This is a genomic window from Sulfitobacter sp. KMM 9851 (assembly GCF_057178245.1).
This window is the reverse complement of record NZ_JBXUCW010000002.1, coordinates 57672-115342: the sequence shown is the minus strand read 5'-3', so window position 1 is coordinate 115342 and position 57671 is coordinate 57672. Positions and strand designations below refer to the sequence as shown.

The 57671-nt window shown below is 56.1% G+C and carries 53 protein-coding genes and 8 pseudogenes (2 of these 61 cut by a window edge); 25 read left to right on the top strand and 36 right to left on the bottom strand.

Going from position 1 to position 57671, the window contains the following annotated elements; all coding sequences use genetic code 11:
* Positions 1-340: the 5' portion of a TetR/AcrR family transcriptional regulator gene (locus tag AC1965_RS18870; RefSeq protein ID WP_483887138.1), read on the bottom strand. 338 nt of this gene lie to the left of the window's left edge; 340 of the gene's 678 nt are visible here — the first part of the coding sequence; it begins with the start codon at positions 338-340; its stop codon lies beyond the left edge, outside the window.
* A 101-nt stretch (positions 341-441) separates the two neighbouring features.
* Between AC1965_RS18870 and AC1965_RS18865 the strand changes: the two genes are divergently transcribed.
* From AC1965_RS18865 to AC1965_RS18845, 5 genes are all read left to right on the top strand, one after another.
* A complete protein-coding gene (locus tag AC1965_RS18865; protein WP_483887137.1) occupies positions 442-1017 on the top strand; it encodes a TRAP transporter small permease subunit in 576 nt (191 codons plus the stop codon).
* Positions 1007-2308, top strand: a complete 1302-nt coding sequence (locus AC1965_RS18860) for a TRAP transporter large permease (RefSeq protein WP_483887136.1) — start codon at positions 1007-1009, stop codon at positions 2306-2308. Before AC1965_RS18865 ends, AC1965_RS18860 begins: the two co-directional genes overlap by 11 nt.
* A gap of 82 nt (positions 2309-2390) precedes the next feature.
* A complete protein-coding gene (gene dctP / locus AC1965_RS18855; protein WP_483887135.1) occupies positions 2391-3443 on the top strand; it encodes a TRAP transporter substrate-binding protein DctP in 1053 nt (350 codons plus the stop codon).
* 231 nt (positions 3444-3674) lie between these two features.
* A complete protein-coding gene (locus AC1965_RS18850) occupies positions 3675-4382 on the top strand; it encodes a DsbA family protein (protein WP_483887134.1) in 708 nt (235 codons plus the stop codon).
* Positions 4383-4466: 84 nt separating this feature from the next.
* On the top strand, positions 4467-5057 hold the full coding sequence (locus tag AC1965_RS18845; protein ID WP_483887133.1) for a TetR/AcrR family transcriptional regulator: 591 nt from the start codon (positions 4467-4469) through the stop codon (positions 5055-5057).
* A gap of 77 nt (positions 5058-5134) precedes the next feature.
* Here AC1965_RS18845 and AC1965_RS18840 read toward each other — a convergent pair whose 3' ends face one another.
* Positions 5135-5614, bottom strand: coding sequence for an Lrp/AsnC family transcriptional regulator (locus tag AC1965_RS18840; RefSeq protein ID WP_483887132.1), 480 nt, complete (start codon positions 5612-5614; stop codon positions 5135-5137).
* A 93-nt stretch (positions 5615-5707) separates the two neighbouring features.
* Here AC1965_RS18840 and AC1965_RS18835 point away from each other — a divergent pair, with 93 nt between their 5' ends.
* The 4 genes from AC1965_RS18835 (at position 5708) to AC1965_RS18820 (ending at position 11298) form a co-directional block, all read left to right on the top strand.
* Positions 5708-6910: a methionine gamma-lyase gene (locus AC1965_RS18835; RefSeq protein ID WP_483887131.1), complete on the top strand. Its 1203-nt coding sequence runs from the start codon at positions 5708-5710 to the stop codon at positions 6908-6910.
* 84 nt (positions 6911-6994) lie between these two features.
* Complete coding sequence (locus AC1965_RS18830) at positions 6995-8317, top strand: trans-sulfuration enzyme family protein (protein WP_483887130.1); 1323 nt, start codon at positions 6995-6997, stop codon at positions 8315-8317.
* Entirely contained in the window at positions 8310-8861 is a 552-nt protein-coding gene (locus tag AC1965_RS18825; protein WP_483887129.1) for an OsmC family protein, read from the top strand. The genes AC1965_RS18830 and AC1965_RS18825 overlap by 8 nt, the downstream gene beginning before the upstream one ends.
* A 52-nt stretch (positions 8862-8913) precedes the next feature.
* Positions 8914-11298, top strand: a complete 2385-nt coding sequence (locus AC1965_RS18820; RefSeq protein WP_483887128.1) for a 1-deoxy-D-xylulose-5-phosphate synthase N-terminal domain-containing protein — start codon at positions 8914-8916, stop codon at positions 11296-11298.
* 84 nt (positions 11299-11382) lie between these two features.
* Here the strand turns inward: AC1965_RS18820 and AC1965_RS18815 are convergent, their stop codons facing one another.
* The 16 genes from AC1965_RS18815 to AC1965_RS18740 all read right to left on the bottom strand — a co-directional run bounded on the left by AC1965_RS18815 (position 11383) and on the right by AC1965_RS18740 (position 28354).
* Positions 11383-12558, bottom strand: coding sequence for a M20 aminoacylase family protein (locus tag AC1965_RS18815; RefSeq protein WP_483887127.1), 1176 nt, complete (start codon positions 12556-12558; stop codon positions 11383-11385).
* A 127-nt stretch (positions 12559-12685) separates the two neighbouring features.
* On the bottom strand, positions 12686-13483 hold the full coding sequence (locus AC1965_RS18810) for a M55 family metallopeptidase (protein ID WP_483887126.1): 798 nt from the start codon (positions 13481-13483) through the stop codon (positions 12686-12688).
* On the bottom strand, positions 13480-15081 hold the full coding sequence (locus AC1965_RS18805; RefSeq protein ID WP_483887125.1) for a serine hydrolase domain-containing protein: 1602 nt from the start codon (positions 15079-15081) through the stop codon (positions 13480-13482). Before AC1965_RS18805 ends, AC1965_RS18810 begins: the two co-directional genes overlap by 4 nt.
* Complete coding sequence (locus AC1965_RS18800) at positions 15068-15700, bottom strand: ArsR/SmtB family transcription factor (protein ID WP_483887124.1); 633 nt, start codon at positions 15698-15700, stop codon at positions 15068-15070. Before AC1965_RS18800 ends, AC1965_RS18805 begins: the two co-directional genes overlap by 14 nt.
* A complete protein-coding gene (locus AC1965_RS18795; RefSeq protein WP_483887123.1) occupies positions 15693-16703 on the bottom strand; it encodes an ABC transporter ATP-binding protein in 1011 nt (336 codons plus the stop codon). Before AC1965_RS18795 ends, AC1965_RS18800 begins: the two co-directional genes overlap by 8 nt.
* On the bottom strand, positions 16700-17680 hold the full coding sequence (locus AC1965_RS18790) for an ABC transporter ATP-binding protein (RefSeq protein ID WP_483887122.1): 981 nt from the start codon (positions 17678-17680) through the stop codon (positions 16700-16702). Before AC1965_RS18790 ends, AC1965_RS18795 begins: the two co-directional genes overlap by 4 nt.
* Positions 17677-18567, bottom strand: a complete 891-nt coding sequence (locus AC1965_RS18785) for an ABC transporter permease (RefSeq protein WP_483887121.1) — start codon at positions 18565-18567, stop codon at positions 17677-17679. Before AC1965_RS18785 ends, AC1965_RS18790 begins: the two co-directional genes overlap by 4 nt.
* An 8-nt stretch (positions 18568-18575) precedes the next feature.
* The gene (locus tag AC1965_RS18780; protein ID WP_483887120.1) at positions 18576-19508 is read right to left on the bottom strand and encodes an ABC transporter permease; all 933 of its coding nucleotides are present in this window, start codon (positions 19506-19508) and stop codon (positions 18576-18578) included.
* 62 nt (positions 19509-19570) lie between these two features.
* Positions 19571-21139, bottom strand: a complete 1569-nt coding sequence (locus tag AC1965_RS18775) for an ABC transporter substrate-binding protein (RefSeq protein WP_483887119.1) — start codon at positions 21137-21139, stop codon at positions 19571-19573.
* A gap of 336 nt (positions 21140-21475) precedes the next feature.
* Positions 21476-22393 (bottom strand): 2-hydroxyacid dehydrogenase, encoded by a 918-nt coding sequence (locus tag AC1965_RS18770; RefSeq protein ID WP_483887118.1) that lies wholly within the window; start codon positions 22391-22393, stop codon positions 21476-21478.
* Between the two features lie 26 nt (positions 22394-22419).
* A complete protein-coding gene (locus AC1965_RS18765) occupies positions 22420-23187 on the bottom strand; it encodes an SDR family NAD(P)-dependent oxidoreductase (protein WP_483887117.1) in 768 nt (255 codons plus the stop codon).
* An 88-nt stretch (positions 23188-23275) separates the two neighbouring features.
* Positions 23276-24988: a dihydroxy-acid dehydratase gene (gene ilvD, locus AC1965_RS18760; RefSeq protein WP_483887116.1), complete on the bottom strand. Its 1713-nt coding sequence runs from the start codon at positions 24986-24988 to the stop codon at positions 23276-23278.
* 50 nt (positions 24989-25038) lie between these two features.
* Positions 25039-26463 (bottom strand): TRAP transporter large permease, encoded by a 1425-nt coding sequence (locus AC1965_RS18755; RefSeq protein ID WP_483887115.1) that lies wholly within the window; start codon positions 26461-26463, stop codon positions 25039-25041.
* Positions 26463-26663, bottom strand: coding sequence for a hypothetical protein (locus tag AC1965_RS18750; protein WP_483887114.1), 201 nt, complete (start codon positions 26661-26663; stop codon positions 26463-26465). The genes AC1965_RS18755 and AC1965_RS18750 overlap by 1 nt, the downstream gene beginning before the upstream one ends.
* Complete coding sequence (locus tag AC1965_RS18745) at positions 26660-27211, bottom strand: TRAP transporter small permease subunit (RefSeq protein WP_483887113.1); 552 nt, start codon at positions 27209-27211, stop codon at positions 26660-26662. The genes AC1965_RS18750 and AC1965_RS18745 overlap by 4 nt, the downstream gene beginning before the upstream one ends.
* A gap of 63 nt (positions 27212-27274) precedes the next feature.
* On the bottom strand, positions 27275-28354 hold the full coding sequence (locus AC1965_RS18740; RefSeq protein WP_483887112.1) for a TRAP transporter substrate-binding protein: 1080 nt from the start codon (positions 28352-28354) through the stop codon (positions 27275-27277).
* Between the two features lie 206 nt (positions 28355-28560).
* Between AC1965_RS18740 and AC1965_RS18735 the strand changes: the two genes are divergently transcribed.
* The gene (locus AC1965_RS18735) at positions 28561-29469 is read left to right on the top strand and encodes a LysR family transcriptional regulator (protein ID WP_483887111.1); all 909 of its coding nucleotides are present in this window, start codon (positions 28561-28563) and stop codon (positions 29467-29469) included.
* 37 nt (positions 29470-29506) lie between these two features.
* Here the strand turns inward: AC1965_RS18735 and AC1965_RS18730 are convergent, their stop codons facing one another.
* The 5 genes and pseudogenes from AC1965_RS18730 to AC1965_RS18710 all read right to left on the bottom strand — a co-directional run bounded on the left by AC1965_RS18730 (position 29507) and on the right by AC1965_RS18710 (position 31785).
* The gene (locus tag AC1965_RS18730) at positions 29507-29908 is read right to left on the bottom strand and encodes a PIN domain-containing protein (RefSeq protein ID WP_483887110.1); all 402 of its coding nucleotides are present in this window, start codon (positions 29906-29908) and stop codon (positions 29507-29509) included.
* A complete protein-coding gene (locus tag AC1965_RS18725) occupies positions 29908-30150 on the bottom strand; it encodes a type II toxin-antitoxin system Phd/YefM family antitoxin (protein WP_483887109.1) in 243 nt (80 codons plus the stop codon). Before AC1965_RS18725 ends, AC1965_RS18730 begins: the two co-directional genes overlap by 1 nt.
* A gap of 196 nt (positions 30151-30346) precedes the next feature.
* A pseudogene (locus tag AC1965_RS18720) lies at positions 30347-30586 on the bottom strand (replication protein); the annotation flags it as partial.
* Between the two features lie 232 nt (positions 30587-30818).
* Positions 30819-30980, bottom strand: a pseudogene (locus AC1965_RS18715) (IS6 family transposase); the annotation flags it as partial.
* A 271-nt stretch (positions 30981-31251) separates the two neighbouring features.
* Positions 31252-31785 (bottom strand): hypothetical protein, encoded by a 534-nt coding sequence (locus AC1965_RS18710; RefSeq protein WP_483887108.1) that lies wholly within the window; start codon positions 31783-31785, stop codon positions 31252-31254.
* A gap of 334 nt (positions 31786-32119) precedes the next feature.
* On the opposite strand from AC1965_RS18710, the gene AC1965_RS18705 reads away from it, so the two are divergent.
* The 7 genes and pseudogenes from AC1965_RS18705 to AC1965_RS18675 form a co-directional block, all read left to right on the top strand.
* Positions 32120-33346: a helix-turn-helix transcriptional regulator gene (locus AC1965_RS18705; protein WP_483887107.1), complete on the top strand. Its 1227-nt coding sequence runs from the start codon at positions 32120-32122 to the stop codon at positions 33344-33346.
* A 246-nt stretch (positions 33347-33592) separates the two neighbouring features.
* Positions 33593-34147 (top strand): hypothetical protein, encoded by a 555-nt coding sequence (locus tag AC1965_RS18700; RefSeq protein ID WP_483887106.1) that lies wholly within the window; start codon positions 33593-33595, stop codon positions 34145-34147.
* A gap of 114 nt (positions 34148-34261) precedes the next feature.
* Positions 34262-35014 carry a MipA/OmpV family protein gene (locus AC1965_RS18695; protein ID WP_483887105.1) on the top strand — a complete coding sequence of 251 codons (753 nt, stop codon included), beginning with the start codon at positions 34262-34264 and terminating at the stop codon, positions 35012-35014.
* 567 nt (positions 35015-35581) lie between these two features.
* Entirely contained in the window at positions 35582-35896 is a 315-nt protein-coding gene (locus AC1965_RS18690) for a transposase (protein ID WP_483887104.1), read from the top strand.
* A 63-nt stretch (positions 35897-35959) separates the two neighbouring features.
* Positions 35960-36022, top strand: a pseudogene (locus AC1965_RS18685) (hypothetical protein); the annotation flags it as partial.
* Positions 35997-36287, top strand: coding sequence for an IS66 family insertion sequence element accessory protein TnpB (gene tnpB / locus AC1965_RS18680; protein ID WP_483887103.1), 291 nt, complete (start codon positions 35997-35999; stop codon positions 36285-36287). The pseudogene AC1965_RS18685 and the gene tnpB, both read left to right, overlap by 26 nt.
* Positions 36288-36329: 42 nt before the next feature.
* Positions 36330-37143: pseudogene (locus tag AC1965_RS18675) on the top strand (transposase); the annotation flags it as partial.
* A gap of 199 nt (positions 37144-37342) precedes the next feature.
* Here AC1965_RS18675 and AC1965_RS18670 read toward each other — a convergent pair.
* The 10 genes and pseudogenes from AC1965_RS18670 to repA form a co-directional block, all read right to left on the bottom strand.
* Entirely contained in the window at positions 37343-39049 is a 1707-nt protein-coding gene (locus AC1965_RS18670) for a hypothetical protein (RefSeq protein ID WP_483887102.1), read from the bottom strand.
* Positions 39050-39306: 257 nt separating this feature from the next.
* Positions 39307-39834, bottom strand: a pseudogene (locus tag AC1965_RS18665) (SAM-dependent methyltransferase); the annotation flags it as partial.
* Positions 39835-40097: 263 nt separating this feature from the next.
* Positions 40098-40306: pseudogene (locus tag AC1965_RS18660) on the bottom strand (type II toxin-antitoxin system RelE/ParE family toxin); the annotation flags it as partial.
* Entirely contained in the window at positions 40299-40592 is a 294-nt protein-coding gene (locus AC1965_RS18655) for a type II toxin-antitoxin system RelB/DinJ family antitoxin (RefSeq protein ID WP_483887101.1), read from the bottom strand. The gene AC1965_RS18655 and the pseudogene AC1965_RS18660, both read right to left, overlap by 8 nt.
* A 68-nt stretch (positions 40593-40660) precedes the next feature.
* Positions 40661-40933, bottom strand: coding sequence for a hypothetical protein (locus tag AC1965_RS18650; RefSeq protein WP_483887100.1), 273 nt, complete (start codon positions 40931-40933; stop codon positions 40661-40663).
* A gap of 86 nt (positions 40934-41019) precedes the next feature.
* Complete coding sequence (locus tag AC1965_RS18645) at positions 41020-41484, bottom strand: hypothetical protein (protein ID WP_483887099.1); 465 nt, start codon at positions 41482-41484, stop codon at positions 41020-41022.
* Positions 41485-41558: 74 nt separating this feature from the next.
* Positions 41559-41729 (bottom strand): hypothetical protein, encoded by a 171-nt coding sequence (locus tag AC1965_RS18640; protein WP_483887098.1) that lies wholly within the window; start codon positions 41727-41729, stop codon positions 41559-41561.
* A gap of 187 nt (positions 41730-41916) precedes the next feature.
* Positions 41917-43011, bottom strand: coding sequence for a plasmid replication protein RepC (repC, locus tag AC1965_RS18635; protein WP_483887097.1), 1095 nt, complete (start codon positions 43009-43011; stop codon positions 41917-41919).
* A gap of 227 nt (positions 43012-43238) precedes the next feature.
* Complete coding sequence (gene repB / locus AC1965_RS18630; protein ID WP_483887096.1) at positions 43239-44216, bottom strand: plasmid partitioning protein RepB; 978 nt, start codon at positions 44214-44216, stop codon at positions 43239-43241.
* A complete protein-coding gene (gene repA / locus AC1965_RS18625; protein WP_483887095.1) occupies positions 44216-45418 on the bottom strand; it encodes a plasmid partitioning protein RepA in 1203 nt (400 codons plus the stop codon). The genes repB and repA overlap by 1 nt, the downstream gene beginning before the upstream one ends.
* 460 nt (positions 45419-45878) lie before the next feature.
* Between repA and AC1965_RS18620 the strand changes: the two genes are divergently transcribed.
* Positions 45879-46636 (top strand): IS5 family transposase gene (locus AC1965_RS18620; protein ID WP_483887214.1). Its coding sequence is split into 2 segments (ribosomal slippage): positions 45879-46200 and positions 46200-46636, totalling 759 coding nucleotides; the frame shifts between segments, so codons are not numbered across the junction.
* A 268-nt stretch (positions 46637-46904) separates the two neighbouring features.
* Here the strand turns inward: AC1965_RS18620 and AC1965_RS18615 are convergent.
* Positions 46905-47689: pseudogene (locus AC1965_RS18615) on the bottom strand (tyrosine-type recombinase/integrase); the annotation flags it as partial.
* A gap of 50 nt (positions 47690-47739) precedes the next feature.
* Here AC1965_RS18615 and AC1965_RS18610 point away from each other — a divergent pair.
* Positions 47740-48446: pseudogene (locus AC1965_RS18610) on the top strand (IS6 family transposase).
* Between the two features lie 3 nt (positions 48447-48449).
* Here the strand turns inward: AC1965_RS18610 and purU are convergent.
* Positions 48450-49334 carry a formyltetrahydrofolate deformylase gene (gene purU / locus AC1965_RS18605; RefSeq protein WP_483887213.1) on the bottom strand — a complete coding sequence of 295 codons (885 nt, stop codon included), beginning with the start codon at positions 49332-49334 and terminating at the stop codon, positions 48450-48452.
* Positions 49335-49493: 159 nt separating this feature from the next.
* The gene (locus tag AC1965_RS18600) at positions 49494-50363 is read right to left on the bottom strand and encodes a LysR family transcriptional regulator (protein WP_483887212.1); all 870 of its coding nucleotides are present in this window, start codon (positions 50361-50363) and stop codon (positions 49494-49496) included.
* Positions 50364-50478: 115 nt separating this feature from the next.
* On the opposite strand from AC1965_RS18600, the gene AC1965_RS18595 reads away from it, so the two are divergent.
* The 6 genes from AC1965_RS18595 to AC1965_RS18570 form a co-directional block, all read left to right on the top strand.
* Positions 50479-51684, top strand: coding sequence for a CaiB/BaiF CoA transferase family protein (locus AC1965_RS18595; protein ID WP_483887217.1), 1206 nt, complete (start codon positions 50479-50481; stop codon positions 51682-51684).
* Between the two features lies 1 nt (position 51685).
* Entirely contained in the window at positions 51686-52864 is a 1179-nt protein-coding gene (acdA, locus tag AC1965_RS18590) for a 3-sulfinopropanoyl-CoA desulfinase (protein ID WP_483887211.1), read from the top strand.
* Between the two features lie 108 nt (positions 52865-52972).
* A complete protein-coding gene (locus AC1965_RS18585; protein WP_483887210.1) occupies positions 52973-54211 on the top strand; it encodes a tetratricopeptide repeat protein in 1239 nt (412 codons plus the stop codon).
* The gene (locus tag AC1965_RS18580) at positions 54208-55209 is read left to right on the top strand and encodes a YeiH family protein (RefSeq protein ID WP_483887209.1); all 1002 of its coding nucleotides are present in this window, start codon (positions 54208-54210) and stop codon (positions 55207-55209) included. The genes AC1965_RS18585 and AC1965_RS18580 overlap by 4 nt, the downstream gene beginning before the upstream one ends.
* A 39-nt stretch (positions 55210-55248) precedes the next feature.
* Entirely contained in the window at positions 55249-56541 is a 1293-nt protein-coding gene (gene gabT / locus AC1965_RS18575) for a 4-aminobutyrate--2-oxoglutarate transaminase (protein WP_483887208.1), read from the top strand.
* Positions 56534-57671, top strand: the 5' portion of a protein-coding gene (locus tag AC1965_RS18570; protein ID WP_483887207.1) for an NAD-dependent succinate-semialdehyde dehydrogenase. 308 nt of this gene lie beyond the right edge of the window; 1138 of the gene's 1446 nt are visible here — the first part of the coding sequence; it begins with the start codon at positions 56534-56536; its stop codon lies off the right edge, out of view. The genes gabT and AC1965_RS18570 overlap by 8 nt, the downstream gene beginning before the upstream one ends.

Below are 57671 nucleotides of genomic sequence, written 5' to 3'. Positions count from 1 at the left end.
CATCGCTTTTCAAGCGGTCGAAGTAGGGCTCAAGGAACGCCCGGACCACGGGTTCAAGCTCGACGTTTTCGCGGCTTACCAATCGTTCGTAGGAATCCAGCAGAACAAGGCGGTCAGCACTGATGACACCAGCCCGCCGGTCAATGACCTCTTTGATCAAACTTTCTTTCTGACCAAAGTGATAGACGATCTGCCCGACATTCGCATTTGCCTCATTCGCGATCTCTTTAAGAGTGACTGAATCATGATGCTTTTCGGCAAAAAGAGCTTCTGCCGCGTCCAACAGTCGGCCCCGCGTCGCGACGTTGTAAGACCCCGCTTTCTTAGATGCAGCCACCATATATTTCTCCTCGCAGCACAAAAACCGATACGTGATATCTAATTGTGCGTTATTTTTTATATTTGACAAGTGGTTTTTTTTGGAAAAACAATAATAAGCACATGGTTTCTGAAAAGATCATCGTTGGTGGTGTTTTTGGAAGGGAGGGAAAAATGAAAATTCTAAATTTGGTCGATCAAACCAACCTGCTGATCGGACGCATGGTGAGCTATGCCATCTGGATCGGCGCGGCGGTCCTGGCATGGGAGGTTGTATCTCGCTACGCATTCGGTCAGCCAACCGTCTGGGCGCATGGCTACACCCAGCGCATTTTTGCCTCATACTTTATCCTGATCGGGGCCTACACCCTCCTGCGCGATGGGCATGTACGGGTCGACATCCTCTTGCACGGCCGCACCCCGCGTGTGCGTGCGCTGTTTGACCTGCTCAACTACGGCTTTCTTTTCATATGGTGCGCGGCGCTGACCTACGAAGGGTGGCACTTCTTTCAAGAAGCGCTGCTTTGGAATGAAAAGGATGACAGTGCGCTAGGCCACCCGCTCTGGCCGATCAAGATGTGCCTTTTCATCGCCGCCGCCCTCATCACGGTCCAGGCAATTGCCGGAATGATCCGCTGCCTTGCGACCATGATTTCCTCCGCATCCGACGCGCTCGAAGGAGTTCCCAATGAGTCCTGAGTTATTAACCATCGGCATGTTCGGTGTCCTGATCACGGCCATTCTTCTGGGGGTTTCACTGTCCTTTGCAATGGGCGGAACTGCCGTTGTTTTTGCGCTGCTGATGAACGGCCCGCAGGGCTTGTACTCTGTCGTCTCAAGCACCTTTGGCAACATGTGGTCGATCCTGTTGTCAGCCATTCCGCTATTCGTCGCCATCGGCATCGCGCTTGGCCGTTCCAAGATCGCAGATGACCTCTACAAGGCCTTCTATCTATGGTCAGGAAAGGTAAACGGCGGGCTTTTGGTCGGCACCTCCGGCTTTGCCGCAGTACTGTCTGCGATGACGGGCAACTGTTCCGCGTCGACGATCACAACCGGGCTGGTTGGCATCCCAGCGATGAAGCGGCACGGATACGATGATCAGTTCGTACTGGGTACAATCGGCGCGTCCGGCACGCTTGGCATTTTGATACCGCCGTCGATCACGCTGATCATCATCGCGATGATGACCGGGCTTTCGGTGGGCAAATTGTTCTTTGGTGGCCTCATTGCCGGCTTGTTCATATTGGTCGCTTTTATCGCCTATGTCGCGATCAAGGCTAACTTGCAGCCCCACCTTGCGCCGGCTGCTGACGTTTCGGCCACCCTGCGCGAAAAACTCTTTGCCCTGAAAAACGTGATCCTGCCGCTATTGATCGTGCTGTCTGTCCTGATGTCGATCTTCCTCGGCATCGCCACACCAACCGAAGCAGCGGCCGTCGGTGTTGCCGCTGTTCTGTTTTCGGTCTGGCTACGTGGTGAACTGACGTTCAAATTCATCAAAGAAGTTGGCGAAGATACCGCGTCCGTGACCGGTATGGTGGTTTGGATCATTTTCGGCGCAGCCGCCTTTGTGTCGATCTACTCCAGCGGCGGTGGCATCACATTCATGATCGAACTGCTTCGTAATGCCGATATTGATCCGTGGACGACGATAATCCTGATGCAGTTGGCCGCACTGATCCTTGGCATGTTCCTGGACCCGGTGGGGATTATCCTGCTGACCCTGCCCATCTTCTTTCCGATCGTTGTTGAACTGGGTTTCGACCCAGTCTGGTTCTGCGTCATCTTTCAGCTCAACCTGTGCATCGGGTATATTACACCGCCGTTCGGCTACAACCTTTTCTACCTCAAAAGCCTTAGCCCAGAGACCCCCATCACCCGGATCTACGCCGCAGTGATGCCCTTCTTGGCCATCATGCTGCTGACAGGGGCCTTTCTGATGGCGGTGCCGGATGTGCTGATAAACCTGACCGCCATGATGGATTAGGCACGCCCCGTACAAGCATGATCAGACCCACGAACGAACCACGCCTTACTCAATCGGGCGTGACAATTTGCAAGGAGGAGAAATGCAAATGAAGATCGAAAACGTAAATCGTCGAAAAATCCTGACGGGTGGCGCGCTTGCTGCCGGGGCGACGGTGCTTTCCGCGCCTGCTGTTTTGGCCCAAGAACAGATCAAGTGGCGGATTCAAAGCCACTGGACGCCCGGCGTTGAATATTACGACAGCATCTATGTTGAATTCGCCCGGTGGATCACCGAAGGCACAGATGGGGAGGTCCAGGTTGAAACTTTGCAGGCCGGCACCGTCGCGCCGACCAACGAGGTGCTTGGTGCGCTGCGGCGCGGACTACTGGATGCCGCGTTTATCTTTCCCGGCTATTGGATTGGACGCATCCCCGTCGCTGGGCATCTAAACGGAAACCTTGCGACATGGGAAAACCATGAGGAAATGCAGCTCTTTTTCTACGAAATGGGCGCGTTGGACATTATCCGCGAGGCATACGCTCAATACGGTATCTATCAGGCCGGACCAATTTCGTTCGGGGGCCTCGCCATCTATTCAAAAAAACCGATCGAAACGATGGAAGACTTCCAAGGCTTCAAGATGCGGTCGACTGGTACGCCCGCCAAAGTGTTTGAAAAGATGGGCGCGACACCTGTCTTTATTCCGGGCGGCGAGCTTTACCAAAGCCTTCAGACCGGTGTTGTCGACGGTGCGCATTGGGGCTGTGTTTCCACAGGCTGGGGCATGAACCTTCAAGAGGTGACGGACTATATCGTGACACCCGACTTCCTGAGCCATTCAAACGGTGAATTCATCGTTGGGGCGGATCAATGGGGACAATTGGGTGACGATCACAAGCGCGTCATTCACGACGCCGTACGCGCAATGAGCGCCAAGGCCAGTGCGCAGTTCCGCCATCAGGATTACCTGCGGATGAGCGAGTTCTCCGGAGAAATGGGCAAAAATATTTCGACAGTTTCGCCCGAAGTCATGGGGCGCCTGCGCGCACATTCGATGGAGGTGATTGATGAATATTCTGCCGCAGATCCTGATTATTCGGGACGTGTCGGCGCGCTGATGCATGAATTCATGAAACTGACCGGCAAAGCCTAGACACCGAAGGAGCACCGCCGACAAGATCAGCCCGACCTACTTGGACCTGCTGATCCTTACGATTTGCAAACGCCCTACCGCCCACGGGCAACCCCAAAATACCACCGCCCGTGACCAAAGCTCTGTTTGCACATTGACAGACCCACGTTTGCCTACCTACTAGTCGGTAGGCAAACGTGGCGCACAGTGATCCACCCGCGCGCACGATTAATCTCAACGCAGGGATGACCCATGAAAGCTGAACTTATCTACGTCACGGACGCGTACTGCATCTGGTGCTATGGCTTTGAAAAAGCGATCGACCAATTGGCAAAGGAATATGCCGCGACCGTTAACATCCGCGTCGTGAACGGGGGCATGATCCCGTCGAACCTGCCTTTGGTAGATATGTTTAGTCGGTTCCCCGACCCCGTGGCACTGCACCAGCATGTGACTTTTACATCCGGTCAGGCATTCGGGAAACGCTACCTCAAAGAGATCAAGGGTTACCGCACCTCGAAACGCATTCTCAACTCGTCGACACCAGCACGCGCGATGACCGCGTTCAAACTGCTTGGCGTCCAGGACGAGCTTGGCCTGGCCAGCGCCATTCAGCGCAAATACTACCTTGATGGCGACGATCTTCAGGACGTCGCAAGCTATCAGTCCATCGCTGAACACTTTGGCATCGACTTTGGCGCGTTCAGAAAAGAATTCAACACCCCTGCGGCCAAACAAGGCGTGACAGAGGACCGCCGGTTTGTCGAAAAGCTCGGCGTTCAGGGCTTTCCTGCGGTCCTGCTCCGTACCCAAGACAACCGTTTTACGCCGATCGCCCGTGGCTTCATGCCATTCAAGGGGATCAAAGCAAACCTCGACACCGCCCTTGCCCAACACTTTCCTGATGCGGTGGCCGAAATGGATGGCAAGATGTGTGGTCTGGACGGCAACGGCTGTTAACTTCTCCGTCAGAAACGCCGATACTAAGCCCAAGCGGGACAACCGCTTGGGCTTATGTACCTTTTGCGGCAGGATAAATGGGCAATGACAAAACAAGGTCAGTCTGACACACGCGATTTGATCCTGAAACATGCGGAAACGCTTATCCGCACGCGCGGATATGCCGGTTTCAGCTATGCCGATCTGTCTGACTTGGTGAAGATCAGAAAGCCAAGCATCCATTACCACTTTCCGACGAAGGAGCAGCTCGTCATTGCCACGTTGGACGTCTATTGCCAGCGCTACAAAGAGGCCTTTGTTCAGATATGCGCGCAGTATTCGAACGCGCTAGACCGCATTGACGCCTATAGCCGGATATATCTCGAGGGGCTTGATCAGGGTGTCGGCTGTCTTTGCGCCGCGCTGGCTGTTGAACGTGATATTTTACCGCAACGCCTGCGCGCGGCCCTTGCCGACTTTTTCCGTGGCCACCTGGAATGGCTGAAATCGGTCTATGCCGACGGTTTGAAAAACGGAGAGGTATCGGCGGGCCGCGATCCGGCTGCCGCAGCGCAGCTTGTATTGTCTGCCCTGGAAGGATCACTGCTCGTGGCCCGCGCGCTTGATCAGCCGGGTGGCATGAATTCCGTGCACGCGTCGCTGCGCCACATGTTTCAACCAAGCGCGGATTTCTGATGCGGCATTGGGCGCCGACCCGTATCGGTTGCCCCAGTCCGCAGCCGCGCAGGTGGCCCGACCCTGTGCTTGGCGTGCTACCCGGTAATGTCGGGAAAGACATGCGTGCGCTTTACGACACCATAGACAAAGCTGGTATCAATTGAACCGATCCCCCCGATGGGGTGCAGCCGCTCCCGAACAAAGCGCTCGTAGTCTTCCAGATCACTGACCACCACACGCAGCAGATAGTCCGACAACCCGCTCATTACGAAACATTCCAGTATCTCTGGAATTTGCTTCATCTGCGCTTCAAATCGGCGCACGGAATCTTCGGTATGCCGTTCCAGACTGATGCGCACCATCACTGTTACAGGCAGCCCGTACACTTGGGCATCAACGTCCACGCTATATCCCTGGATGGCCCCATTCAGTTCCAATTGACGCACCCGGCGCAGGCACGGCGACGGCGAGAGATTGACCTCCTGCGCGAGGTCGAGATTCGTCATCCGGCCATTGCGCTGCAACGCCCGCAGAATTTTGCGATCAGTGGTGTCTAATTTGTAGTTTCTGGGCATAATATGCCAAACTTTCTGCAATTTGAGCACAACATAGCAACTAAATGCCTATCGAAGCAACAGATAATGCCTCGACAGATCAAGGGGGCCAAGATGAACGACAAGCAACAAGAGTTTTCGACTCGCGCCATTCACCACGGATATGATGCGCAGTCTCAGCAAGGGGCGTTAAACCCCCCGATTTACATGAGTTCGACCTTCACCTTCGAAACCGCCGAGGCGGGCGGCGAGATGTTTGCCGGCGAAAAGCAGGGGCACTTCTATACGCGCATCTCCAACCCCACGCTGGACCATCTTGAGCAGCGGATCGCGAACCTTGAGGGGGCGCAGGCGGGGCTCTGTACGGCCTCTGGCATGGGCGCCATCACCTCAACCATGTGGACGTTCCTAAAAGCCGGCGATGAGGTGATCATCGACAAGACGCTTTATGGCTGCACCTTTGCCTTCATGACCCACGGGCTGCCGCGTTTTGGGGTAACGGTGACACTGGTCGATATGACCGACCCCGAAAACCTGCGCCAAGCGATTAGCGCCAAGACCAAAATCGTATATTTCGAGACCCCGGCAAACCCCAACAACCGTCTGGTGGACATCGCCGCGGTTTCACAGATCGCCCATCAGGTAGGGGCCAAGGTGGTGGTCGACAACACCTATGCCACGCCCGTGCTGACACGGCCCATTGAACACGGCGCCGATATAGTCGTGCATTCGGCCACCAAGTTTTTAAGCGGTCATGGTGATGTCGTGGCGGGCCTCATCGTGGGCAGCCAAGAAGACATGATGCAAGTGCGGCTGGTCGGAATAAAGGACATGACCGGTGCCGTGATGTCGCCGCTAACGGCGATGCTGCTGCTGCGCGGGATCAAGACACTGGAACTCCGTATGGCGCGCCACTGCGAGACGGCGATGAAAATCGCTCAGGCGCTTGAGGCGCATCCGGCAGTGCTATCGGTGTCCTACCCCGGTCTGGACAGCTTCCCCCAGGCTGATCTGGCGCGGCGGCAGATGGCGGATTTCGGCGGCATGATCCCGTTCGAGGTAAAAGGCGGCAAGGCGGGTGGCATCGCGATGATGAACCGGCTGAAACTCATTCAGCGTGCTGTAAGCCTTGGCGATGCAGAAAGTCTGATCCAGCATCCTGCCAGCATGACCCATTCCACCTACACCCCCGAAGAACGTGCCGAACACGGTATCGCGGAGGGTTTGGTGCGACTGTCCGTCGGCCTCGAAGGGGCCGGGGACATCATAGACGATCTGTATGGCGCGCTTTCGGCGCACAACATGCAGGCTGCCTGACCTCCTCCCCCTTGGCAGGCCACTGGGCGCAGGATGGCAACAGCTTGCGCCCTTTTTAACTCCCACCCCATGCCGGAGCACCGCATGACCGATCATAAGACCCTAGGCGACACCGCCAGCAAGACGCCGAACCGCACCGCCGGAGGTTGGTTGAATGATTTGAACCGGACGCGCGGCGCCGGGCCATTTCTGGCAGACCACCCCGCCCCCGGCACCGGTCTGTCTACGATGGCGGTGCATGCTGGCACCCATGACGATCCGCGCACCGGCGCTGTCGGCACGCCGATCTATCAGGCATCGACATTCGTGTTGAATGATCACCAGTATCAATCCGTAGAAGACGGCTTTGCCCGTGACCGGTTCATCTATTCTCGCTACGGCAACCCATCGCAATGGGCCGTTCAGGAAAAGCTGGCAGCACTTGAGGGCGCGGAATCTGCGATTGTATTCAGCTCTGGTATGGCGGCAATCACCAGCACGGTTCTGGCCTTGATGGACAAGGGTGCCCATGTGGTGGCGTCCAGCGATCTTTATGGCGGCACCTTCAACCTGTTCAATCAGGAGTTTCCGACACTGGGCATGTCCTGCACCATGGTTGACAGCTATGATTTTGACGCCATCGAGGCGGCGATCCAGCCCAATACGCAGATGATGTATTTTGAGGCGATCACCAACCCCCTGCTCAAGATCATCGACATCCCTCGACTGGCCGAGATTGCCAAACGCCGCAATGTGCGGCTGGTTGTCGATGCCACCTTTGCACCGCCTATCGCCATGCGCACGCTGGAACATGGGGTCGATCTGGTGGTTCATTCCGCGTCGAAATACCTCAACGGGCACAGCGATCTGATCGCGGGTGTGGCGGCCGGCCCCCGCAAGCTGATTGACATGATCTGGCCACGCCTGCTGAACTATGGCGGGTCTTTGGACCCCCATGCATGTTTCCTGCTGGAGCGCGGGCTAAAGACGCTCGCCGTGCGGATGCGCGCCCACGAAGAAAGCGCAACAGCGCTGGCGCAGTTTCTTGAAGGGCATCCGCGGGTAAAGAAGGTCTTTTATCCCTTCCTGCCAAGCCATCCTGACTATGACACCGCCAAACGCCTGCTGAAAAACGGCACCGGCAATATCACCTTTGTGATTGAAGGCGGCGATGCAGCTGCACTGCGTCTGGTCGATGCCCTACGCATCCCCAAACAAGCGACCAGCCTTGGCGGGGTCGAAAGCCTTATCAGCCTGCCGTTCAACACCTCGCAGGCCACCTTTACCACCCGTCAGCGGGCAGATGTGGGGATTGATCCGGGTTGTGTGCGTCTGTCCGTAGGGATCGAGGACGCCGCCGACCTGATCGCCGATTTTGACCATGCCCTTGGCGCCATCTATGCAACGAAGGAAAACGCACATGCGTAACAGCATCCCCACCGCCGCCCTCAGTGAATTTGTAAACGAAGTTGCGAACGCGCCCGAAGAGGCGTTGATGGACTATGGCATCGAGATCAACTGGGAAAGTGGCACGCGTTCGCGCACCGATACCAAGCCGATGAAGGTCGGTCCGCATCAGGTCAGCCGGTCGTTCACCTGGAAGGCCGATGAGCCACGCCAATTGATGGGCAACAACCACGGGCCGAACCCGCAGGAATTGCTGCTGTCGGGGCTGGGATCGTGCATGATGGTCAGCTTTATCGCCGGGGCCACTGCCGAGGGCATTCAGCTGGAAACGGTAAAGATCGACTTTGACGCGACGCTGGATCTGCGCGGGTTCATGGGGCTCGGCACCAATTCAACAGTGGGCTTTCCCGAAATCCGGTATAAAATCCACGTCACCGGGGACGCAACACCAGAACAGTTTGCGGAACTGCACCGCAAATCTGTTTCGCACAGCCCCAATGCACAAACCATCCTCAATCCGGTTGGACTGACGGGCGCGATCATCAGCACCCAAATCCAAGGATAGCACGCGCTGCCATTCCGTTATGCCTTGCCATCGCAACTAGAAAGCCATCTCCATGCCCCAGATTGATCAAAGCCACCTCAAGACCATCGAACAGCGGCTGTTGTGGCTGTCGCATTGGATGATCCACAATGCCAACCACATCCGCCCCAAGGCGGACGGAATCAAGGTGGGTGGACATCAGGCGTCTTCAGCGTCGATGGTTTCGATCATGACGGCGCTGTATTTCAGCGCGTTGCGACCAGAGGACCGGGTGGCAGTGAAACCCCACGCCTCGCCTATCTTTCACGCCATCCAGTATCTGATGGGCAATCAGACACGCGAAAAAATGGAAGCGTTTCGTGGCTTTCATGGGGTCCAAAGCTATCCAAGCCGGACCAAGGACATTGACGATGTGGACTTTTCCACCGGGTCGGTGGGCCTTGGGGTGGCGATCACGTCTTTTGCCTCAATCGTGCAGGATTACATCGCCGCGAAAAGCTGGGGCGGCGATCTGCCCTTGGGGCGCATGGTTGCGCTCGTGGGCGATGCCGAACTGGACGAGGGCAACATCTACGAGGCGTTGCAAGAGGGCTGGAAGAACGACCTGCGCAACACCTGGTGGATCATCGACTATAACCGCCAGTCGTTGGACGGCGTGGTGCGCGAAGGACTGTTCAAGCGGATCGAACAGATTTTTGACGCCTTTGGCTGGGACGTGGTCAAGGTAAAATATGGCGCATTGCAACGTGCAGCCTTCGAAGAGCCGGGCGGCGAAAAACTCCGCGATTGGATCGACAACTGCCCGAACCAACTTTACTCGGCGCTGACCTTTATGGGCGGTGCTGTATGGCGCAAACGTCTGATGGACGCACTTGGGGATCAAGGCGATGTGACCGCGCTGATCGAAGCCCGCAGCGACGATGAACTGGCCGAGCTGATGGAAAACCTTGGCGGCAACTGCGTGCAGACCATGGCCGAAACCTTTGACGCCATAGACCACGACCGCCCGGTTTGTTTCCTCGCCTATACGATCAAGGGCTGGGGGACGCCGATTGCCGGGCACAAGGACAACCACGGCGGGTTGATGAACAAGACGCAGATGGGCCAATGGCAAAGCCACATGGGCGTGGCCGAAGGCGAGGAATGGGAGAAATTCGCCACGGTGACCGACCCCGCTGCCTTGCAAACCACGCTCGACAACACGCCCTTTTTCGCCAAAGGCCGGCGTCGGTATTCTGACGATGCGCTGGCGGTGCCTGCGATTGATCTGGCAACCGACCGTGAGATTTCGACGCAGATGGCCTTTGGCAAGGTGCTGGATGATCTGTCGAAAGGCGACAGCGATCTGGCGGCGCGGATCGTCACCATGTCACCCGATGTGACCGGCACCACGAACCTTGGCCCGTGGGTAAACCGGCGCAAGCTGTTCGCCCGGACCGAGCAGGCCGACACCTTCATCAATGAAAAAATCCCCTCGACCGCAAAATGGGAATTTACGCCAGAAGGCCAGCACATCGAACTGGGCATCGCCGAGATGAACCTGTTCCTGCTGCTGGGCGCGGCGGGCCTGTCGCATTCGCTGTTTGGCAAGCGGGTGATCCCCATCGGCACGGTCTATGACCCCTTTGTGGCCCGCGGCCTCGATGCCCTCAACTACGCCTGCTATCAGGACGCGCGATTTATGATTGTCGGCACGCCGTCAGGTGTGACGCTCGCCCCGGAAGGCGGCGCGCATCAGTCCATCGGCTCGCCCCTGATCGGGATGAGCCAGGACGGGCTGGCCAGCTTTGAGCCCGCTTTTGCCGACGAATTGGCCGTGATCATGCAGTGGGCCTTTGAATACTTGCAAAAGGATGGCGAAGGAGACCCGGACGAACGCACCTGGCTGCGCGATGAAACCGGCGGATCAGTCTATCTGCGGCTGACCACCAACCCCATTGAACAACCCGGCAAGCGCGTCGACGAAGATTTCCGCCAAGGCGCGATCGACGGGGCGTATTGGCTGCGCAAACCGGGGCCGAACTGCGATGTGGTGATTGCCTATCAAGGGGCCGTGGCCCCCGAGGCAATCAAGGCGGCGGGCAATATTGCCGAAGGGCGGCGCGACGTCGGTGTTCTTGCCGTGACCTCTGCCGACCGGCTGAACGCAGGCTGGACCGCCGCACAGCGCGCCCGCGCCCGTGGCAACGCCAGCGCACAAAGCCATATCGAGACATTGCTGGGCGGGCTGTCGCGCGACTGTAAACTGGTCACGGTGATCGACGGCCACCCCGCTACGCTGTCCTGGCTTGGGTCAGTGGTCGGCCATCAGACCGTGCCTCTGGGGGTCGAACACTTTGGCCAGACCGGCACCATCGCCGACCTCTACGACCACTACGGCATTGATGCGCGGTCTATTGTGGAAAAGGTACAGGGGCTGACGCCGGGCCGCCAAATGCTGCACCGGGTGATCGGCTAACCGCGCGGTGCCGCCGGCCCCCTTCAGGGCCAATCACATCTGTTACTTGCGCGCCCAGTAATCCACGGGCGCGCAAGACAATGATCAGGCAGTGCCGGCTTTTGGCAGGCGTGTTTCGACGATGCGGGCATAGATCGACGCGCCGACGGGCAGGATGCCATCGTCCAGCACAAAGCCCGGATTGTGCAGCGGTACATTGCCCGCATGACCCACCCGGCAATAGGCACCCGGCACCACCTTAAGCATGTCCGCAAAATCTTCCGATCCGCTGGCCTGTTCAGTGGATTCATGGGCGTTTTGCGCCCCCACCACGCCCGCAGCAGCGGCGACATAGGCGGTCGTAAGCTCTGGATCGTTCATCAGCACGTCGAACACGTTGCGGATATCCACCTCAATCTCGATACCGTAAGCGGTGGCCATCCCGGCACACAGCGTGCGGATGCGGTCTTCGGCCATTTCAATGACGTCCTGATGGAAATAGCGGATCGTGCCGGCGATGGTCGCGGCATCGGGTACGACATTATAGGCCGAACCTGCGTTGAATTTGGTCACCGATAGCACAATGGGTTTGGTGGGCGGCGTGTTGCGGCTGACAACGGACTGCAACTGCTGCACCAATGCAGTCCCGATCACAATCGGGTCGCGCGATTGATGGGGCATCGCCGCGTGGCTGCCAGTCCCTTTGACAGTGATATCGAAAAACGCCGCACCCGCCATCGCCGGGCCGGGGGTGACGCTCACGATGCCCGGTTCCGAATTTGGATCATTGTGCATCCCATAGATTTCGTCACAGGGAAACTTTTCGAACAGCCCCTCCTCAAGCATGCGCCGCGCGCCGCCCAATCCTTCTTCGGCAGGCTGAAAGATCAGCACCACCGTACCGTCGAAATCCCGCGTCTCGGCCAGATAACGCGCAGCACCCAGCAGCATGGTGGTATGGCCATCATGGCCGCAGGCATGCATCCGGCCCGGATTTTGCGAGGTGTAAGAAACGCCCGACGCCTCGACGATCGGCAGCGCGTCCATGTCGGCGCGCAGCCCGACACGGCGGTTGCCACCACCGGTGCCTTTGACGACCCCTACAACACCGGTGCCGCCCAGACCCTCAACCACCTCATCCACGCCGTAAGCGCGCAACTTTTCGGCCACGATCGCGGCGGTGCGGGTTTCCTCGAACCCCAGTTCGGGGTGCGCGTGAATGTCCTGGCGAATAGCGGTCATTTCTTCGGCAAAGGCTTCGATCTTGGGTAGAACGCTCATGTGGTGGCTCCTGTTATCATGGTGGCGCTGTCGCGTGCGCCGTCGTTAGCGAAATTCCAGCGGTGGCCCGTTGAGGGCAGGATCACGTGACACGCGCCGTCAGGGCGCAAGCACGTTATTGATACGATCAACCGATAAACCTGAACGCCCGCATCACTTCAAAGAAATCCCGATGACGGAACCGCAGGCGGCAGTCCGACATCAGTTCGGCCCCCGGATACCAACTGCATCTATAGGCTTCGGTCGGGTTGGCGTATTCGATTTGCATGTCGATCTCGTCAGGCATCTCAAGGCGCAGCACACCGAGGTCATCTGACAGCGCCCGTTCAACCCCGGTCCGTATCTCGGTGCAGGCCCGGCCCGGTGTCATCGACGCCGATGCAGGGCCGATCCCTGTGGAAACGGCAACTGTCGTAATGCCGGGGACAATCTCAGCCGCATCCGCACAAATGCCGCTATCACCTGAAATAAAGGCACAAGGCACGCCGTGATACGCCGCGATATGGGCGTTGTGGGTAAATTCTGACGACAGCACACCGTTAAAATAGAACCGCGAAATGCGACCATTGAAACTATGTGCCAACGGGTTGGCCGAACTGCCCGCCTTGGCGTGATAGCCGGTGAACAATGCCGCATCAAAGCTATCATCAAGCCCGCACATCATTGAATGTGGATTACCTGGCCACCCATGAATGACCGTCACATAATCCGGCAATTTGCCCGAAATGATGTTGCGCGCAGTCTCATGTCCATCCTTGACCACCACCTCCGTGGCCCCTGCCGCGCGGGCCCCCTCGCAAGCGGCAACGACTTCGTCCGTCATATACGCCCGAAATTCGGCATAGTCGGGCCCGGTTTTGCGCGCTTCGTCCCAGCTTGCGATCCCCGCCGTGCCTTCAATGTCGGCGCTAATAAATATCTTCATGCTGCTGCCTCCGCCGCTGTTTGCCTAATCTGTTCAAAGCGCATGCGCTTGGCGCGACCACCACTGACCAGCAAAACCCCGTCAGCCCCCGTCAGGCGACAGGTCAATTGACGCGGCCATGGCCCAGAGGCGTCCGTCAATATGCAGATGTCTTTGGTCAATGCCTTCACCGTCCACGTCTCCCCATGTGCAAAATCACCCCGGATCAGCGCCGTCGCCTCGACCCCCGACCGCGCAATCGTCAGCGTAGAGGGCAGATGCGCGCAATGATACGTACCCACAAAGCTGCCAACTGCATCCGCCCCCGGCGCCGAGGTTTTTGTCAATTGAACCCTGTCACCGTTGGACCGCGTAAGTGTGACATGGCCCTGTCCCACCGTTGACCAGTCCAATTCCAGATAGTCAGTAGGCAAACTGAACACCACATTGGTCGGCCCGGAAAAAGGGTGCGTCGCCTTCCAGCCGCCGATCTCAATGCCCAGCCCGTCAGGCTCGACCGTAAACCGCGCATGATCAAGCGTGTCACTGTTGAGGAAAACCGATCCGTCCGTCAGCAGCTTTAGGGCATCGACGTCCGGTTTGGCGGCGCTCTGCTTAAAATGTTCGGGAAAGAGATCGCACATCGTCCTGCGCGTCAGCAGCGTTGGATCAATGGAATTGACGTTGGTTATGCACACTGCCGCCTTGTCCAGATCATCGAACAGAACCAGATCAGTACGGTAGCCGGGCCAAAGCCCATTGTGGCCGCGTGTCGCCTGCCCCAAATAGCTGCGATTGAAGAGCCCCATCGCATAGCCACTGAGGGTCCCATTTGCGAATGTCGAAGGCGCAGATATCTTGGCCACATGCCCGTCGGGATCATCGCGTAAGTAACGGCACCACCGCACCAAGTCTGACAACGTCGAAACCATCGCCCCCTCGCCGGTAAGCTCCGTCGCAAAGGCACCGCGTTCAAAATGGTCACCCCTATCAATATACCCGGTGGCAAGGTCGGGCACGACCGCAGCATGACCGGTGACATATCGGGTCGCTGACATCCCGTTCGGGCGGAACAATTCCTCTTCAAGCAGTGCACCCAGATCGCGGCCCACAGTGCGCTCTAGGGCGATCGTAACGAGCAGGAAATTCGCGTTGGAATACAGAAAATCCGTTCCCGTGGCAAAGTTTGTCTCCTGCTGTCGCGCGATCATCTCAAAGCTTTGGGCCACGCTGACCGTCTGGTTGAGGCCGCCGCCCGCCATCAGCGCGAGCTCCAGATGATCGCGAATACCCGAGCAATTCTGCAACGCCTGACGCGAGGTGACTTTGGCCTGCGGCCCCGACAGTTCAGATAGATATTGCCCCAGCGGGGCATCCAGATCGAACTTTCCCCGCGCATGATAGATTTGTGCAACCAACGCCAGAAAATGCTTTGTGACCGATGCAATGCGGAACGCTGTGTCAGGCGTAATCGACACTTGGTGTTCCAGGCTCGCCATGCCCTGGCACAGCATTTGCACATCCTCTCCGTCGATCAGTGCAAATGCATACCCAGGCGTATCCGCACCCAGCGATTGCGGGACGTGTGGGAAGATGACCGATGGCTCAAGTTGCGTCATCGTGCTTTTCCTTCTTGGCTGAAATGAAACTGGATATATGGAAAGGCACCAGGCCCAAGTCGGCCTGAGAACCCGACAGGTTCTGTTGGCTCATCGCCAGCACTTCCGCCCGCAAATCCATCAGTTTCTTCTTTACGGATTCGAATTGATCCTTGGTCAGCACGGAATCAAAATCGAAAAAGAACCCCTTACCGCGTGCATGGTTCTCGCTCGCGGCAAGTGCATTTTCACGCGACACTTCCAACATCGAGGCCAGGAAATCTGAAATCGCGGCGACCGCATCAACGGACACATTGTCAGGCAACTCTTCATCCGAATTTGGCAACAGATGCGAGAAATCGAGCATTCGGCCAATGATGATATAGTATTTTTCGACAATGCCGTTCACCAGCGCTTCCGAATAGGGGCGCACCAGCCCCACGTTCTCCAGCTTCTTTAGATGATAATGTGCTTTGGGTCGGGTGATCTTTAATTCGCGGGCCAGGGCGGCGCAGCTCTTGGGCCGGTGCAGCAGCAGACACATCCGATAGCGCATCGGCTCGGCCAGGGCTTTCAGCTGATCGGCCGACTGTAGGTAATAGATGCTGGGTATCTCGGAAATGTCGAAGTCGTTATCCATGTGCGCTCTCTTTGCTGATCGGGGCGGCCCCCTCAGCTTCGGATAACCAGCATGCGACCCGATGGGCGCTCTGGCCGAAATAGGGCGGCATCTGTTCTGTGCACTTCGACATAACGGCAGGACAACGGGTTTGGAAGGGGCAGCCACGTGGCAGGTTGAGCGGGCTAGGGACGTCACCACTTAGCGGCGTACGTTTGCGGCGCTGCGCGGGTGTGGCAGCCGGGATCGCATCGATCAACGCTTTGGTATAGGGGTGTTTCGGCGCGCGAAACAGGTCGTCGCGCGGCGCCAGTTCAACCAGCCGCCCCAGATACATCACCGCCACACGATCGACCATATGTTCAACAACCGACAGATTGTGGGCCACAAACAGATACGTAAGGTTCAACTCTTCCTGCAAATCTCTCAGCAGGTTCAGCACCTGACTTTGGATTGAAACATCCAAGGCCGACACAGGTTCATCGCAGATCACGAACCGTGGGTTCATGATCAACGCGCGTGCGATGCCGATACGTTGCCGCTGCCCGCCGGAGAATTCATGCGGGAAACGGTTGCGCAAACTGGGGTCCAGCCCGACGCGCGCAAATATGTCGGCCACCATGTCATTGCGCTCCGCCGGCGACCCGATCTTGTGGACGTCGAGGCCGGTCCTCACCGTTGACCCGACCCTCCGCTTGGGATCAAGCGAGGCATAGGGGTCTTGAAAGACAAGCTGCATTTCGCGCCGCTTGTCCACCAGATCCTTTGCCGGCAGACCGGTCAGATCCTCTCCATCGAAAATGATCTTGCCTGCCTGTGTGTCCCGCAGCCCCAGAATGGCGCGGCTTAGCGTGGTCTTGCCGCAGCCACTTTCCCCCACAAGCCCCAATGTCTCGCCCGGAGCCAAGTCAAAGCTGATGTCGTCAACGGCCTTGATCCAGCCCTTTGTGCGGCGCAGGATGCCGGACTTGAGCGGAAAATAGGCCGAAAGCCCTTGAATGCTGAGTATCGGCGTCTCTGTCATGTCTTCCCCTGAGCCAGCCAGCACCGCACATCGCCGTGGCCGTGTCGTTCGAGTTGCGGCATTTCGCGTTCACATATTGTCAGACCGTGCCTGACCCTTGGGGCGCAACGTGTTGCGAACCGGCAGGCCGGCGGAAACTCCGTCGCCTTCGGCACCGACCCCGGAATGGCGCTTAGCCGCGCGGTGCGCTGACCCAGCACCGGCGTGGCGGCCAGCAGCCCTTGAGTATAGGGATGCTGTGGCCGCTCGAACAGCGAGACGACATCCGTCTGTTCGACCACCTGCCCCGCATACATCACCGCAACCCGGTCGGCCATTTCCGCGATCACACCAAGGTCATGAGTGACCAGCACCAGTGCCGTGCCCATTTCGCGGCACAGGTCCTTGAGCAACTCCATGATCTGCGCCTGGATGGTCACGTCCAGCGCCGTCGTCGGTTCATCCGCGATCAAGACCTTGGGGCGCAGCGCCAGAGCGATCGCAATCATCACCCGCTGCGCCTGCCCCCCAGAAAGCTCGTGCGGATAGACGTTAAACCGGCTGTCCGCATCCGGGATACCCACCGCCGTCAGCAATGAAATCGCTGTCTCTTTCGCTTCCTTGGCCGACACTTTGCGGTGGCGGTCAAAAAGTTCAGTGATCTGTCGGCCGATCGTCATCACCGGATTTAGGCAGACGCGCGGCTGCTGAAAGATCATCGAAATGCGATCGCCGCGCAGGGCGGTCAATTCCTTTCGGCTCATGGCCAGCACATCTTGGCCGTCAAAATGGATGGACCCGGCAACGATCTCTCCGGGGCTTTCGATAAGCCGGATCGCGGAAAGCGCGGTGATCGTCTTGCCCGAACCAGATTCGCCGACGATGCCAAGGACCTCACCCGCATTTACATGCAGATCAACGCCGTCAACGGCCCTCACCAGGCCGTCTTCGGTCTTGAAATGCGTCTTTAACCCCTTGATCTCGAGCAGCGCGGTCATTTGGACATTTCCTTTGGATCAAGCACGTCGCGCAGGGCGTTGCCGAACAGGTTCATGCCGAGGATCGAAATAAAGATCGCCATGCCGGGTGCCGCCACGACCCACCAGGCCGTGCGCAGGAATGTGCGGGCATCCACCAGCATTGAACCCCATTCCGGCGAGGGCGGCTGTGCGCCAAGCCCCAGAAAAGACAGCGCCGCGGCCGCCAATACGGCCAAGGGGATGGTGAAACTGGCATAGATGACAATCTGCGACGTCACATTGGGCAGGATGGTGCCAAACAGAATACGCAGATGCCCGGCGCCAAGCGCATGCATTGCCTCGACAAACTCTGCATCCTTCAGCGTCAGCACTTCGCCCCGGATCAGCCGGGCATAGCCGGGGATGCCACCGACACCCACGGCAATCATCGCGGTCCACAGGCTTGGCCCCAGTATCGCAATCACGGCCAGCAACAAAAGGATGTAGGGAAAGGCCAGCAACACGTCGACCACCCGCATGATCAGCATATCCGCAAGCTTGCCGCCTGCCCCGGCCAGCAGGCCCAGCGTAATCCCGATACTGGCCGCGATCAGGGTCGACACCAGACCAATCATCAGCGTGTAGCGCGAGCCATATAGTATTCTACTGAACAGGTCGCGGCCCAGTTCGTCGGTGCCGAAAAAATGCTCCGCGCTTGGTGGTTGAAGCCGGTCAATGGGCGCGATGGCCAAAGGGTCATAGGGCAGAATGCTTTCGCCCATGATGGAAAAGAACACCAAGGCGACGACGATGGTGCCGCCGATCTGCCCCGACCGATGGCGCAGCAAGCGGCGCAACGCGCGCATAAAATTGCTGCGCTCAGGCGTGCTGAAGGTATCGGTGGTTTCAAGTGCGCTAGGGGTCATGGACAATCCTAATCGTAGGAAATTCTAGGGTCGATCCAGGTGTAAAGCAGATCGACGACGAGATTGATGAACACATAAGTCCCGGCGCTGACGAGGATGACCGCCTGAGTGATCGTAAAGTCACGCCACTGGATCGCCTTTACCGCCAACTCTCCGATCCCATGCCAGCCAAAGATCACCTCGATGATGAACGCACCCCCCAGCAGATTGCCAATTTGCAGGCCGATGATTGTCAGGATGGACAAAAACGCATTCGGCAGCGCGTGACGAAACAGGATATATCCCTCGGACATGCCCTTGGCCCGCGCCGTACGGACATATTCACGCGACAGCACGTCAAGCATGGACGACCGCGTGATCCGCGATAAGGCCGCCGCTTCGATAAAGCCCAAGGTGAGGGCCGGCAGGATCAACGACTGAAAATCCCCCCGCCCGATCACCGGAAGCCAGCGCAGCTGCACCGAAAAGATAAAGATCAGGACAAAGCCAAAGAAGAAGGCCGGCATGGAAATACCCATCATCCCTACCGACATGGACGTGACGTCGATCCAGGTGTCCTTGAAATAGGCCGAGAGCATTCCGGTCACCAACCCCACGATCACCGCCACGGCAAGGGCGGCAAATGTCAGGATCAGGGTGTTCACATAGCGATAGCCGATTTCCTCGGTTACGGGCCGCCGGGTGCGCACGCTTTCGCCAAGGTCAAGGTGCAGAACATCCCAGACGTAGATCCCGAATTGTTCATACCACGGCAGATCGAGGTGATATTTCGCGCGTATCTGCGCGATAGCTTCTGCGGCTTTTTCTTCTGACACGGTGCCTGAAAACAGGGCTGTGACCGCGTCAGTCGGGATCAGCGCCTTGATAAGGAAAGTCAGGAACAAGATGCCGATGATGATCGGAAAGATCATCAGAATCCGCCTGAAAACATAGCTGGCCATATGGGTATCCTGCCTAGGTTGTCCCGGATGGCAGATGCCACCCAGGACAGTCCGAAATGGGCTTAGTCAGCCTTTTTGACATCACCGGGGACCAAGAACCCCAGATAGTCGATGTTATAGCCTTCGACATTCGCCTGCGTGGCGATCACGGCCCAGTTCGTCAGGATCGGCACGGCGATCACGTTTTCCAACAGAACTTTCTGCGCCTCCGAAATGCACGTGCTGCGCACGGCGGGGTCAACGGTTGCATCACACCGGTTCAGCAGGTCGTCGATCTCTGGGTTGGCCGACAGCTTTTCGCGGTGACCCGGCGACCGGTAGAGTTCGGTCAGCATCCCCGCATCACTGGACGTCCAGCGCATCAGATCCATGTCCCAATCATCTTCCAGCAATGACGGATAGAATGCGCCCCAGTCGGCAGTTTCCAGGTTGGCTTTGATGCCGATGTCAGCCAAGTTGGCTTGAACAACCTGCAATGTGCGCTGAATATGGGTAAACCCGGCATAGCTCTTGATCAGGAATTCCGCAGGCTTGCCGTCTTTGTCGCGGATACCATCCCCATCGCTGTCTACCCAGCCGAGATCATCCAGGATTTGCTTGGCTTTCTCAGGATCGTAAGGCGTGCCGTAGGCTTCGGCCACCTCGGCATCAAAGCCGGGAATCCCCAGCGATAGCGGGCTAAGTGCAACCGAGGCATAACCGTCCCACGCCGCTGCAACGGCGGCATCACGGTCGACCGCATGGCCGATTGCCCGGCGCATGTCCACGTTATCGAACGGGGCGCGCTGGTGGTTGAATTCGAGGAAAACAATATTGGTGGCCGTCTTGTCGATCACCGTATTGAAATCCGGATTGTCCACAAATTGCGCAATGGCATCAGTCTGTAGGATCGAACCCGTCAACTCACCGGCTTCCATCGCAGCCTGCGCCACACCGTCTTCGGAAATCACCGACAGAACCACCTCATCGGCATAAGGCTTGCCTTTGTTCTCCGCGTCGTTGCGAAACTGCTGATACGCGTCGTTCCGCGTCATCCGAATTTCGCTGCCCGGAATCCACTGCTCAAACTTGAAGGGGCCGGTGCCGACGGGACCGCGGGCATAGTCCTTCCCCGCTGCCTCGACCGCCTTAGGCGAATTGATGCCCCCTGCCGCCTCGGCCAACGTCACAAAAAACGGCGCGTAAGGGCTGGAGAAGGTGAACTTCACAGTCATCTCATCCACCGCGTCGACCGAGGTAAGCGGCCCCATGCTCGCAAGGTTTGGCGACGCGGATGCCGGATCAAGGATCTTGTTGAAATGGAATGCCACCGCGTCCGCGTTGAAAGGCTCTCCATCGTGGAAAGAGACACCGCTCCGCAGCTTGAACGTCAACTCCGTCTGACTGTCGTTCACTTCCCAGCTTTCGGCCAGCCACGGCTGCGCATTGCCGTCCTGATCAAAATAGACCAGCCGCTCTAGAAGGAACTCCGCCATCACCGTGTTTGCAGTAAGCGAAGTCGTTTCGACATTATAAAGGCTCTCTGGATCTTCTTGCACACGAAAATGGAGCGTTTCAGCCATTGCGGCCGGGCCAATCCCAAAGGCGACCAGAGACGCCAGAATGCTATTTCTACTAACTATGCTGTTCATCGTCGTTCCCCTGATGGTTGCGGGCATTCTCTGACGGAACGCCTATGCAGCCACAGGAAATGCTAAATTTTGCGACCTGTCAAATCATTTTGACTAGTCGGCTTTGATTTACTACCACGACGCCACTTTCCCTTTCGGGCCGCTGTTTCATGCCGGGAATGGGGGATAAAGCATAAAGGAAATGTTTGATCTGGCAGTCCCGCGTTGGCTTATATCGGAACGGGATAATCGGCGCGGCGCGTTTCTAACGACGCCAGCAGTATGGATGCATCCGCAGATCAACTTACTGACGGCTTGGTGCGACACCCTGCGACATGCGGCAAAAGCCCGGTTGGCTTACCCGTGTTCGGGAACCGCTGAAATCATCGTGCCATCGCGCAGGTGCTGGACGGCGTTGTCCACGGCAAGCTGACCCATCGCCAACCGCGTCTCGACCGTCGCGCTGCCGACATGCGGCAGCAAGACGACGTTGGACAGATCACGCAACGCCTGTGGGATCGCGGGTTCGTTTTCAAACACGTCCAAACCGGCCCAGCCCAGCGTCCCGTTTTGCAGCGCGCTGATCAGCGCAGGCTCGTCCACAACGGACCCACGGCTGACGTTGATCAACGTCCCCTGCGGGCCGAGCGCCTCAAGGACCTGCGCATTGACGATACGCTCGGTCCCTGCCCCGCCGGGAGTGACACAGACCAGAACATCGCAGGCGGCTGCCATATCGGCCAGATTGTCAAAATACGTATAAGGAACGTCTTTCTGTCGGCGAGAATGATAAACGATTTCAGGGGTCCAAGGCGCAAACCTATCTGCGATTGTCTGCCCGATACGCCCCAGCCCCAAAATTCCAATCGTCTGATTGTCGGGCGACCGTGTCAGCGGTGCGGCGCCCGATGTTTCCCATGCGCCCGACCGCGCCCAAGCCTCGTCCCGCATCGCTTCGCGGTAACACATCAGCATCAGCAGAACGGCAGTGGTTGCGACCTCTGAATTCAGCACATTCGGCGTATGCGACACCAGTATGCCACGCTCGATCGCGGCATCCATGTCGATGCCATCATACCCGACCCCGTAATTGCTGATCGCCTTGAGCCTCGGCAGCCCCTCCATCATCTCGCGAGACACGCCAATGCCGCTGCTGGTCAGAACATGGGTGATCTTTTCCGCCGGATAATCGTCGGGGGTGTGAACGGTAAAAACCTGGACAAGCTGTTCACGCATGACGTCCGTAATGCGGCTAAGTTGAAGAAGATCAGACATGGCAACTCCTAGATATTCAAACCTGCTTAGCTGTCACCGTTCAGGTGAAGCCCGCTGTCCAACGACAGCACCGATCCGGTCATCAGCCGCGCACCCGTCGACAACCAGTAAACATCCGCCGCCACGTCTTCGGGTTGGCCGACCAGTTGCAGCGGCGCGCGCGCCTCTTGCATGTCGACGCGCGCATCAAAGACCTGTTTGTCCATCCGCTCCACAAACCCACCGGCGATCAAGGCCGGGCAGACGGCATTGACCCGCACCTTGGGGGCCAGCACCCGCGCCAATGACATCGTCAGCGTGTTTGTCGCCCCCTTCGATGCGGCATAAGCAATCGACGATCCGGTGCCCCAGATCGCACCATACGACGACACGATCACGACACTGCCGCCCTCTCCGGCTTTTAGGGCCTCGGCGCAGGCGCGCACGATCTGAAAAGGGCCCGCAGTGTTGACGGCAGCCGTCATCATGAAATCATCCATCGTCAGCGCATCTAGATCGCTGTGTGGCACCATGCGCGTGGTCCCCGCCGACGACACCAGTGCGTCGATCCGCCCGAATGTCGATGTGGCAAGCGCGGCCAGTGCCCTGCAATCGGCGTCTATCGTCACGTCCGACCGCGATGCGACCGCCTGCACGCCAAGGCCCGCCGCCTCTTGCACCAGGGCATCAGCAGCGGATTTTTCGCTCTCCAGGTAAAAGCTTAGAACGACGTTCCATCCCTCGCGCATGAAATGCTGCGTACACGCGCGCCCGATACCCGATGCCCCACCGGTGATCACCGCTGTTCTGGTCATGGTCTTGATCCTTTATGCCACGCGGCGGTCGCGCCTATGCGCAGGCAACCCAGCACCGTAGGGGCCGCAGCCGTATCACCCGGAACCTTCATCCAATCGGGTCCTTTTCCCAGATCACATTGCCACTGTGGGTCACGGCACCTTTATCGGCAGAACCAACCGTGGCCGCGTATTTCTCTAGCAGCCCGCCCCTGGCGATTGTTGGCCGCATAGGCTTGTCCGCGCGGCGGCGCGCCAGTGCACTGTCATCAACCCGCATGGCAAGCGTGCAAACCCCCGCTTGTGCGTCAATGTCGATGATGTCACCGTCTTGCAGCAGGCCGATTGGACCATCGCTTACCGCCTCGGGACAGACATAGCCGATGCACATGCCCCGCGTCGCGCCGGAAAAACGACCATCGGTGATCAAGGCCACTTTTTCCCCGTTCCCCTGACCATAGATCAATGCCGTGATACCCAGCATCTCGCGCATACCCGGCCCGCCACGGGGGCCTTCATTGCGGATTACGATCACGTCTCCTTCGGCATAATCCAGCGTTCGGATGGCTTTCAGACAATCCTCTTCACATTCAAACACCCGCGCGGGCCCGCTGTGCACCAGTTTCTTCAACCCCGCCACCTTGAGCAAGGCACCGTCCGGCGCAAGGTTGCCCTTGAGAACGACAACACCCCCTGTCGGGGCAATTGCCTGTGACGTCTGGCGCACAACCTCGCCGTCAGGCGCCGCCGTTTCAGACAGTTCTTCTGCGATGGTCTTGCCGGTGATCGACAGGCAGTCGCCGTGCAGAAACCCACCGTCCAGCAAGGATTTGAAAATCGCGGGCGCGCCACCGGCATGGAATACATCGCGCGCCAAGAACCGGCCGCCGGGCTTGAGATCGGCAATCAATGGCGTGCGGGCAAACACCTCGGCCACGTCATCGAGATGAAATGCGATCCCCGCTTCATGGGCGATCGCGGGGATGTGCAAGGCGGCATTGGTCGAACCACCCGTTGCGGCAACCACAGCACAGGCGTTCTCCAGCGACTTGCGCGTGACCAGATCGCGCGGCAAAGGCGCATCACCCATCACCGCCGCCATCAGCACCTTGCCCGCACGCCGCGCCAGTGGCGCGCGCGCGGCATAGACCGCCGGCACCATCGACGACCCCATCAGCGCAAAGCCCAGTATCTCGGACACCATACCCATCGTATTGGCCGTGAACTGCCCGGCGCAGGCACCCGATGTGGGCAGGCAACTGCGTGTCATCTGGTCCAGCTCTTCTTCGGTCGCTTCACCGGCCAGCACCTTGCCGATTGTCTCGTAGGTATCGACGATGTTCACGTCCTTGCCGTCAATCTGACCAGGCAGGGATGACCCACCGTACAAGAACAGCGATGGCACGTTGCACCGCGTCATTCCCATCATCAGGCCCGGCATGTTCTTGTCACACCCCCCGATGCCAAAAACGCCGTCCCATTGATGGCCCCGCACCGTCGCCTCGACACTGTCTGCAATCAGATCGCGCGAGATCAGCGAAAACCGCATGCCTGAATGTGCCACGCTCAACCCATCGGAAACCGATACAACCGGACATTCATGCGGCGTACCGCCGGCGGCAAAGATACCGGTTTTGGCGTGCTGGGCCTGATCGCGCAGGCTGGTGTTACACGGGCTCATGTCGCCACCCGTATGGATCACCGCCACATGCGGGTTCGCGATGTCTTCGTCATCCAGACCCAGCGCATAAAGAAAGCTGCGGGTCGTGCTGCGGATGATGCCATCACGGATGGTTTCAGAACGGAAACGCGGCGTTTTCATCAAAGATGTCCTATAACGAGTGGTTAAAATGAGCAAGAAATGCCCTGCGATCAGCCCGCCAGAAACCGGGGCAGCCAAGTGGCCAGATCACTCCACCACAACACCACCATCAAGATCAGGATCTGGATTGCGACAAAGGGCACGATACCGCGGTAGATATCTGCGGTGGTCACCTCTTTTGGCGCCACGGCCCGCAGATAGAATAGGGCAAATCCGAACGGCGGCGTCAGGAACGAGGTCTGCAAGTTCAACCCCATGATCACGGCAAGCCAGACCGGATGGAACAACACCGAACCATCCGCCCCGCTGAACGAGAACAGCACCGGGGCCATGATCGGCGTGACCACAAAAACGATCTCAAGGAAATCCAGAAAGAACCCCAGCACGAACATGATCAGCAACATACTGCCAAGCGCAATCCAGGGCCCGCCGGGCAGACCCGTAAAGAAATCGTTGACCGTCTGCTCGCCGCCCAGCCCGCGAAAGGCAAGGTTGAACACCTGCGCCCCGATATAGATGGCAAATACCATTACGGACATGTGCAGCGACGCCCGCAAGATGGATGTCAGAACCGATGGTTCCTTGTCGGTCTTGGCCAGCCAGATGCGCCACAGGCTGACAGCACCGCCCCAGATGAACGCCAGCAGCGCCAGCGACACGATGGCAATGTTGACCGTATCGCGGGTGGTGATAGTGGTTTTCGCCAGACGCAGATCAAAGTTCAGCACGAAATAGACAACGACAATCGCCCCGCCGACGGCCACAAGCTGGGGCAATGACGACCGATCCGACAGGCGCTGCCCGGCCAGCAGTACCGCACCGATTGACCCGATAGAGGCGGCTTCGGTCGGGGTGGCGACACCAAACAGGATCGAACCAAGCACGGCAACGATCAACAGCAGCGGCGGAATCAACAGCATCAGTACAGGACCAAAGGCGACCTTTTCACCTTCGACCAAAACGCTTGGCGCACGGCGCGGCGAAATGATGGCCACGGCAAGAATATAAAGAACATAGGCCCCGACCAACACCAGCCCCGGCAACAGCGCCCCGGCAAAGATATCCCCGACCGACACCGGGTCAGGCGCCCAGTCCCCCACATTGCGCCGCGCGGTGATGTACGAGTTCGACAGCACATCCCCCAGAATGATCAAAACCAGTGACGGCGGAATGATCTGCCCCAGCGTCCCCGAGGCGGCAATGATCCCCGTCGACAGACGTTTGTCATAGTTCGCCTTAAGCATGGAAGGCAGCGAAATCAGGCCCATCGTGACCACGGTCGCGCCAACAATACCGGTAGAGGCGGCCAGCAACATGCCAACAATCGCCACCGAAATACCCAAGCCACCCGGCAAACGCCCAAATATCTTGGCCATGGAATTCAGCAGGTCCGCAGCGACCCCACTCCGCTCCAGCGTGACGCCCATAAACACAAACAGCGGCACCGCCACCAACACTTCGTTGGTTTCATCCATCAGCCCAAAGATGCGGCCAAACAGCGCCCGCAGAAACGACAGATCCCCCCGGCAAAAAAACCGACCTGAAAAACGGCCCCCAGCACCGAAAACAGCAACCCCACACCGGCCAGCGTGAATGCCACCGGAAAGCCGCGCAGCAACAGCACGATCGCGACCGGGAACATCAGCAGATCGAGGTTTGCAATCAATAGGTTCACAGCTCGTGACTCACTTCATAAACCGGATCGGTGGAACGCCCCGTCAGACGCAAAACCGCTTTGATCATGGTGGATATCGCCTGCGCTGACACCAACACACAGAACACGATCACCAGCCCCTTCAGCAGATAGCGCAGCGGGATTCCATTGGGTTCAAGCGACCCTTCCTTGACCATCCACGCCATTGTGATGTTGGGCATCGCAGACCAGCCAATCGCGGCACACAGCGGCAGCACGAACAACAGGCTGCCGAAAAATTCGGTCAGGTCCTGTACTCGTGGGCTGGCTTTTTCATACAGGATATCGACGCGGACATTCTTGTTCCACAGCATCGCATATGACGTACCCAGCAGGATTGTGATGCCGTGCAGATACACGACCCCCTCCTGCAACCAGACGGCAGGCACGCCGAATAACATGGAGGTCGAAAAGATATAACGCGCGACAACCACGGCGAATTGCAGGATCACCATCAACAAGATGCCCCAGCACACTACGCGCCCAATACGGTCGTTCACCGTATCAATCACGGCGGCAATCTGTTTCATCCAGTGGTCCTTTTCGCCATCACGGCGGGCCGCCTCTGCGCCCCGCCGATTCAGTTCCCGATCTTAGATGCCCCAGGCCTGAGCGCGGTCAGAGTACATCTGCCCCTCAAGCAACTTTCCGCAATACACGGCCTGCTTCAGGTACTCGACATAAGGTGCATGGACCTTTTCAGACATTTCGTCACCTGCCGGATAGCTTTCAAACACCTCGACGGATGCCTTTCCCAAGGCGGCGATCACATCGTCGGGGAAAACCGACGGGGTGACACCATCTGCTGCCAGCTGCTGCAAGGCGACCGCGTTGTTATAGGCAAAGGCGGTCGTTGTCTCATCCGCAACGGCGGAAACAATCGACTCCACGATGACCTTTTGGGCGGGTGTGAATTCTTCCCACACGTCTTGGCGCACGATACACTCCAGACCGGCACCGGTTTCGTGGGGGGCAGGCATATAGTAATGCGGTGCAACTTTGGACAGACCCAGGGCCTTGTCGTTCCACGGGCCGACAAATTCGGCAGCATCCACAACACCCGATTGCAGCGCCGGGAAAATCTCGCCCGCTGGCAGGTTGACCGAAGACACACCGATCTTTTGCATGATCGCACCACCCAGACCGGCAATGCGCATTTTCAGGCCCTGCATATCATCAAGCGAATTGATCGGCTTTTTGAACCAGCCACCGGCCTGCGCCATCGAACTGCCCGCCCAGAACGGCTTGATGTTGAACGGCGCATAGGCTTCGTCCCACAGCGCCTGACCGCCACCATAACGAATCCAACCACCCAACTCGCCTGCCGACATCCCGTAAGGCATGTTGGTAAAATACATTGCAGCTTTGATTTTCCCGGCGGCGAAATAAGGCGACGTATGGCCCATCTCTGCGGCACCGGTCGAAACGGCATCGTTCACGGCATAGGGGGGCACCAATTCACCACCGCCGAAATATTCCACTGTCAGCGCGCCGTCTGTCGCTGCGGTCACTTTCTTGGCGATGTTTTCAGCGGCATGACCCAAACCTGGAAAGCCACGCGGAAATGTCCCAACCAGCTTCAGGACACGTTTGTTTTGCGCCACGGCTGGTGCGGCGAGGGTCAAAGCGGCGGCGCCAAGTGCGGCACCGGACAATAGGGTTCTGCGTTTCATTGGTGTTCATCCTCCGTGATGACTGCAAGGGCAATGCAGTCGCGCAATGGCCTTGTCGCGGCAGCATAGGACCAAGCCGGTTAGTTCCGCAATATGGAATATTAACTACTTTCTATTTCACTTTTTGCAATTATTATGGTTATTCTTTTAGGCAGAACCAGCACCCGGCCCTGCCCCCTGCAGGGCCAATGCGATGAGGCACTTAGATGGTGACGTTAAAACAGCTCGAAGCCTTGTATTGGATCAGTCGGCTGGGCAGTTTCGAAGCCGCCGCCCGTCATTTGCAAACCTCGCAATCCACAATCACCCGGCGCATACAGGAATTTGAGGCGGTGACAGGGGCCGTGCTGTTTGACCGCACAACCCGCGTCCCCACCTTGTCGCGCCGTGGGCAAGAAGCCTCCCTGCAAGCGGCGGCGATTCTGGAAAGCACCGACCAACTGATGGCCGGGCTGTCGTCGCCCGACATGATCGCCCGGCGTGTCTCCATCGGCGTGACGGAACTGTCGTCGTTTAGCTGGATACCCGACTTCATGCGCAAGGTGCGCGCCGCCTTTCCGAAACTGGAACTCGACCTGCGGGTAGGCTCCGCTTTCAAGTTACGTCAGTTACTGGTCGACAACGAACTGGACTTCGTAGTGGTGCCCTCGGCCCTGTACCCGCCGGGGTTTACCGCGAAGAAAGTTGGCGCGCTGACGACATCATTCTGCGCGGCGCATGGCAGATTCCCACCCGACACTCAGCTAAGTCTGGAAATACAGGCCGGGACGCCGCTGATCGTGCAGGAAAATACGCTATTCGATCAGGTTGTCGCGCGCGTGCTGGCCGATGCCGAACCTGACCTGAGCGAGGTTATTGTCGCGGACGGGTTGTTGGCGATGATCGCCTTGGTCGCCTCGAACTACGGCATTTCCGTTCTGCCCGATTTCATACTCGACACCCCGCCCTTTTCACTGGCGATCAGCCGCATCTCTCCCGAATTCAAACCCGATCCGCTCGCCTATGTGATCGTCTATTCTGAAAGCACCCGCAGCCCTGCCGTGATGACCCTGATCGAAATGGTGCAGGACATCTGCCGTTTCGATCAGTTCTTTGCGGGCATCACCCCGGCTTGAACAGTCGCATCATTGGGCAAGCCGCCGAAAAAACCCGTTAAAACGGGTCTTCGATGGTCACCCCGGTCGGCGCAAAATCACTAACATTGCCGGTCACGACGGTTGCGCCATGGCGCAGCGCCGATGCCGCGATCATCAGGTCGGCACCCGTATGTCCGATCTCGGCCGACAGCCGCCCCCATATGCGCGCATCCTTGGCATCGAACGGCAGCAACCGGTCGGAAAACAGCAGCACTGTCCGGTCAAGCCAAAGGCGCAGATCGCGCGCGAAATCCGGGTCGCGATCCTCTTGCTTGCGGATGCCACGCTCGATCTCGCCCACCGTGATCACGCTAAGGAACAAGTCCTGCTCCGACCGGCCACGCAGCCAGGCGGCGACTTTGGGCGCACGGTCCGGGCGGCGCACGGCAGAGATGACGTTGGTATCAAGCAAATACATCAAAATGCCACGTCTCGCGGCCTGGCCTCGGCGCGTTCCACCTCACCCCCCGGAAAGGCCATCAGATGATCCGCAAAACTCTCGCGGGTTTTAACTGCCCCGGCAAGCAGACGATGATACTCCTCCAACGACAAGATCACCACCGCAGGCCGCCCCCGGCGCGTCACCTCTTGCGGTGTCCCGGCAAGGGCGGCCTCGACCACCGCACTGAATTTATTCTTGGCGTCTTGAACCGTCCACATACTGCAACTCCTAGCTAGCTACCTGTCTAGCTATATCGTGCCTTTTGCCCCCGCGTCAAGGGTGGGCGGCAGGCATCACGCCCGCTGCCCCTCCCATGCCCCGGATCAATCCGCATCATCCAAACGCTTCAATCCCCTGCTGCAATTTGGCCCTCGGCACGGCGGAAAAGTCCCTGTCCAACCGCAGCGCGCGCGGGATCGCTTCACCATCGGGGATGCCCTCGTCGCGCGCATAAGACAGGGCAAGCTGTGCCATCTCGCCAAAAGACAGGTCTTTGCGGATCAAGTTTTCGTCGACCATTATGCGGTACAAATCGACCAAGGGAGCCCCGCGGGGAACCATCGCCGCCGGATTCCGAGTATAGCGCAAATCGCCGGTTCCCTCGGCCAACTGTTTGAACGCGGTCAATCTACGGAAGCCCTGGATCAGTTCAAACGGCACCGTAAACTTAGCTGGGCCAATGAGTTATCCACACCCGGAAGCTATACTGCTCTACCTGTGCGATTTCGCGCCAAGTTTGCGTCGAAAGTGATCTCATTTCACGGGAACCGGTGGATGTCATTTTGTGGCAAGGAAGCTGGAACAAGTTGGCAATCGGGTCATAAATGGAAAGAAATCGTTGCAGCTGCCTCGGGTATTTGAACCGCTTCATTGCCTTCTCTCGCTGCCGCGTTGGCTGATGGGAAACGATTATGCCGCGCTCGGCCAGCAGATCTTCGGCCATGCGCAAACTGAGTGGAAATTTGAAATACAGCCAAACCGCATGAGCGATCACATCTGACGGGAAACGGTGGAGGTGATAGAGCGAAGAAGGCCTAGATTTGGTCATGCCTTGCCTTCGCATATCAACGGAGCCGGTGCATTAAGTCTACGGTGCCGTAGAAAGAGTTCCCTTCGCTGATACTGGAATCCGAAACAAGTACCGTGCGATCTGAACGGGAACTGAGTTCAGACATGATTTCGTCACCGCTGCAAAACGGTCAGGCCGCACAGCGCCTTGGGCTATCGACCGCCAGCGCGCAAAAGCTTTGTCCCGATAGACCAAATGCCGACCATGCATTAACAGTCGAACTGGACCACCCGATGGGGGCACCCCATGACTAAGGGTGCCGCCGCTCAAATCTGCAACACTTCAACGACAGGACAGAACCAAAAACGATCAGCGCGTAGCCGAGCAGTTCCAAGCCCTCCTGCACAACGGTTTTGAAAGTTGCGTTGTAGTCCGCCCCCATGACCGCCTGCCAAAGAACGCCTGTGCCAAACAGGCGGCTGAAGACGAGCAACATCAAGAGACCCATAACCATGAAAGTCGAGTGGCGTTCTGCGAACTGGCGCACAAGCGGCGCAGCAAAAGTGGTTTTGTACCGACGCATTATAACCGCGCCACAAAGTGCTGCCATGGCCCCTGGCACCACCCAAAAACCATGATAAATTTGATCAAGATGAGCGTCGTTTTCGCGGATGAACATGCAGGTAAATAGTGTTGCAAGCCCGATCAGGTAGCCCCGCGCCCCGACCTCGTGGATCGCACGCCAGATAAATATGAGTGCGGAAACCAGCACAAGCAAGGCTTGCAGCACTTCAGTGAGAGATGCCTCTGACACGCCATTCTTGAGGAGTTTCAAATCAATCATCACTGCAAGGACTACGCCCACCAGCAGCCCCGTCAGCGCCAGAAATTCAATTGCGACAGATCGTAGCTTGCGACGTGTCTCTAGCTGCGCAGGCCCCAGCAAATCGCTGTGCCTGTCCGTTATTGTGTTCATTTACTCTACTCCAATGTTTGGCGGGCCTGTCAAAGATCAGGCGGCCGGGACGAAGTAGATGTAATCGTCAAGCTGGGTGGCCATCGTCCGGTTCCAGAGGCAAGGACCCATTTGCGCGTCCTTGCCTGCACGCAAAGACAGATACGTTGATGTGCAAAATGATCCGATCGGTTACAGCATCCCCGGATTGAAGGAGCCGATTATGAAAAGCGCGGAATTATTGCATCTTAGTTTTGGGAGTTTTCTAGTCGGCTTGTCATTGTTTTGCGCCAACCTCTTGTTTGTTCAAAAAGAACATAGACAAGTGTACTGGCCCTTAGGGCTATTCTTCCTGTCGGAAGGTATCTCATCCCTCACATTGGTTCTGGATGCAGTCGCAAATGTCTATGATATCAGGGAGATATCCAGATATTATATGCCGCTCAGCATGCCCTTTGCGATGGCGCAGGTGCCGCTGTTTTGGATGTACGTGCGCGGCTTGACCGCTGATGCCAGTCATCTGGATATCAAATATAAGGGCTGGCATGCCGCGCCAGCGCTCGGCGCCTTCGTGTTTATGTTTCTCTTCCTGATGCTGCCTAACGATGTCTATCAGGCCTTGGAACGCAGTGAGACGGTAGATCATCCTTTGGTGCCGGTCCTTATTTTCGGAAGTTGGGCGCTGACAATCCTGTTTTACATTCAGATTTTCATTTACCTGTTTTTGACTGTTCGGCTGCTCACATCATATAATACCCGGCTCAAAGATCTGTTTGCCAGCACCGAAGATCGAGAACTTCACTGGCTCTGGTGGATCGTGGCTGCCACGGCAGCGTTTTTGATTTTTAACATCGCCAATGCACTGGCCGCTTTATCGGGCATATATGTTCTGCCAACCAGATTGTTGGAACAGCCTGTTATTGATCTGACCCTCAGTGCTGGGACCATCTGGATTCTTGCACTTTGGGGGCTGCGTCAGAAACCCGGTCTTGCCTGCTTGCCAGCATCCGCTGAAGCGCTGGAGTTAAAGGCTGCGGAAGCCACGCCAAAATACGAACGCTCTGCCCTGTCTGACGAACAGGCCCGACGCCTTGCCCGCAAGATCAACTCAGCGATGGAAAACGACCATTTATACCGCAATCCAAATCTGTCGCTATGGGACCTTTCAAAACACATTGGGGTCACGTCCAATTATCTTTCCCAGACCCTAAATGAAACGATCGGCAGCACGTTTTTTGACTATGTAAATCGTTGGCGAATTGAAGAAGCGGCCAGCCGGGTGCAGGACAGCAAAGATACCATTCTGACAATCGCTTATGACGTGGGTTTTAATTCGAAATCATCGTTCTACTCGGCCTTCAAGAAGCATCTTGGCGTAACGCCTTCTGCCTTGCGACACTCTGCTGCGCCTGAAAATACCAGGCCTCATCGGCATGTTGGGACCCGGTAGGTTTGTAGTCGAGCGGGATAGCATTCTGATTGAAGTCAGAACCTGTCACTCGCGTTTTCATTGATGGGCAAATGAGAACTGCATACCCGCCAAATAAGGGCAATTACATCGATGTGATCCAAGCCTATCGGCTCAGACAGGCCAGCGCGTCCTTCCCAACACGCACAGACGCCACCGGCAAGATTTCTGCCCAATGTAGCGATAGTTCGACTGACCCAACTGCGACAGCTACAGAAAGCAAAAACCATGAAGATGAATAATCGCAAACCCGCCTGCGGACATCACCTGATTGTCCGGCGGCGCGCCACACCAAGCGCTATAATTTTAATTACCATAGCCTCAATCTCGATTGGTGTGGCCGGCGCTTCATTTGCTTCTTCGGAAGACATCCAGCCGCTGAACGGGCCGTGGCAGGCCGTTATAAAAGTGAAGTCAGTCAGCGGATGTAGTGCTGAAATGCGGCGCGAGATCAAGTCAGAAGCCAAGGATGAAGTGCTTTACTCAAAACTGCTGACATTCCCCGAACCACTCGACCTGAACAAGCTTAATAAAGCCTGGGACGTGAACATCGACTGGACTCGCGATAGCCCCAACCGCTGGTCGGGCCACATGGTCGAAAAGGAACTTACCCTTTACGGAAAGATCACAACAGTCACCACCGTGGACACGCGCATCGTTTCCGACTGGGTTATTGATCAGCAGTCGGTGATGACAATCAGCTTTCCACCCCGCCTGGCACGTAAATTTGGCACAACGGACCCTTGCGTCATTAATGCTGAAATCACCCATCGCCTGCGCTGATCCGCAGCGTTTTTGTGACGTCGTTATCCGTGCATGACGATTTGAGCGACTGCTTTGTCTGACCCTAGGCACACAACCACCACTGACAATTTTTCTATGAAAGAGGACTCTAAGATGAAACTTCGATTCGTCGCGCTTGTCGCGACGGCCACCACGTTGGTAGGCCCGACAGGTGCAGCAGCCGATGGCGTGTTCTCCAATGGACAATTCAACATCGGCGGCGGCGCCGTCCATACGCAGCACCTTTACAAGGGCGAAGAATATGAAACCTCGTTCGTGCCATTTCTGTCTTATGACAGCGACCGGTTGCATTTGGGATTTGACGGTATTGGCTACAAAGTCATCCGTAATGACAATCTCGAATTGGCATTGCGGCTTTCCCCCGGCCAAACGCCTGACTTTCCTGAAAAAAACCCGCTATACGCCGGGCTGACACGCGGCACGCCAGTAGATGCTGGTTTCGATATATCCTATCAGTTCGAACCGTTCTACGTCACCGGCGGTGTCATGATGGATGTTGCCTCTGAACACAGCGGTTATCAAGCCGAGGTCAAGGTGGGCAGCCAGTTTTCCCTTGGGGCGCTGGGGGTAGACATCGGAGCGGGTGCACGGATGCGTAACGGAAAACTGAACAACTTTCTATATGGGGTTTCCACTGCCGAAGCGAACGGCCTACGCTCTGCCTATGATGTTGGTGCCACAACGGAGCCATTTTTAGATCTGACGGTTTCATATACATTGAGTGACAATGTCAGTATGATCGGGATCGTAGACTATCATCTGATGGACGATAAGGTAAACGACAGCCCGCTTACGAATGGAAAAGACAGCCTAAGCGTCGGGCTAGGCGTTATCTATAGCTTCTAATTGAAGTATTTCCGCACATACAGGCTTCGGACGTATTTTCGCCCGAAGCACTTGTGCGCAGGGGGTTAGGCCGGGATGCTCGCGGGAATGGCGTATCTTTGCTGATATGGCATCGCTTCCGACGCGTCGGATAAATGACTATATCACCGAGGTTGCTATTGACGGTATTGCCAAGTTATTGGCGTCGACTTGTGAACCTTTGAAAAGGCCGGATCATACGGCCATTTCAAAGGTGTGGTCGGCCCAGTATCTGGCTCTTTTGCGGTCCAGTCTGGCAGCATCTGCTTCGATGTAAACATGCATACCGTCGATGGGCATCGTCAAGTTGCGGGGCATATCAATAGCCGATACGTGGGGGCATGACCAAACCCAAGCAATCTGGGCCTTTTCAGGCCAACTCTATAAGCGGTGCGCTGCCCCTATCTTCCTTGTGAGCCAATGATCTGAGATCCAGTCCGGATGGATGGATTATCAGGAAGTTTCTCCGTGGAGCGCTAAACGGGATTTCTCAGGAACATTGATATGATTGTGGGGCCGCGGGGTCATCCTCGACCGAGGCCTGATGCGGTGAAGGCGCAAATTGTGGCCGAGACCTCGGTTGAGGGTGCATCGGTGGGTGGTGTGGCACGGCGGTATAATATGCGGGCCAATCATTTGTCGGAATGGCGGCGCATGGCGCTGGAGGGCAAGCTGGTTCTGCCCGCTGTTCCTGACGAGCCAAGCTTTGCAGCATTGGTTGTGCGCGACGATTTTGTGGCGGCACTTGAACCTGTACCGCCGCCGTTGGATCGGATTTGTAGTGGCGTCACTGTGCGATTGGATGCAGCCACATCAGCGGCACGTATTGCTGAGATTGCCCGCGCCTTGAATGCTCTCTCATGATGTTCCCTTCGAACCGGGTGCGGATCGTTGTGGCGACCAAGCCCCCCTCTCACACATGCAAGCATGTGCTGCCGGGCAATGGTCGACTTCCGCAAGGGACATGACGGGTCCGCAGCGTTGGTCAGAAACGACCTGCACAAGGACCCGTTCACTGGGACGGTTTTTTTGTGTTCGGTCAAAGCGGGCAGATCGGCTGAAGTTGCTGTATTGGGACGGCACTGGTTTGGTCATGGCTTACAAGAGATTGGAGGAGCACATCTTCACTTGGCCTGCCATCAGGGATGTCCTGATGGCCTTGAACCACGCTCAGTTTGAAGCCCTGTTCTCGGGTTTAGACTGGCGCAAAGTAAGGGCTTTGTCCGTGCGTCCCCCACTGCGGCAGAGTGAATAAGACTGTCTTTTGCAGGGGTGCTGGAATTGATAGTCACATTGCATGTCAAAACCTGCCGATCTCCCTAATGATATTGAAGCCCTGAAGGCGCTTCTTGTTGCCTCAGAGAACCGCAATCTGCGCAAGCAGGATCGTATCCATCAGTTGTAGAAACTGGTTTCTGACTCCAAACGCGCCCTGTTTGGCACCCGGTCCGAGAAGGCCAATCCCGAGCAGTTTGAGCGGACGCTGGAAGACATCGAAGCCGTGATGGCGGCGGTCCACGATGAAGATGATGCGGTGGATCCACCTGCATCGCGCCCGGCAAAACCGCGCAATACCAACCGTGGCTCTCTCCCCTAGCAGTTGCCCCGCATCGAAGAGGTGATTGCGCCCGATAGCATGACCTGCGGTTGCGGCGCTGAACGGCATGTGATCGGTGAGGACGTCAACGAACGCCTCGACATAATCCCCGCACAGTTCCGCGTGATCGTCACCCGCCGTCCGAAGTATGCCTGTCGGTCCTGCACGAATGGGGTCATCCAAGTACCTGCACCCGCCCGGCTTATCCCGGGAGGCATGCCGATCGTGGCCACCGTGGTGCATGTGTTGGTGAGCAAATACGCAGATCATCTTCCGCGGTATCGTCAGGCGCAGATTTACAGCCGTCAGGGCATCGGCCTTGATCGATCCACCCTCGCAGGGTGGGTTGGCAAAGCAGCCTATGAACTGCGGCTCGTGTTTGATGCGTTGATCGCCGATTTGAAGCGTTCAACAAAACTGTTCATGGATGAAACGAGGGCACCAGCGCTCGACCCAAGCAGACGCAAAACCAAAAACCGGATACTTCTGGGCCTTGGCCCGCGGTGACCATCCATGAATCGGGTTGTATCTGCAGCGAATGGCGCCTTTCCGCCCCTTGTGTCGAGGAACACGAACGGCCCACAGCAGTCATTCGAGCCAGGCGCAGCCTATGGCCGCTCCCAGCCCGAAGCGGGTATCGCGCTTCGCGAAGCTTTGGCCGTGAACGGACTTGGACGCAGAGCTTTTAAATAACCCCACCAACCATTTGGCGGCTAGCTAATCCCCTTCCTGTCCTCCTCCCCGATCAAAACATCACGCCAGTTGATGTAAGTCTCGGGGGAATATCTTGCTTCAAATTCTCGTAGGCCCATATGCCCCGGATGACATTCCACAGCTTGAGTTACTAGCTCGATTGCTCTTTCGTTCTGACCGTCATTTCGAAAGCGTTCAGCCAGTGCCAGAGCCGCAGCGGCCTCATACAGCCGCGGAGCTCGCAGCCCCGTCTTCCTAGTGCGTTCTTGCCAGTAGATTGAGAATGCTTCCTCATGGACCGACAAAGACCAGCCCTCAGTTGAGCCCAGTATAGTGCGTCCCATCAAAACATCGGAAGACGGTGCTTCAGCTACCTGGGCATGCTTTTCAAGAAAGGATTTCCAATTCGGAGACTTGCTGTCTTCAGCGACCACTGAATTAAAGATTGCATACACGACGTATAGCGGAGGTTTGTTCTCCTTCTTTGCCTGAGGCAGCAGGCTTTCAACATCCTTAAGCATCTCGCGGAGGTCCGATAACTGAGCAGATTTGACCCGCATGTCGATATTTGAAAGCTGAGATAGTAAGCCTTCGAGTCTAGCCCTAGCTGACCTATCGTCACCGAGAGGTTTCCAAACCCAATACTGAGGCGCCATAGGCATAACCACAATGCCAGAACGCTCGAGATGGTAGTCATATTCCTGTACGGGGACTTTGGGGCTCTCCATGACAAAGGATCGGATCACATGGCGACTAAGACGGGCCAAGCCCTGTATCGTCAGTACAGGCCGCCGATCAACGTCAACGACTTCGCGATGGCCATGCGGGTTTGCCACGTTGTCTGAGAGAGGGCGAGCAGAGTGAATATATTGCGATCTAATTGCATACGCTTGTCGTAGTGATTCGTGCAGCTGATATCGCGCAATTACGCTATCGACCTTCAGCGAAGGCGCTCGGAAGTACGCACCATCAACTTTGGAGAGAACAAAATCTCGGTATCGGCGGGTCATCGCGTGATACTCACCTTCGAGTATCGCTGACCGTACTGCTGAGCTAATTTCGTCGGAAGCATCTTCCAAAGCTCTGTCAACTAGACGACTCTTCCTTTGATCAACATCGGACCATTCTGGTGTGAAGCCATCGAAGTCTTGAACCAACGTTTCAACCGACGAGACAAGTAGCGTATATGAGAGCCCAGGGTCATCCGGAATGCTATGGAGCGCAGCTACGTAGGTTTTCATCGCCCGCATTGCAGCTAGGAAGTACTTTCGCTCAAGGTCGAGGAGTTGACTTACAAACGCGATGAACCCCTCCCTTTTTTCCTGGGAGATTAAAACCTGACGCTCGAAAACTCCGCTGACAAAATCCTTTGGCGGGCTGTTGGCCGCGAAGCCGATAGCCTCATTGGTAAGCTTTCTTACGATGTCGACATCTGTGGCAACAAGAATCTCCAAGAAGAATGATGCAATGACAGAGAAGTCCCTCAAGTAGGGGGTAGCGCCACTAGACACGAGCACCCCAGGACCGTTCTCCTCGGTCTCCATCTTTTCTGTTAGCTCATAGACGACCGCCAGACTTCCTCGTTCTCCGCTTGTGCCGCGAAAGGAACCTGCCACGGTCTCCAGGTCAGTCGACCCAAAATATCCATTTGTATAAAGGACGCCCCGGATTTCGTTGGTCCAGCCAATGCCCCGAGTGAACAATTTGCCGGAAGCGATTTGAAGCATTTCAGTAGACCTCTTGTGCCAGTCATTGCCCGCGAAAACCTACGGCGAGCAGAATGTATTGCATAGCCTTTCCTCACAGGCTTCGAGGCTGACGGTCTGCTTAACTACGCAAAGCAGCCGTTGTTGCAGCGCGCGGCGAAGGTCCGCACCCCGCCCCTCCGACAGACAGGCCTTGCCCGCCACCCTATCGAGCAACCAGCCTTTGACCGCCGTCATCTCGCAGCAAAGTTTCCATGTCGTCCAAGCCATCAACGGCGGAAGCCCATCGGCATGATCGCAACAAGACGCCCGCTGGGTGCCAATCGTTTCGCAGCGCCAATGAGATGTTTGGCAGCGAAACGCCTATCACGGGAGCGATCGACCGAGGATGCAAACGGCGGGTTCATCACGACAACGCTGGGTGCAGGTGTTGACCTCAGCAGATCATCGATATGCTCGCCGTCATGCCCAGTCGCCAGCGCGTCAAACACCACATCGAGCAGCTGCTGGCGAAACAGATCAACTTCGTTGAGCATCAGCTTGGCCCCTGCCCGCTTCATGAGGCCCGCCAGCGAACCGGTTCCAGCATAGTCTCACCTTTGCGCATCGCCGCCGCGCGCACGGCGAGGGCCGCGTAAGGCAGTGGGGTCGAGAGCTGTTGCAGGCGGATCTGTTGCTCGGAACGAGCGGGTTTTGGTCAAGAGCCGCATCGCGAGGTTCTTGGCAGCACTAAGTGGGGCTGACCCGCTCGCATCCAGGAGAAGTGTTTGAACCGCAGCGGACTGCATCATGTCGTAGGCCACGCGCGATCTCGGCTGCGATCAACGATAGGGCTGACTTAAGCTGAGCGTTAGATGGGGTTTGATTGCAGTGTTTCTGGTTGGGGTGGGCCATGATCTCTGTCCTTTGTAATCCGGTTTGAGGTTCACAGGACAAAAAGCTCCCTTTGCACTTTGTGAGTGCCGAGAGGGCTTCTATCTGAATGGCTTTGAAACAGGCCTACCTATGGCCACTGCTGAGCTGCGTGCAGAACCCGCAAGATCACTATGGCACTTGGGTCGTCAAAATAGATCACGATGTAATTTGGATGCACAACCATTTCACGGGTGCCGTCAACACGTCCCACGCGTACATCTGGGGGTGCTCTGGCAATCGTGATGTCTTGGCCTCGATTTCGTCCTTGAGAGCTTGGGCCGCATCTGGATTGTCGTCAGAAATATAGTCGATAATCGCCAGCAGATCAGCGATGGCCGTGGCCTTCCATTCGAGATCAGGCACGAGGCTTCTTATCAATCAGCGCCTGAGCGTCTTGCATTACCTGAGCATGCGGTGTTGTCCGCTTTGGGTCGTCCAATGCTTCCTGCACTTTGGAGCGGAACCATGCGTCATAGGCGTCTGGATCCGCTGTCAGTCCCGCTGGCAACCCGCCCTCTGCGGCCACGCGCGTCAAGAGTATGCGAACGGCATCCGAGAGCGTCAGGCCGACGCCCGAGAGTGCATCCGAGGCCTGCGCTTTGAGCTGATCGTCAACGCGGACATGGATCATGGATGTTTGAGCGGGCATATGAGTCTCCTTTGCTTGCTTTTGTATCTCAAATGAGATACGCAATCAAGTTAGTGGAAAGTTCCACTCTAAGAGCTTCGCCCCGCAAAAAACTCCGCCAACACCGCACTGCCCTCAGCTATTTCGCGACTGATAAGCTTCGATCCCGCTAGTGACGCTTTTGAGAGGCGCACGGCCACCTGTTCCAACGATGTGCTATCGATCTCGTCCATCTTGGCGTGGCTGCGGAATTTGTTGCGGGCCTCAACCTTGATGCCGTGGGTTGCGCTCATGCCGCCAAGCACGTCCTTGACCAGCTTGAACAATCTCAGATCAAGCGTGGCCTCCGGATGCAGGGTCATCGCCGCCCCGAGTGCCATTGCCCGTTCAGTCTAGAGGTCTTGGGTCAGCGAGGCGGGATAGACGATTGTATCTGCGCCCTGCCCTTCTACGTCGCTTGTTGCATCGCCGGCGCTGTGGTCTCAGGCTTGTCCTCTGGCCTTACCAGGCCAACATGCAGCGTAATCTTGCTGTTCGACCAGGATGCGATATAGCCAGCACGCGCAAGGTCGTCGGCACTGGATGCCTCCTGCAGATCCCCCGCCTCCTCCTCCATCTCAAGTTGCAGTTTCTCGAGCTCCTCGGTGATTGCATCCACCCGCTTTTGACCAGTGGCATCGGGCTCGATCGGACCGGGATAGACGCGACCATATTCTGCCATCGCTCCATGATCGTAGCGCACGAAGGCCCCAATATCGTCGCTCACCTGCACACCGCGGGTTTTGAGCGCCTCGTACACCTCAAGCTGAACGGCCTGGCTGGGATGGTCAGCAAAGGCCGTCATCGTATCGAGTGTGATAGACTTGGTGCGAGCCGCCGCGCGAATCTCGGGATGAATGAGGCCGTAGCGCAAACGGCCCTTTACGGCTGCGATCGTTGTCCCGAAGGTCTTCGCGATGGTGTCTGGTGATTGCCCGTCGACCTAAATCATGCGCGCGAATGCCTCGAACTCGTCGTGGCGTTCATTGGGGCTTGGATGATGTTTTCCGCCAGCAATAGGGCCGTGGTCACATCGCAGTCATCCGGCACCAAGCGGCATTCGATCTTGGTTTTGTTGGTGAAGCCCTCGGCGGTCTTGTCGGCGGCCAGCTCATTCAAGGTATCGGCTAAGCTTCGTGGTAGACTGTAGATAGACCAGTGGTCCCTGCCCCATTTCTTCTGGACGCAATGGGCCCTGTGCAGTTGTCGACCGGAAGGTTTGGCGCCTCATGTTATCTTTGACTGGCCGACAGTTTTTCAAAGCCGATCATCCTGCTTGGAAAATTGTCCGCGGACAATTGTGAAATCAAGCTGCATGTTTTTGCGTCGAGGCCAGACGTCGAATTAGTTTTTCTGGGCTAAACCCATCGCTCTTTGACCCGGTGGTTATTGATCGAAAATATGCGCCGACTGCTTTAATTCTGTCGTGGAACTGCATGATTGCCCAGACAGTCGCCGCTGCTCTGAATGCACCAAGGCGCTTATGTGCTGCTTCATAGTTTTGGGTACTGATCCCTATCATTGGGGCAAGTGTTCGTGCATGAGCAACGACATCATGAACAGTCTCTATTTTTCTGAGCGAAAACTCGGCTGCTTCCGGACAGGCCGATAGCAATTCTGGTACTGTGATTGGAGCATCTGAAATTTCAGGAGAAGTTTGTTCTTTTAGTGGGGCGCTCTCTTTATCAATGTGTTCTTTATTTGACTTATGATGATGCCGGACAATTTGACCGTCACTGGCGGTCAAAGTTGTCGTGAAATTGGAACTTTTATCGTCTGCTGACTCCGCTTCGGTCTCTGAGATTCGCAAGTCTGAGAGGATTTTTTCACAGTCTTGGAGGGACAATTTTCGACGGAGGACACGAAAGATGTTAAGGGTCATCTCATCGTTTGGGTCGTCCACTAGGCTTGCATTGGCCGCCGCCCGGATTTTGGACCGTAGATAGTCAATCTGCTCTCGTTCTTTCATGACCTCTGCGGCCGTTGAAGCAATCTCATGCAACCGATCGAAAAGTGGTGAGAGGTCAAAGCCAAAGCGAAGAGCCTTGCCCTCGTGGCTGTTGTGCTTTGTGAAGCGTTTCCGGTTTGGGCTATCACGACGCACGAGTAGACCAATCTCTTGTAAAGTCGCTGCGTGACGTCTGATCGTTCTGTCTGAGATGCCGTTGCGTCGAAATGTGAGCGTTGCGTTGGATGCAAAGACTGTGTGGTGGTTGCGCTTTGGCGCGAGGCACGAAAGCATCGCGTCTAAGGTCGAAATCACTGAAGCGCTGAGGCCGAGGCGAGGGGCTGCGTTTCGAAGCGTCGCAACGACGATGTGGCGTTCTGGAATGGAATTGTCCGCGGACAATATTTCACTGGTCCGCAGCCCAGAGGGTGCAGTTGCTTGTGTAAATGCCATGTTTTTTCACGACAACCTGATGTGAAAGGCACCAATATCTCTGAAAATCAGAAAAAAGGTCGCAAATCTTCGGCAACCGAATCGGTTGTTGTTGACTGGCGCGGAGAAGCTGTTAAATCTGAAAGTGCAAAGAACAGATTGGGCTCTCCTAGGGAAACCTTGGGGGGCTCTTTCTTTTTGGGCTGTTGGTCGTGCTCCTTTTTTAAGATTTACTGCTCGGTCGACAATCAGTCAGGCTGTTGCTCTGACTGCCACGCCTCATAAAGGCGCGTAAGCTCAGTTTCTGCGTTGTTACGCATCCACCGAGCGAATTCCGGGGCATCGGCCTTCGACAGCTTAAATGTCAAAGCACGGGCCGTTTCTTTCACCTCGGCTAAGGCCGTCCCATCACTAAGTTTGATAGAGAGGGTAGGGGAGGGTTCTGGTTTACCTGCTGCCTTAGGTTTCAGCGCCTGAGTGACGGCGTCACTGATCATGCTAAAGCGGTCGTCGGAGCTTTTGGTGGCATCAAGCGGAAGCGTCGCAGTGATCTTTTCAAGATCGACGCTATCGTTACGCGATTGGTTCGCGAGTTCTTCCCAACGTCTTCGCCCAATGCCATGAGCCGATCCGATCTGCTCAATGACTGCCTTTGGAATGGACCGCGCGACTTTGGTCATGCGGGATAGCATTGGTTTGTCCACTGCGAGGGCATCAAGAATGATGGCCTGTTTGTAGCCACCTGTGATTAGCTCAGCCGCGAAGAGCGCTTTTTCAATGAAGCTGGGATCCAAACGCTGGGTGTTCTCTTGTCCCTGGGCAAGAATAGCCTCCTCGTCAGAAAGAGACCTGACAAGTGCTTTCGCGGGGATACCGAGCGATCGTAAGGCCCGCAATCTGCGGCGACCATAAATGATCTTGTAGTGCCCGGGTTTGTCCGCGATAGGGCGCACCATAATCGGTACTTGTTGGCCGTGGGCCTTGATGCTCTTAGCTAGCGCTAGAACATCAGCATCGGTGAAAGAGAGGCGGTCCTTAGGGCCGTTCTCTTCAATGACATCAACGGAGATTTCCCTCACCGCGTTGCTCGCGACATCCTTCAGAGTGGACTTTACGCCGCTCATTGCGCCCGTATTTGGGAAACGTGCCTTTTGTTCTCCCACCGGTACACCGGTACTGGCCGGATCGGGCGGGGGAGGGGGCTGGAATAGGTTTCTACGGGCCATCAGTCAATTTCCCTTCCCCAAGCTTGCTGGATTGTCTTTTCGAACTCATCAGCAACGCCATTCACAGACTCTAATATGCGGGTTAGTGTCTTCTTTACGACTTGCGAGGAATCCAACTCATAGATGGTTTGTTGCGTCATCCCAGCGTCGGAGATAGCGGTGGATTTTAGCATCGGGGTGGTCAAAACCTGATCGAGGAGAATAGACCGCAAGAAACCAGCCATCTGTGACTGGGGTACGTCCGTTGGCTCATATCGAGCAATCAAGAACTTAAGGAAGTTCCAGTCGATAGGTCCTGCAGCCTCCTCGAGAGTTTGCACAGTTTCCCCAGCCATTTCAAGGAATTGCGCCATAGAGGCAACATCCAACATGCTGGGAACAACCGTGATCAGAAGGCCAGTAGACGCCAACAAGGCTGTCATCGTTGTGAAGCCAAGTTGAGGCGGGCAATCGATGATGACGAGATCGTAGTCTGCTTCTATCTCGTCGAGGGCAATCGCAATACGTTGAGTAAATGGTGGGTCGATCTTGTGCTGAAGCGCATAGGCAGTTTCGGTCTCGTACTCGGACAGCAAGAGGCCCGCCGGAGCGAGATCAAGATTGTGAAAATAGGTCTTTCGTATAACTTGGCTCAACGGAACCGGATCTTCATACTTGAGAGCGTCGTAAACGGTGCCGCTCTCAGCAAACTCGATCTCAGGACGGTACCCGAACATCGTGGTCAAGCTCGCCTGTGGGTCCATGTCGATCGCAAGCACACGATAGCCTCGCAACGCATAGCGTTGAGCCAAGTGGATGGCGCTGGTTGTCTTGCTGGAACCGCCTTTGAAGTTGACTATAGAAATAACCTGAAGGGCGTCGTTCTCGCGCCGTCCGGGAAGGTATGCTTCGCCATTCCGACCGGTCTTTGCCATGACATGGCGGATTTGGTCAATCTCTTGGGCGGTATAGAGCCTGCGACCTCTGGTATCCGTCTCTACATCAGGGAAATCACCTTCCTGATGCCGCGTTCGGAGGTTCGACATGCTGATGCCGGTGAGCTCGGATACTTCCGCAGGATGAAACTTTCGTAGCGCTTTTCTACTATCGGGCTGGAAGCTATTGCGCATATGGTTGTTAAGCGCCTCTGACAGGCGGGCAGCGTTCGACGCAATAGATGCTGCGATAGAGCTGGTTTGCGCGATATTTGCGTTTGAATTCATGCTGCCCTCACGACCTCTTAGTGGGTCATCTGTGTTTCGTCGCTAAAAGGCGTGATTTACGTCAACTTGCGACAACTGAACTCATGACACGCAACTTATCCTCAGGCAACAATTTTTTGGCCCTTTCGGTAGTAAAGCCCGTTTCTATTCAGTGGAGAATGCTGGAAGCATTAAGCTAACCTATTGTAAAGAAGCCGTTTATCAGGATCTCTGTGGGCTACCGCAATATGTTGTAGAGCTAAGGCATATGATTGCAACCGATAGCAACAACGCCTAGGCCTCGAATCGGTTGGATTGAAGGATTTTTGGAAGACCCTTGTCGCGGACAAAATAGGCCGAGCTGTTCTTTTCGGACGGTCTGCCGCGGGTTTCGACGGCGCTCTGAATAGGGTCAGGACCCATTAATCGATTGAGCTTGTCGCGTTGTCATGATTCACGATCCCCAGTTTTGGGGGATATTATGAGCAACTTATACTGGCTGAATGAGGCGCAGATGGAGCGTCTGCGGCCTTACTTTCCTAAGAGCCGAGGTCGTGCTCGCGTTGATGACAGGCGTGTTCTGAGTGGCATTATCTTCATCAATCGCAATGGTTTAAGGTGGTGCGATGCACCAACGGAGTATGGCCCACCAAAGACGTTGTATAATCGCTGGAAGCGTTGGAGTGATATGGGCGTGTTTGCCCGGATCATGATGGGATTGGCCGAACAAGACCCTGATAACAAAACTATCTCAATTGATGCAACATACCTCAAGGTGCATCGCACGGCTTCCAGCCTGCGGTTGAAAAAGGGGGGCGTGGACGCCTGATTGGGCAGACTAAAGGCGGCATGAACACCAAGCTGCATGCTGTAACAGACACCAGCGGCCGTCCTGTCCGCCTGTTCATAACCGCTGGGCAGGTCAGCGATTATACTGGTGCTGCGGCTTTGATGAACGGCCTGCCTGAGGCGGAGTGGCTTCTCGCTGATCGAGGGTATGATGCTGATTGGTTCCGCGAAACCCTTGCAGATAAGGGCACCAAACCCTGCATCCCGGGGCGCAAATCGCGCAAGAAGACCGTCAAGTATGACAAGCGACGATACAAACGCCGCAACCGCATCGAAAGAATGTTCGGCAGGCTCAAAGACTGGCGACGTGTCTCAACCCGTTATGACCGCTGCCCAAAGGTCTTCCTGTCAGCAATCGCTCTCGCAGCAACGGTTATATTCTGGTTATGAGTCCTGACCCTAGGGATCAAAGTCTAACTTTCGCGCATGTAAAGTGCGTGAAAGTTAGACTTTGATCCCTGCCGAGAAGAACTTGATATAGCTCGCAGGCACTATCTATGAACAAAGCGTACTTCTCAGTGAGTGGTGTGCCGCAACAGCTATTGTTATTGTCTTTTGGAGGGGCAGGGGGTCCAAGCGGAGGGTAAAGTCGGGATCTAGCCCAGCAAAATCAGGTGAAAAACTTTCTTGCAATTAGGAGCTGTCCGTCAGGCTAAAACTAGAGGCCTGCCGCCTTGGTCAAGTTCACACGGAACCGATCTCTGCGTCGCTGATATCGTCGAGTCATCTCGGCAGACGCGTGGCCGAGGTGTTTCTGGACGTAGCGCTCATCGACTTCGGCGCTGCTGGCAAGGCCGGCGCGCAGTGAATGGCCCGAGAACAGGGCGAGGCGCTCTTTATCGGGGAGGTCTGACCGGATGCCAGCATCCAACACTGTTTGCTTTATCAAACGGGCGACGTGTTTGCCATTGAGCCGTGCCTCCAGCGCATTCGTACCATCACGAGAAGTGCGGACAAACACCGGGCCAAAATCTATCTTGGCGAAGTGCAGCCATTGCTCAAGAGCGTGAACGGGGCAGGTCTGATCATTTGAGCCATGGCCGATTTCGACTTCGCGCCAACCTGTCTTGGCGCTGAGTGTGAGCAGGACACCACCATGGAGGATTTCGATCCAGCCGCCTGAATCGGGTGTGTCGTCTTTGTGCATATCCAGGCTGACAATTTCGGAGCGCCTCAGCCCACCCGTATATCCCAACAGCAAGATCGCCCGGTCGCGCAATCCGCGCAGGTCATAGGGCAGGGTAGCCACCATGGCGAGAATGTCGTTGCGCAGGACCGCTTCTTTCTGCACAGAGGGGGGCGTGCGTGCTTTCGCTTTATTCCGGCCAGCACCGAGGCGATATGGCGGTTTTTGCGGTCGAGTGAAAACCCGCGTTGCGCATAGTTCCAAGCAAGGCCGGACAGACGACGGTCTATGGTGCTGACGGAGAGGGCAGGGGACTCGTTTGCATTGCCAAGTTGCTGGCGTGCGCAGTTGAGGGTGGCAGGCAGAAATGCAAATACCAGCCTCTCTCCCGCGCCTCAAAGGCTTCCGTTATCCGCGTGCCGTGATCGCATATGCCATTTGGGCCTACTATCGGTTTGCTCTGAGCACCGCAGATGTCGAAGATCTTCTCGCCGAACGCGGCGTGATTGTCAGCCGGGAAGCGACACGGCTCTGGGTTAATCGGTTCGGTCGTCATTTTGCAGATTGCGTTCGGAAGAACCGGAATGTGCCAAAGGACAAGTGGCATCTGGATGAAGTCGTAATCGCAACCCGAGGCGAAAAATTCTGGCTCTGGCGGGCGGTGGATGCAGATGTACTGGACATCCTGGTCCAACGGCGCCGCGATGCAAAGGCCGTAAAGCGATTTTTCCGACGGCTGAATATCAACTTGTCGGTGAGCCACGCGTCGTGATCACCGACAAGTTGCGCAGCTATATCAAACCGATCAAAGCTCTAGCTCCAGGCGCTGACCATCGGGCGCACAAAGGATTGAACAACCGGATCGAGGGTTCACATCGCCCGGCCCGAAAACGAGAAAGAATCATGGGCCGCTTCAAGTCACATCGCCAAGCCCAGAGGTTTCTATCTGCACATGACCAGATCAACAATTTCTTCTGCCCCCGCCGATATAGCATGAGCGCCCAAAACTACCGCCAATTCCGCGCAACAGCCTTTGACATCTGGGCCAATTTCACCGGCCAGATGACGGCATGAACCTTAGCCCATTTTCTCGGATGAAAAGCTACCTGACGTGGCCGGGAAGACTACGACGCTATTGCCATTCAAGAAAGTTCGGTGATGTGCGTGTGCATGAATGGCCCTAGCTAAAACCTGTGATTCAACGTCTCGCCCCAATGAAACAAAATCAGAGGCTGATTGCGCATGGGTTACACGCACGGTATCTTGGTCAATGATCGGTCCTTCATCCAAATCAGCAGTTACATAATGCGATGTCGCGCCAATTAGCTTTACGCCGCGCTGGAATGCCTGTTTGTAGGGATTTGCTCCTTTGAAACTGGGTAAAAAGGAATGGTGGATGTTAATTATTCGACCAGACATTTTTTGACACATCTCATCGGAGAGAATTTGCATGTAACGGGCCAGGACAATCAGCTCGCCCCCGGCACCCTCAACAACACGCATTATCTCTGCCTCAGAGTGGGCCTTATTTTCTTTGGTAACTGGAATACAGTGGAACGGAATCTCGTGATCTACGACAACTTTCTGGTAGTCTGAATGATTTGAAATCACAGCAACAATGTCTATCGGTAAAGCTCCAATGCGCCAGCGATATAGCAGGTCATTTAGGCAATGACCAAAACGGGAAACCATAACGATGACTTTCATTTTCTCCGCTTCGTCGCGAAATGAAAACTCCATATCAAACGGCGCGCCAACAGTATGGAATTTTTCTTCAAGGCTTTCTAGCGAAGTGCCCGCCTCAATCAGAAAGCTCAACCGCATGAAAAAATTGCCTGTTTCCATGTCATCGAATTGCGCACTATCCGTGATATTACATCCCTGATTGGCAAGGAATGAGGAAATGGCAGCAACAATTCCTCTGGTAGACCGGCAGGTCACTGTGAGACAGAGTTTCTTCAAGGTATATCCATTCAGCTAATATGTAATTCATGATGATTGCCGAGAAACAACGCTCGGCGACTGGCGTGGCGGGTCTAAATGACCAAGGGGCATGCGGATGCGCCCATTATCATGCCGCTTTGTAAAGGGGCGCTCCAACGATGCAGGGGTAGCGGAGATTCAACTTCCATTAACTTTCCTGATTTGATCGAGAAAACTATCAACCACTTTGCTTCGGGCCCCCGATTTGAGGCTGATTACAGTTAGGCTGCGCATCAATTGCGGGGTGCCGAAAGGAAGGCGTTTGACCCGACCGGCTTCGCCATGGCGGCTTCCAAATCGGCGCGGCGTTATTGATACGCCAAGACCATGAGCGACCATTGATTCAATCGCTTCAATAGAGTCAATTTCCATGATCGGGCGGACAAACAATTTGCGCATCGCCAGATGCTCTTCAATTTGCTGACCTGCCCATGTACGACGGTTGAACCAGATAAATGGTTCTCCAAGAGCCTCGACATCCGACAGTGCGGGCAAATCGGGCGACATGATAACGTCAAGTGGCTCTTGGCAGATTTCTTGTGAAACCAGCCCGTCAGGAAGAACTTTGGGTTGTGTTACAATGGCCAAATCGATTTCGCGCGTGCGCACGGCCTGCGCTAAATCCCCCGAAAGCCCGCTTCGAATCCTAACGCCCAGACGAGGGTGCTCCAGTCGCATTTGGGCTAGAACAGGGGGCATCAGTCCAACAAGAGCCGAAGGGACAACCCCTATGGTAACAGAGCCTACGAGGGAATCTTCCTTGCCGATCGCATGGATCTCATCAACAACACCAAGCATCCGCCGCGCCTGTTCGACCAGAGCAAAGCCATCATCCGTAAGGACGGGTGGGCGTGTATTACGATCAACAATCTGAAGTTGCAGCTCATCTTCAAGGGCTTTGATCTGCTGGCTAACGGCAGAATGACTTAACCCGATTTCTCCGGCGGCAGAAATGAAACTGGGGTGCTCTGACACCGCGATAAGCGTTTTTAGAAATCGGAGATTCATTTCGGCCTTAGTGTCATATTTTCTTACACTAAAATGCAGAAAAATTCGCTTTTGTAAAGCAAATTTGCATCATAGCCTTCGTGACACCAGATTGATTGGGAGCGAACCACCGATGATGCCCACACCATGCAAAGCGCTCGAGGATGTTCGCATTCTTGATCTGAGCCGTATTCTTGCGGGGCCAACTGCGACGCAATTGCTTGGTGATTTTGGCGCTGACATCATTAAGGTCGAGCGCCCCGATGTTGGCGATGACACGCGTGCATGGGGTCCACCCTATGTGACCGATGTAGACGGCAGCGAAAGCCGCGAGAGTGCCTATTACCTTTGCGCCAATCGCAACAAACGCTCGGTAGCTTTGGATATTTCCAAGGCCGACGGCGCGACCACAGTTCGTGAACTGCTGCAACATTGCGATGTGTTGGTCGAAAACTTCAAAGTCGGCGGCCTTAAGAAGTATGGGCTGTCCTATGACGACCTGCACGAAGAATTCCCACATCTCGTTTACTGCTCAATTACCGGATTTGGTCAAACTGGCCCGAACGCGCACAAGCCGGGATATGACCTTTTGGCGCAAGGTTATGGGGGCATCATGAGCTTGACTGGGCCTGCCGAAGGTGAGCCGACCAAAGTGGCCGTTGGCATATCTGACGTGATGACCGGCATGTATGCCGCGACATCTATTCTGGCAGCACTGCGCCATCGCGACAAAACAGGTGAAGGCCAGCACATTGATATTGCTCTCGTGGATTGTCAGATTGCTTGGCTTGTAAATGAGGGAACAAACCACTTGCTTTCCGGCGACGCTCCAAAACGTCGGGGAAACCAGCACCCCAATATCGTCCCCTATCAGGTTTTCGAAGCTGCGGACGGCCATCTTATTATCGCTGTCGGCAATGATGCCCAGTTTGGAAGGTTCTGTGCGCTACTGGCCGCACCCGAGCTTGCGGCGGACCCGCTGTTTGCCACAAACGCCGTGCGGTTGGTCAACCGTGAGTTACTACTTCCCAAGCTTGCCGCTCTGATCAAAGGAATATCTCGCGATACGCTTATTAACGGGATGGAGGCCGCTGGAATTCCTTGTGGTCCGATCAATACCCTGCCGCAGGTTTTTGCCAGCGATCAAGTTGCGGCACGCGGCATGAAAGTACGTATGCCTTATCCGAATTCCAAAGACGGTGCGGTCGATTTGATAGGCAACCCGGTCAAGTTGTCGAAGACACCAATTACCTACTACCGGCCTCCCCCCCGCTGCGGAGCCGACACACATGCTGTGCTTGCCGAATTGTTGACCTCCAAAACCTCGAAAAGGAAAGTTTAGAATGCTGACCGACGACCAAATCAAGCTGCAATCTCAGGCTCGCGAACTGGCAAACGGATTCATAAATGATCGCGCCGCCGAGGTTGACATGTCCGAGGAGTATCCTTGGGACGTTGTTGGCAAGATGACCGAAGCCGGGTTTATGGGCATGACCATTCCGAAAGAATACGGCGGCCGTGGCTTGAACTATTTTGATACGGTTCTTGTGATTGAACAGTTGGCGCGGCGCTGTGGTGTCTCGGGACGGATTGCCGTCGAGGGCAACATGGGGGGCGTTGGCGCCATCATGGCCTACGGCTCCGACGCGCAGAAGAAACTCGCGGCCTCTTATGTTCTAGCCGGCGATAAACCCGCGATTTGTATCACCGAACCAGAGGCGGGCAGCGCCGCAACCGAAATGACAACAACTGCTGTGCGCAAAGGCAACGGCTACGTGTTGAACGGCACCAAGCACTGGATCACTGGGGGCGGGGTCTCAAAGGTGCACCTTGTCTTTGCCCGCGTGATGGAAAACGGCGAGGACCAAGGGATTGGCGGTTTTATGGCCATCCGTGACGAAACCAAAGGCCTGCGCATTGGCAAGCGTGAACCGGCGATGGGGCTGCGCGGTATTCCCGAAACCCATATTCACTTCGAAGATATGGAAGTTGCCGACGATATGGTCGTCAAACTGCCGCAAGGTTTTCGTAAGGGCTTTGCCGCATTGATGCGTGCGTATAACGCCCAACGTGTCGGAGCCGCGACTGTGGCCCTCGGTATTGCGCAGGGTGCTTATGAGCACGCTCTTGCATATTCCAAGACGCGTGAGCAGTTTGGCCGCCCCCTTGCCGAGTTTCAAGGGCTGCAATGGATGTTGGCGGACATGTCTATCAACCTGTCAGCCGCTCAAGCACTGATCTACAAGGCGGCGCTGAATGGGGGCACAGGTTTTCCCAGCATGCAGGAAGCTGCCGAAGCTAAGATCTTTACGTCAGAAATGGCGGTCAAGGTTACCAACGATGCGCTGCAAATGCATGGTGCTATGGGCTATTCTCGTAACCTTCCATTAGAGCGGCTGGTGCGCGATGCCCGTATGTTCACAATCGGTGGCGGTACGGCGCAGATGTTGCGCAACCAGGTCGCTTCGTCGATTCTGGAAATGAAGATCCCGCAAACACGCGACGGCTATGTTGCCACTTAACGCCCTCAAAATAGGAGCTTGCGCATGACATTGTTCGATGGCTTTGGCGCCCCGGTGTCACATGGCAATCAAGCAGATATTGATAGGCTGACGGATGCCGCACGGTTGATGCTGGGCTATGCCCCTGATCCGGCCAGTATGACATTGGACCTGTTGCGCGATGCTCCGGATTTTATCATGGCGCGCTGCTTTCTTTGCGGCATGTATCTGGTTGCAAGTGACAAACGTCAACAAGGCCCTTTGGCGGTTGAGTTTGCCAAGCTCGAAGCCATGTCTGTCAACGCAAATGCCCGCGAACGGGGCCACATGCGCGCGATCTCTCTCTGGCTTAGGGGCGATTTTTATGCGGCCTCGCAAGCCTATGCAGTTATTCTCTTTGATTATCCGCGTGATATCATCGCGCTACAGTTTGGCCACCAAACCGATTTCCTCTTGGGACATGTGAGCTCTACCCGCGATCGGCCAGCGGGTATGTTCAAACATTGGTCTGAAGCAGATTCCGACTATTCTTTTATTCTGGGAATGCAAGCCTTCGGACTGGAAGAGGCCGGCCACTATCCCCAAGCCGAAGAGATGGCCCGCCGTTGCGTGGAATTAAACCCACGTGATACCTGGGGCGTTCATGCTCTCGCCCATTGTTTTGAAATGCAAGGGAAAACCGAAGAGGGTATTTCCTTCATGGAAAACTGCGAGGCGATGTGGGGCGGTAAAAACTATCTGTCGATCCACAACCGTTGGCATTTGGGGCTTTATTACGTCGAGGAATGTCAATTCGACCGCGCTCTGAACGTGCATGATACCTACATGTCGGTCACGCCGGATTCCGTCTTGATGGACGCCCACGACTCCACCGCAATGCTGTGGCGCTTGCAGCTTGACGGCATTGACACAGGTGACAGATGGGAAACGACCGCGCAACTATATGAACCCGTCGTTGATCAAGCCTACATGTGTTTCACTGATATGCACGCTATGTTTGCCTTTATGGCGACAGGGCGTGAGACCCATGCACGGGCGTTGCTTGCGGCACTTGAGGCCAACCTCGATGGCCCTTCCAGTAGTTCCTTGGTGATCAAAGCCGCTGGTTTGCCTATCGTCAAAGGCATCTATGCCTTCGGCCACGGGGACTATGAAACCGCCAAAGACATGCTTGCGAGATATCGTCACAATGCGCATCTTTTCGGCGGCTCCATTGCGCAACGCGACATTATCAATCTGACACTTCTTGCAGCAGCCCAGCGTAGCGGCGATCAAGCGATGGTTGACGGGTTGATTGCAGAACGCACGTTGCTACGCCCGCATTCCCCTCTGACCGACTTCATGAGCACCCCGAGGTCAGGGCAGTGACGGCAACTTTGTACATAAGTGCTATGCGGGCCTTTGTTCCCGGCTTGGTGCTTTGCTGTACAGTCGCAATGGCGGCCTCTTTCCTAAGTACGCATTACGGCGCACCGGTGATGCTGTTTGCCTTACTGTTAGGCATGGCCTTCAATTTCGTCGAGCCAGCAGGGAAATTCCAGCCTGGCGTTGCCTTCAGTTCTAAAACGCTTCTTCGCGTGGGTGTGGCGCTGTTGGGCGCAAGAGTAACGTTGGCAAATATGACGGAACTGGGCCTGATGCCGTTTTTTCTCTCGGTAGCGGGTGTGATGCTCACGATGGGGATCGGCATTGCGCTGGCCCGTCTTTTGGGGCGCAACATGGCTTTCGGGGTGTTAACCGGCGGCGCTGTGGGCATATGCGGTGCCTCTGCGGCATTGGCCCTGTCATCGGTGTTGCCACGCGGCAGCAAGGGCATCTCGGAACGTGACATCATATTTACGGTTGTCTCGGTCACAGCTCTTAGCACGGTCGCGATGGTTCTCTATCCTATTGTCGCAAAACTAGTTGGCTTTGATGATACAGCGGCCGGCATTTTTATCGGTGCGACCGTGCATGACGTCGCTCAGGTTGTCGGCGCAGGGTTTTCGATTTCGGATACGGCTGGGAATACCTCAACAATTGTAAAGCTCATGCGTGTTGCCATGTTGGTGCCCGTGATTGCAGCCCTGGCCATCGTATTTCGCAATCGAGGAACGACAGAGAGTCAGTCGACCCGCTTTCCCGCCTTTTTGTTGGGCTTCATCGCTTTGATGGTCGTTAACAGTTTCGGGCTGCTTCCCAAATCTGTCACCGATGTCACTGCAGATGCGTCACGGTGGTTGCTTGTCATCGCAATTGCAGGGTTGGGCACGAAAACCAGTCTTGAACAATTGCTTGAGGTCGGGCCGCGTGCGGTGACGATCATCATCGTCCAAACACTTGCCCTCGCTTGTTTTGCGATCGCCACATTGATGTGGTGGCCATGATGTTCATTTTTTTTCCTCCTAGCTGCGAAAGATATCGTAATGACTGAAACCAACGCCACCCTGGCCGCTCGTCGCAGCGCCGCTATTTCCAGCGGTGTTGGGCTGATGACCCAGATTTATGCCGCCCGTGCCGAGAATTCGGAGGTTTGGGACGTCGAGGGAAATCGCTATATTGATTTTTCTGCTGGTATTGCTGTTGTGAACACAGGGCATCGCCATCCAAAAGTAATAGAAGCGGTGCACAAGCAAGTCGACGCTTTCACCCATACCTGTCAGCACGTTTTACCCAATGAAAGCTATATCGAATTAGCAGAGCGCCTGAATACGCTTGTGCCGGGTGATTTTGTTAAGAAATCAGCGTTTTTCACGACTGGTGCCGAAGCCATCGAAAATTGTGTGAAAATCGCCCGCGCTGCCACAGGGCGCAGTGGCATCATCTCGTTCGGTGGCGGGTTCCATGGGCGGACCTATATGGGTATGTCGCTGACGGGCAAAACCAAACCTTACAAGGTCGGGTTCGGCCCGATGGCTGCTAACACGTATCAGGCTCCATTCCCGTCACCGCTGGATGGCATTACCAGTGAGATGTCGGTTGCAGCAATCGAGCGGCTATTTCGCGAGAGTATTTTACCGGATCAAGTGGCCGCAATTATCATTGAGCCGGTGCAAGGCGAAGGTGGATTTTACCCAGCACCGGCCGATTTGCTCCTGAGTCTACGCCGTATTTGTGATACTCATGGCATCTTGTTGGTCGCGGATGAGGTTCAGTCAGGTTTTGGACGGACTGGAACCTATCTGGCGATGGAACAAAGCGGTGTCACGCCTGACCTGACTGCAATGGCCAAAGGCATTGCCGGGGGTTTTCCGTTGTCCGCCGTTACGGGACGTGCCGACGTGATGGATGCGGTTAATCCTGGTGGGATAGGCGGCACCTATGGCGGCAATCCGGTTGCCGTAGCGGCCGCACTGGCCGTACTTGATGTCATTGAAGACGAGCAACTGTGCCGCCGCGCCAAAGAGCTGGGAAATCAGTTGCGAAGTCGCTTGGAAGACATTGCAAAAATCTGCCCCGAGCTGATCGAAGTGCGCGGCCTCGGCTTTATGATCGCTGCCGAGTTCAGACATACTGACGGCAAGACCCCACATAGCGCCTTGGTTGCGGAAATCCGTAATCAAGCGCAATCGCTTGGCTTGATCTTGCTCGCTTGTGGAATGCACGACAACGCCATCCGGTTTTTGGCCCCGCTAACGGTCCCGATGCCGGTATTTGCCGAAGGGCTTGATATTCTGACCACTGCGATCGTCAAAGCGCGTGAGGTTGTGAATGCTTGATCTTCATGACCCCACGCTCCTATGCGATCATAGTTTGATCGACGGAAGCTGGTGCAGTGCCGAAAACGGTGCCACGTTTCAAGTAATAAGCCCTGCGGATGGTCAGCATATTGGCGATGTTCCTGACATGGGTGTTGTCGAGACAAAGATCGCGATTGAATCCTGCTCGAATGCGCAGTCTGAATGGGCGGCAGAGACAGCTTCGACGCGGGCGGCCATCTTGCAGCGCTGGTTTGACCTTATCCATGAAAACATTGACGATCTGGCTGTTATATTGACAGCTGAATGCGGCAAACCTCTGGCAGAGGCGCGCGGCGAGATAACTTACGGCGCCAGTTTTATCCAGTGGTATGCCGAAGAAGCCAAACGGGTATACGGCGAAACCATACCAGGTCACCAAAAAGACAAGCGGCTAATGGTTTTAAGACAGCCCGTAGGTGTAGTTGCTGCTATCACTCCGTGGAACTTTCCGAATGCCATGATTACCCGCAAGGTTGGGCCTGCCCTTGCTGCGGGCTGTGCTGTGGTGCTGAAACCGTCGGAAGAAACACCCTTATCGGCCCTCGCGCTGGCACTCCTGGCGCAGCGTGCGGGGCTTCCCGATGGATTGTTCAACGTGATTACCGGCAAGCGTTCTGCCGAAATCGGAGAGACACTGTGTGCAGCCTCCAATATTCATGCGTTGAGCTTTACTGGCTCGACTGATGTCGGCAAAAAGTTGATGGCCCAATGCGCACCGACGGTAAAACGGCTGGGGTTAGAGTTGGGTGGAAATGCCCCGTTCATTGTATTTGACGACGCCGATCTGGATGAGGCGATCGCCGGTGCAATGGTCGCAAAATTCCGCAACAACGGACAAACCTGTGTTTGTGCCAATCGGATATATGTTCAGGCTGGGGTCTATGATGCCTTTGTGGAAAAGTTGGCCGTAGCGACAGCGAAGTTATGCGTGGGGCCTGATGGCGATCTGGGACCGCTCATCAATGCAAGCGCCCTTACCAAGGTCGAGGCTCATGTATCGGACGCCATCTCGCATGGTGCGCGCCTTATGGGCGGCGGCGCAAGGCATGCGCTTGGGGGCAATTTCTATCAGCCGACAGTTTTAGCCGATTTGAACCATGATATGCGAA

What these genes read in the sequence shown, in the direction of transcription:
- AC1965_RS18775 (WP_483887119.1), bottom strand. Translation starts at nt 21,139, where the DNA reads ATGAACAGCATAGTTAGTAGAAATAGCATTCTGGCGTCTCTGGTCGCC.
- AC1965_RS18785 (WP_483887121.1), bottom strand. Translation starts at nt 18,567, where the DNA reads ATGACCCCTAGCGCACTTGAAACCACCGATACCTTCAGCACGCCTGAG.
- acdA (WP_483887211.1), top strand. Translation starts at nt 51,686, where the DNA reads ATGCTGACCGACGACCAAATCAAGCTGCAATCTCAGGCTCGCGAACTG.
- AC1965_RS18730 (WP_483887110.1), bottom strand. Translation starts at nt 29,908, where the DNA reads ATGTATTTGCTTGATACCAACGTCATCTCTGCCGTGCGCCGCCCGGAC.
- AC1965_RS18845 (WP_483887133.1), top strand. Translation starts at nt 4,467, where the DNA reads ATGACAAAACAAGGTCAGTCTGACACACGCGATTTGATCCTGAAACAT.
- AC1965_RS18700 (WP_483887106.1), top strand. Translation starts at nt 33,593, where the DNA reads ATGAAGATGAATAATCGCAAACCCGCCTGCGGACATCACCTGATTGTC.
- AC1965_RS18795 (WP_483887123.1), bottom strand. Translation starts at nt 16,703, where the DNA reads ATGACAGAGACGCCGATACTCAGCATTCAAGGGCTTTCGGCCTATTTT.
- AC1965_RS18770 (WP_483887118.1), bottom strand. Translation starts at nt 22,393, where the DNA reads ATGTCTGATCTTCTTCAACTTAGCCGCATTACGGACGTCATGCGTGAA.
- AC1965_RS18650 (WP_483887100.1), bottom strand. Translation starts at nt 40,933, where the DNA reads ATGACCCTGCATCCGGAGGCCACGCTTGATCTGAGATTGTTCAAGCTG.
- AC1965_RS18860 (WP_483887136.1), top strand. Translation starts at nt 1,007, where the DNA reads ATGAGTCCTGAGTTATTAACCATCGGCATGTTCGGTGTCCTGATCACG.
- AC1965_RS18805 (WP_483887125.1), bottom strand. Translation starts at nt 15,081, where the DNA reads ATGACGCAACTTGAGCCATCGGTCATCTTCCCACACGTCCCGCAATCG.
- AC1965_RS18830 (WP_483887130.1), top strand. Translation starts at nt 6,995, where the DNA reads ATGACCGATCATAAGACCCTAGGCGACACCGCCAGCAAGACGCCGAAC.
- dctP (WP_483887135.1), top strand. Translation starts at nt 2,391, where the DNA reads ATGCAAATGAAGATCGAAAACGTAAATCGTCGAAAAATCCTGACGGGT.
- repA (WP_483887095.1), bottom strand. Translation starts at nt 45,418, where the DNA reads ATGAATTCAAACGCAAATATCGCGCAAACCAGCTCTATCGCAGCATCT.
- AC1965_RS18585 (WP_483887210.1), top strand. Translation starts at nt 52,973, where the DNA reads ATGCTGGGCTATGCCCCTGATCCGGCCAGTATGACATTGGACCTGTTG.
- AC1965_RS18850 (WP_483887134.1), top strand. Translation starts at nt 3,675, where the DNA reads ATGAAAGCTGAACTTATCTACGTCACGGACGCGTACTGCATCTGGTGC.
- repB (WP_483887096.1), bottom strand. Translation starts at nt 44,216, where the DNA reads ATGGCCCGTAGAAACCTATTCCAGCCCCCTCCCCCGCCCGATCCGGCC.
- AC1965_RS18840 (WP_483887132.1), bottom strand. Translation starts at nt 5,614, where the DNA reads ATGCCCAGAAACTACAAATTAGACACCACTGATCGCAAAATTCTGCGG.
- tnpB (WP_483887103.1), top strand. Translation starts at nt 35,997, where the DNA reads ATGACGGGTCCGCAGCGTTGGTCAGAAACGACCTGCACAAGGACCCGT.
- AC1965_RS18815 (WP_483887127.1), bottom strand. Translation starts at nt 12,558, where the DNA reads ATGAGCGTTCTACCCAAGATCGAAGCCTTTGCCGAAGAAATGACCGCT.
- AC1965_RS18810 (WP_483887126.1), bottom strand. Translation starts at nt 13,483, where the DNA reads ATGAAGATATTTATTAGCGCCGACATTGAAGGCACGGCGGGGATCGCA.
- AC1965_RS18670 (WP_483887102.1), bottom strand. Translation starts at nt 39,049, where the DNA reads ATGCTTCAAATCGCTTCCGGCAAATTGTTCACTCGGGGCATTGGCTGG.
- AC1965_RS18600 (WP_483887212.1), bottom strand. Translation starts at nt 50,363, where the DNA reads ATGAATCTCCGATTTCTAAAAACGCTTATCGCGGTGTCAGAGCACCCC.
- repC (WP_483887097.1), bottom strand. Translation starts at nt 43,011, where the DNA reads ATGGCATTTACACAAGCAACTGCACCCTCTGGGCTGCGGACCAGTGAA.
- AC1965_RS18655 (WP_483887101.1), bottom strand. Translation starts at nt 40,592, where the DNA reads ATGCCCGCTCAAACATCCATGATCCATGTCCGCGTTGACGATCAGCTC.
- AC1965_RS18740 (WP_483887112.1), bottom strand. Translation starts at nt 28,354, where the DNA reads ATGAAACGCAGAACCCTATTGTCCGGTGCCGCACTTGGCGCCGCCGCT.
- AC1965_RS18755 (WP_483887115.1), bottom strand. Translation starts at nt 26,463, where the DNA reads ATGGATGAAACCAACGAAGTGTTGGTGGCGGTGCCGCTGTTTGTGTTT.
- AC1965_RS18835 (WP_483887131.1), top strand. Translation starts at nt 5,708, where the DNA reads ATGAACGACAAGCAACAAGAGTTTTCGACTCGCGCCATTCACCACGGA.
- AC1965_RS18825 (WP_483887129.1), top strand. Translation starts at nt 8,310, where the DNA reads ATGCGTAACAGCATCCCCACCGCCGCCCTCAGTGAATTTGTAAACGAA.
- AC1965_RS18725 (WP_483887109.1), bottom strand. Translation starts at nt 30,150, where the DNA reads ATGTGGACGGTTCAAGACGCCAAGAATAAATTCAGTGCGGTGGTCGAG.
- ilvD (WP_483887116.1), bottom strand. Translation starts at nt 24,988, where the DNA reads ATGAAAACGCCGCGTTTCCGTTCTGAAACCATCCGTGATGGCATCATC.
- AC1965_RS18595 (WP_483887217.1), top strand. Translation starts at nt 50,479, where the DNA reads ATGCCCACACCATGCAAAGCGCTCGAGGATGTTCGCATTCTTGATCTG.
- AC1965_RS18695 (WP_483887105.1), top strand. Translation starts at nt 34,262, where the DNA reads ATGAAACTTCGATTCGTCGCGCTTGTCGCGACGGCCACCACGTTGGTA.
- AC1965_RS18735 (WP_483887111.1), top strand. Translation starts at nt 28,561, where the DNA reads ATGGTGACGTTAAAACAGCTCGAAGCCTTGTATTGGATCAGTCGGCTG.
- AC1965_RS18790 (WP_483887122.1), bottom strand. Translation starts at nt 17,680, where the DNA reads ATGACCGCGCTGCTCGAGATCAAGGGGTTAAAGACGCATTTCAAGACC.
- AC1965_RS18800 (WP_483887124.1), bottom strand. Translation starts at nt 15,700, where the DNA reads ATGGATAACGACTTCGACATTTCCGAGATACCCAGCATCTATTACCTA.
- AC1965_RS18745 (WP_483887113.1), bottom strand. Translation starts at nt 27,211, where the DNA reads ATGAAACAGATTGCCGCCGTGATTGATACGGTGAACGACCGTATTGGG.
- gabT (WP_483887208.1), top strand. Translation starts at nt 55,249, where the DNA reads ATGACTGAAACCAACGCCACCCTGGCCGCTCGTCGCAGCGCCGCTATT.
- AC1965_RS18705 (WP_483887107.1), top strand. Translation starts at nt 32,120, where the DNA reads ATGAAAAGCGCGGAATTATTGCATCTTAGTTTTGGGAGTTTTCTAGTC.
- AC1965_RS18780 (WP_483887120.1), bottom strand. Translation starts at nt 19,508, where the DNA reads ATGGCCAGCTATGTTTTCAGGCGGATTCTGATGATCTTTCCGATCATC.
- AC1965_RS18820 (WP_483887128.1), top strand. Translation starts at nt 8,914, where the DNA reads ATGCCCCAGATTGATCAAAGCCACCTCAAGACCATCGAACAGCGGCTG.
- AC1965_RS18865 (WP_483887137.1), top strand. Translation starts at nt 442, where the DNA reads ATGGTTTCTGAAAAGATCATCGTTGGTGGTGTTTTTGGAAGGGAGGGA.
- AC1965_RS18765 (WP_483887117.1), bottom strand. Translation starts at nt 23,187, where the DNA reads ATGACCAGAACAGCGGTGATCACCGGTGGGGCATCGGGTATCGGGCGC.
- AC1965_RS18710 (WP_483887108.1), bottom strand. Translation starts at nt 31,785, where the DNA reads ATGATTGATTTGAAACTCCTCAAGAATGGCGTGTCAGAGGCATCTCTC.